Consider the following 57,671-nt stretch of genomic DNA (forward strand, 5'->3'; position numbering starts at 1 on the left):
TAGCCCACCCATCCGTGTAGGGGAGGGCTTCCTCTTCAAAACTGACTTTCAGATCACTGCTTGCCAGCATGCCTGCCTCCGCTTCGGTGAATACCTGAAGGGAAAGTGGGGACACAGGACTATCTTATGAATAGAAGGAATGTATAAAATTTCCCGTTTTATATATAAAGTACAGCCAGGGCCATGACTATATCTTTGCAGGGTGAAGTAATAGACCAACTAAAAAATCAAAAATCATGGAAACAAAGACCGGGAACCGCAACCGCAGCAATTCATCCTGCACCTGCCCCGTTTGTGCCTGCGGTGGCTGCTGCCCTGGGAGGGCTTGTGAATACCCCTGCTGTGAATAATCAATAAGGGAAATATGAGTACGCGCTTTCAAACCCTTACGACTGTTTGATCTCTCCATACCAGCCAAAATGAAACGCGTGGAAAATAATCAATCAGCAATACAGGCACATGCTGCTGTGGTCGGTACCGATGAATGGAATGTGCAGAAGCTGATTGAGCCGGGTTAGGGAGTTAAGTAAAGCTTGAAGTGCCGGATACAGATGCCTTCCAGCATTCTTTCTCTAACAGCCAGTTACTGGAGCTATGATGTAAATGTAGTGATTAGGAAAATGAAAGTATACGAATGGAAATATTCGAAGACTATCTGATGTATTTTCTTTCGACGGAAAAGGGGCTTTTCTATAACAAGTGGCTGAGGCCTGTTACCAGCGAAGAGCTCAGAAAAGGAGCCCGATTAATCCACCATCTGGTTAAGGAAGCTGAAGTTGAATTTTGGTTGTCGGATGCATCCAACAGCAACACGCCTGTCAGAGATGACCAGGAGTGGATTATAGCGGAAATTAGCAAGTTGCTCCAGCGAGCGAATGGAAAGCTTCTCCGGAAGCTGGCCCTGGTCAAATCAGATGATGTATTTTTCGGTGTCATTGCAGAATATGTGCAGGGGAGGCTGGAGCAGGAGACGGGCGCTTTCTCGGTCATGCAGTACTTCGACACGCTCCCGGAAGCCTATGATTGGCTGTTCCTGGAGTCAGTAGAGGCAGGCGCAAAGCAGTGGCTGGAAAAACGATGACAAGAGTTTCCTATGTGACGACGAAGCATTTCCAATGGTAAAGGAGTGGTGTAGATTCCCCCTATTTAACATACCAATTTCAGGAACCACAAGGTTTAGTAGCAACCCTGTGATATGTATTTTTAGTTTAATGATTTATAAATGGAGTACAGAAAATTATCTCTACTAGCCTTATTTTTAGTATTGTTTTGCACTAACCTTTCCTTTAGCCAGGCCTCGAATGATTACATCGATGACGTGACCTTTGAGCTTTACCGGGATAAATACGTACTTGTAGATACCCGGATTGGGGATAAAACGCTGAAATTTTACTTTGACACAGGTGCTGCTACCTCTCTTATTGACAACACGGCAGCTAAAGCGTTAGGAATAACTGCCAATTTCAAACAAGAAGTTGGAGGGGCAGGTGGCAAAAAGACCTATGACATTGCGCTTAATCAGGAACTTACTTTTGGAAATACAAAGGTGGGCAATGTCAACCTGGTATTTGAAGATTTAACAAGATTAAGGAATAGCTTAAATCGTCCTTTTGACGGTATCATTGGCCACTCACTCTTAAGTCTCTATAAAACGGAGATTGACTTTGATAGGAAACGGTTTTATTTATATGATTTTCGAACTCCTTTGGATTTGGAGGGATACGAAACCATCTCTTTCAGATTTGATAATGGCATTCCGATTCCTCAGTTCGATGTTCAGATGAAAATCAAAAATGAAAAGTATACAGGTAAAATACTTTTTGATAGTGGTGCGGGCTTGTCCCTTCTGGTCAATGCCCCCTTTCATGAAGAGCATAACCTGTTGAAGCGCGTTCAGAAATCAGTCAGAACTTCATCCCAAAATTTAGCGACCGAATCTGTTTCGACATCCTTTCTGGTAGATGAATTAAGAATAGGGGACTTTGTATTTCAGGATTTCCCAATCGCGATAGCAGGGGATAAAAGCGGTGTCAGTTCCTATAAAGGCTATTTAGGAATTCTAGGAGCAGAAATCATCAATCGTTTTAATCTAGTGATTGACTATAGCGAAATGAAACTGTACGTGAAGCCTAATAGTCTTTACGCCAAGCCGTTTGAGCAAAATCTCACAGGAATGAAAGTAGTTTCGGATGAGGATAATAAAATTCTAGTGAAGGACTTATCAGAAATGAGCCCCTTTTATAAATTAGGTTTAAGAGAGGGCGATGAAATTCTTTCTGTGAACGGTAAAAAAGAACGTGATCAGATACGAGATGAGCTTCAACGAGAGGGGAAGAAAGTAGTCGTGAAATACAAGCGAGCAGAAAAATGCTATAGGATTAAACATCGTCTATTCAATATCTTAAAATAGGGAAACTTAAACGCCTTCCACCTAATGGGCTTTATCTAGGCATTTAACGCCGATGCCAGCAGGGAGGTACAGCTCTATGGAGGTGATGTACCGGCCGCCGCTCCTACGCCGTCGTGTTCCTCGGATTGAGCGGGTATGAAAACAGGAAAGGCAACCGGCTCTGTTTCTATGATCTCAACGCCAAGAGAAACCGTACCAGCCGCCTGGCTGTGCCCGGCTACTGTGGACGTGAGCTAGCAGCCACCAAGGACTTTCCAGATCGTGAGGCAAGGCAGTCATCACGAAGTCAATGGATCTTCGCAGCGCACCTGTTTTTCGTATACGCAGTCACTAAGGCCAACTGCTTGCCAAAATCAAAATCCTCACGCCATCACCCGAGCAACTCCTGGTAGTCATCAAAGCCAGCAGGGACTCGTCCTAAGTAAGCACGAAGATCTTCGGGCGCTCACGCCTGAACCTGCTGACATAAATTTTATAAATAGTTTGGAAGATTTTATAAAGCATAGAGCCGCTTATCTCCTGAATTTTGCAAGGCAGTTAGCATGACTGCCTTGAATATCTATAAACTATGAAAAACGAAGTTGTGGTCAAAGGTAGGATCTGCAGTAGGTGCCTTGCAGTACTGCAGAAAGAATTTGAAAAGCAAGGCCTCGTCATTCAGGAGATAGGTTTTGGCAGAGTGGCCATGAAATGCCAGCTTGATGAGCACATTGTGACGCAACTGCGGGAAGTCACTTTAGAGTTAGGATTTGAATTGCGGATAGATAAGAAAGCCAGGCTCTTATCCCAGCTCAAAGAAATCATCGAAATGCAATTAAACAATACCGAGGAGAGAAGAATGCTTTCCGTGGTGCTGGCCGAAAGGCTGAATACTTGCTACAGCTCCCTGAATGAGACTTTTCTTCAAGTGGAAGGAATAACCATCGCCCAATATTATATCCAAAGAAGGCTGGAGCTGGTAAAGGAATTGCTGAAATACTCCGATAGTACTTTTACTGAAATTGCCTTTCGAACGGGGTTCAGCAGTGTGCACCACCTGTCCAAGCAATTCAAAGACCGTACCGGCCTGACTCCTTCACAGTTTCGTAATCAATTTAAGTCGGGATGTGGCACTGGTTCTCCCACAGACAGTGACCCTATCATTTCTTCTTGAATAAGCCGTGGGAACAGCCGTTTGACAAGGTACCAGGATGCTGTCATTTTCGAATGAAAGACACCCTCAAAAATTTGAAATGGATAGGATTGATTGAAGGAACAAGTTTTCCTTCCACTACACTTTATTACCATAAACTCAACCAGCTCTACCACCGTCAGTTAGGGGGATACCATTCCTGTCCACTGGTCTTGTATAATATAGACTATCATGAGATCAAGTCCAGGTATCACCATGGATGGCGTGAGATTCCCGCCTTGTTGAAAGCGGAATTCCTTGGCTTATTGCAGGCCCAGCCGGATGGGGTGATCCTGTGTAACAACAAGCTTCACAAGGCACTTGATGTGTTCAGACATGAGCTGCCGAAGAATCTCAGGGTCTTTCATATAGTTGACCTCACAAAGGACTACATCCTGCAGCATCACTGGAAGAACGTCTTGTTACTTGGTACTAAATTCCCCATGGAGGATCCTTTCTTCCAAAAGCCTTTGGTGGAGGCTGGCATCCATGTTCTTACACCAAATGCACAAGAAAGAGAGGAAATTCAGGCGATACAAAGTAAGGTGGCAAGTGGCCTACTTGAAGAAGAATATATCCAGTATTTTCAGGCCTTGACCGAAAAATATGCGGATTGTGATGGGATCATCCTGGGTTGTACAGAACTACCCCTTGTCTTCAGTGCCGTGAAATCAAGGCCTAACGTGATGAACACAATTGATCTACAATGTGAAAGCGCAATCAGGTTTCTGCTAAGCTAAAGCAAGCAGACGAGCAGGCAAACAGAAGCCGCAATCCTGATAATAACTTTTCGCGGACTGAGGATCACCGATCACAGCGTCGTGCTGCAACCTGAAAGTAGGCCGCGACTGAGGTCAGTAGAACTGAAAGAGGGATTCAGGGACGCAATAAAGGCCACCCTAACATATGGCTGTACTGATATATCCTTGCTCAAATTTAAAACGATACGCTGTTAAACAGCTACCTCAAGGAGGTTGTTGTAAATAGCTAGATGAGGTACAGCATGATAGGGTTTATAAAATCCGCTCTTAAAAGGCTGTCCCTAGTCTGGTAGCCCCTGAACGGGTGAGGAGGGAGGCGAACCGGACAAATAATTTAAAAGTACAATCGGCTACACGACCGATCACTCAACTTCTGTAACCAGGTGATGCTTGTAAAATACGCCAAACATGCTAGTAGAAGGGCTACCGGGTATAAGTAGCCCTTCTTTTTCCCCTAAGCAGTTCTGGCTAGTCCGGAACATGTTGCCGCTCCGCCCCGGATTTCAGATCCAGGATGTAGCTGGCTGCCTGGAAGGCCTTGGCAGCGGCGTAGAGAAGCAGCGTGTTGTCCTGCCGGAGCCGGCTGATCCAGCCCTGCAGGTAGGCGACCGAATGCTGGAAGACGGCCTCTCGTATGCCGGTGTGGGCGCAGAGGAAGCTGGCGCCCATTTCAGCTATAAGCTCCTCTTTGCTATAGTTTTCTTCTCCGAAGCGGTTGCCCTTCTCTTCTTCTGCGAAGCGGTTGAGACGAGTGTGGTGGCCGGTGGCATGAATCAACTCGTGGAAAAGTGTGGCGTGGTAGGCCTCAGGGGAGAGAAAGCGGCTGATGGCCGGCACCTGCACGATGTCCTGAGCCGGCGCATAATAGGCCTGTGTGCCGCCGTGCAGAATCCTGGGGCTAGGGGAGGGGAAGCTGTTCACCACGCGCTGGCAGGCCTCGATGATCTGCTTCCCGGACCGCTCAGGCATGGTGGGCAGCCGGAAATCCACGCCCTCCACCTGGTCGATGTTGAACACGGTCCATAGGAAAGGGACAAATCTTCTGCAGGGATGGCCTTGTTGCGCAGCCGTCTGTGGTGCTGGCTGCTCCTGCTCTTTCGCCTCATAGATCTTCCAGTAGAGGATCGGGGTGCCTTTCTGGCCCTTCCTGACGCGGCCGCCCAGTTCCTGGGCCTGCTTAAACGTGATAAAGTAAGGCGCAAGGTAATTGCTTTTCTCGGTGACGTAGTGGAGGTAAATGGCATTGAAGCCTTCATAGGGCCGGCCGGAAGCGTAGTTTTTGGGGAGCCCGTAGGTACTCCAGGGCTTTTGCCAGAGGACCTGACGCCGCTGTAGTTGTGAGATGATTTCGTTTGTCACCTGCTGGGCCAATCGGTTGAATTTTTGATAAGCGTTCATCATTATTGTCGTTTTAAGTGAAGAAATGAAAATGGATGGGAGGCAGGCGACTTTCCCTGCGCCTGCAAAAGCAGGAGGGGCTACAGGAGCCCCTCGTCTGCCAGGGAGTAGTACCCCTCGCTGGTGAGGATGAGGTGGTCGAGGACGGCGATGTCCAGTAGCTCCCCGCCCTGCTTTATTTTTTTAGTCAGCTGCAGATCCGCCGCGCTGGGCTTGAGGTTGCCCGAGGGGTGGTTGTGGGAGAGGATGATGCCCGAGGCGCAGGCCTTGAGGGCGGCGGCGAAGATGAGCTTGGGGTCTGCCACGGTTCCGGCCACGCCCCCGGTGGAGACTTCGTAGAGACCCAATACGCGGTTGGCACGGTTGAGGAGCAATACCTTGAACTGCTCGACAAACTCGAGCTTGCCGGGATCCCAGCTGGCTTGGAGCACCTGGTAGCAGTCAGCTGAGGAGGTAACCTGCGGTCTTTCGGAGGGATTTACCCTGTTGCGGTAGGAGAGCTTGATTTCGGCTACTCTGGTGAGGACGGAGGTGTTGGCGGTCTTTTCCATAATCATCTTGTTTTTAGTTTGAGGAATTGATTATGGTGCCCCGATGCCTTCGGAGCCGGACTAAAGGCAAGGTGGAGGCCAGGAAAATGCGGAGGGTCCACGGTAGTGGATGCCCATTTTGCTGGCACTACCTTGTTCCTGTGTCCGGACCGCAAGGCTATCTTTGCCCCAGAATAAATGACCCAATGATCTTTTAACTTTAATGATCTTGAAGGATGCGAGGTAAGAGTAGTCTGCAGCTCCTTCACGTGCACTATAATTGCTGAGTCACAGGCTGTGGGGAAGCTGAAGAGGGCTCCGCGTCATACCACAATGCTTTCAGGTCACTTTAATCGGAGCGTGTCCTGCTCTTCTTGTGCCGTCCGTATACCTTTCTGCGTAAGAGGCTTCCGGTTCTGCTCCACGCGGTCTTGCTATCAACAGGGAAGGTGAAAAAAAAGTACAAGGAGCAGCACGCGGCTCTATTGTCCCAAGTCTGGACAGAAGCCAGCTCTTTGTTTGAATTATATAAACCTTTGTTAAAATTATATAAAGAGACTTGTTTGCTGTTCAGTTACTTTTGTGCAGCTACCATTAGAACGGCTATCTACATGAGGATGAAGCAAATTATGATCAACTGTATGAAGAGCGGCAAAGCCCTCGTAAGTCTTCAAAGGCTGCACTTTTGTCTGATGCTATTGTTGCTCTTCCTGGCTTCGGCGGGGCAGCTAGGCGCCTTTGCAACGCCCAGGCAGGCGGGCGTGCTTTCAAACGATACTGCTGCTGTATTCAAAGAGGAGCCAGTATCGTTTCAGAGTGGGAAGTATGTGCTGAAGGGAACATTGATCACTCCCACCAACGCAAAGGGACCCGTACCAGCAATTGTCTTCTGCGTTGGCTCTAGCGGCAGCTCCTCTGTTTCGGGTTATGCCTCGTTTGTTGATTCGCTTTTTCGGCAGAACCTTCCCATGGATAGTATCGCCATTCTGTGCTTTGATAAACGTGGTGTCGGGGAGTCAGAGGGGCGGTGGTACGAGGTGGATTTTGAAGGCAGAGCCGCAGATGCTAAAGCCGCGGCGGACTATTTGAAGACGCTTCCCACTATCGATAGCAGCAGGATTGCTGTGGCCGGGCACAGCCAGGGCGGCTGGATCACACAGATCTGCCTGTCCAAGTACCCGGACACTTTTATGGGAGGCATCTCGCTGGCTGGGCCTACCTTCAGTGTCCGGGAGCAGGTGCGCAATGACTATGCGAGCGCACTGATGTGTCAAGAACAGCTCTCGGAGGAGGAAGCGAGGGATAAGGCGCTGAGGAAGGTGAAGCTGGATTTTTTCCTGGCATCCATGCTGCCGGTTAAGGAGAACTGGAAGCAGTTGAAGGTGATCAAAAATTTCGAGCCTGCGGCGTATCTCAGATCCATTGAAAAACCTTTGTTATTGCTCTTCGGTGAAAATGACGCATTAGTATCGCCAAAATATTCCTATGCGGCGCTGGATAGGATTTTCCCTGAGGGAATGCCGGCCCATATCCAGGCTGTAACCATCAAGGGAGCGAACCACTCTTTTAAATTGGCCGATCTCTGCCACAAGGGCTCGACCAGGGGCATGCCTTATGCAGAGGGGAGCAAGAGGCAAATTCAGGCTTGGGTCAGAACTTTTCTTGTCAATTGATTTTCTGGAGATGGCAGCATTTTTTCGTCAGGCAGAAACGCAATACAAGCTCGGTGCTCATGAAATTACTGTATCATAGCCAATCCGGGTAAAGTGTAGGTAGATCAGCGCATGTTTTTTATGGGGGCTTCAAGCTAGGCTAACAGTCTTCAGGTTTGCATGTTTGAAGGCGATGCTTCGTACAGCTACTCTCAGCCTGAGCGGGTGAAAGAACTTTCTCTATTCATCCTAAGCAAGAATAGCATAGGGATTGTAAAAACACTTGATATTAGAGAAGGCCATAAAATTATGTAAGGTTTTGATGCAATTATGTACAGCATAGGCCTAGGCATGCCGTTACTTTTGTATAGTATTTCACGAAGGTATTAGCATGACGCTTATTTGAGCACAAGTATAAGGTAAACATAGTGGGGACCATCCGACATTGTCGTCAGCAGCATCAAGACGATCCTGGTTCTGGCTTTCGTAAAGATGGGACAAGGGATACAAGCGTTTTGATAATTACTTACATCCTGCTTGATCCAATGATGGCTGTAACATTCACTGCTTTAAGCGCTGTATCAGCTGTTAGTGGTAAAACTATAGTGGCGTATGATGGGCTCTCAAGCGGGTGACCAGTTTTGGTGCAAGCATCACATGATCATGGCTGAAGGAAGTATTAGAAGAAGGGGAAAGACATCTTCAGCGACAGGTGAGCATGCCATTTTTTATCTTGCTGCGCTGTTAGGCCATCCAATTAATATGGGAAGAGTATGTTCCAGTTAACGTTAAGTAAATCTAACATAAAAAAGCACCTGGAGGAACACGGTTATAAAAGACCGGATGAATCAGTTTATCTCGGAGTAGGAGATGAATATGCAAAGGGTTCAATCAGAATTGTCGTGTCACCAGATGAACAGGCGGAAGTCTCGGTAGCAGGCAGCGGCCTGCACTGCAAGGGTGTTCGGACCTGGCATGACCTGATCATGCTTGAAAAGCTCTTACATGGGCAGGAAGTATATTCGTAATACTTTGTTGTTAAAAGCGTTTCTATAAGATAAATAGAAAACTAATGCAATGACTTTTTATCCTGCACAGCGAGCATGGGTGTCTCTTATCCGGGAGAAGGTTTTTTACAGCCTACTTCTTACAGATGGGTTTCATCTGGCTATCACGTTTTTCTTTTTGATCAGAAGAAACGTCGGGTTGAGTTAACGCTAGCAGCTGTTAAAATAGAAGGCGAAACACTTTCCTTTATGTTCTTCAGGTATATTCATGATATAAAAAAGTTACTTTTGATGATCGGGTTGACCTTCCCTTTACTAGCATTTGGCGAAAAAAGAGCATGGGATGAGCGTGACGAATTCCATGAAGTTCAGAAAAGAGCTGGAGTTTTTGTATTACGAACCACGATCAATGAAGCAGGCATCTCATATAAATTCGGCCCACTGACAAAGAGACGGACTATTCTCAAAGATGAGATAGCCCGTGTTTATCTTCGGGAATTTAATCCCCTGCGGGAGTTCGGAAGCTGGGGATTCCGTTATTCCCTTACGAAGGGGAAAGCCTTATTCCTGCGCGGAAATGATGGAATACAACTCGAACTGAAAAACGGGAAAAAGATCCTGATAGGTACACAGCATGCTGTTGAAGCGGAAAAATTTATTAGCCGGCTTCAAGAAAAGTAAATCACCTCCAGCACAGTAGCTGCATATTATCACCTGTTTAAACGCTGCTTTCTTCGCGTTCTAAGAAGATATGCAAATGCTCTTAAGAATGTCGGTTGATCAGGTGAAGCAGATCAGCAGTCCGATCTAAGCATGCTGTTTTCTTCTCATTACATTGCCCTTTCTACCTTATTGGCTCTAGGAACTGCAAGGTGTTAGTTGGAGTGATCATAGGCACTTATTCCCGTTCATCCTATTGTTCACATAAATACCTGTTCCCTCTACTATAGAGGGAGTAAGCTTGGCAGGTTGGACATCATCTGCATGCAAGTCTTGAGGTCTTTCCTCAACTATTTTCTTACCCATACACCGTGTTTCTAGGTAGCCTTCTTTGGCGTCCACCTTCCTGTCGGCTACGGGAGTAAATTTAAGACAGCTTCCTGGCATGCTATACGTGGTGCGAAAGGCAGTATGGTACTAGCATCAATAATCAGGAAACAGTTCTTCGGTAACGAAAAATGGTTTTGAGCTACTGCCGGTGTGCTGATCCGATCCCACTTTCGCCTGTTCCTCTGTGCGTGTTAGCGCAGGCAATGGCTTGAAGTAGAGCTGTTTGCGGACTTATCAAAATATATAAATTTTCCGCCTTCTGGTATAAAGCACAGCCTGTGTAGCGCCTCTATCTTTGTATCAATATATTAACTCATTAAAAGAGAAGAGACCATGGAAACAATGACAAGTCGATGCAACTGCAGCCATTCCAACTGCTCCTGCAATGTGTGTAACTGCGGTACCAGCTGCCCGGAGAGCGGCTGCGCATGCGGATGCTCCTGCTGTAACTAAGCCATATAAGGGGGGCCATGGCTCCCCTTCATACCCTTACCGGCTGACTACATCGAATATGCAGGCATAGTACATGAAAGTATGAAGTACTGGTTGTTGTCTTGCCTATTCTTTGTTACAGCCAATGGATTAGAAAGGCTATGACAATGATTTCCTGATCAAAGGTATCCACTGAGGAAAAATTCGGTTCCTGTGAATGTGGGAGAATGAGCTGTGGATGGACCGCTGTTGTTAGTGTGTGATAGTCTCCAGGTATTGGCGATCCTGTATGCAGGTAAAGCGGGAATCGTTCTCCATCGCCTGCATTTTCTCAATTTATTTTAGCAGAAGTTACACCAATGCCTGAGGCGAAGAGAAATATTTCCACTCATGAGTCACACTTCACAACTTTAGGAAGAGAGGGGAGCGGTTGAAAATGCTGTCTGGCTGCGGTAGTAGCTGGGTGGCCTATGCTGCCTTGGTGACAGCGCAGGCTGTTTCCCTGTGTACAGGCACCGTGTATTTCGACAAGCTGCATGAGACGGGGCTAACTCCTGGAGTCACCTAAAAAGCCGCGCACCTATTGACTGGCGGTGCTTCAAGAGAGCATATTGCATGATTTGATCTAAGGCTGCCATTATGGGTTTTTCTCGAGGTATGCCTGGCCACAATACAAGAACTATGAACAAACACAATGGAAGAATTGAAAGCGAAGCTGGACCTACAATTTAGTTTCAATTGCATGAAGGATTTCCTCTGCGATAATGAAGCGGGAGCGCAAGGATTCTCACCGGCTACTTTGGCTTATTTGAAAGAAAGACAAGAAGATATCAAGAGCCTGGATAACCAACATGAGGAGCTGCTGCATGATATGGTAGCCAAGGCGGTCAAAGCACTCTGCCGGGTCAACCCGTATGATTATTTTACAAGTACTGACAAAGGTGCTTTAGAAGAGGTATACAGGAAGCTGTTGCACGGGATCAGGGAGTTACCCGAAGAAGTAGCGGACGAGGAGCTGCAGCGTCTGGCTTCGGAGCATTACACAGCGCTAAGAGCGTGGCTTGCAGGTTCTAACCCAGTTGCAAAGGAACAGCTTGCGGCTACTGCGCCTCATCTGAAGCAGGAGGTGGCGGGCAGAGAATATGCCGCTTCTACACAACTTGAAATACTGGGTATCAAGGTTGCGGACCTACAGGAGCCTATTCTGGACATAGGCTGCGGTCCGCATGCTGTTCTGGTGGAGTTCCTGCGATCGTTAGGGTTTGAAGCATATGGTGTTGACCGCCAGGTGGTTGCCAACGAATATCTATATCGGGCTGATTGGTTCGATTTTGATCTGGCACCTGAAAGCTGGGGAGTTATCATCAGTGATGTAAGCTTTACATACCATTTTCAACAGCATCAGTTCAAAGACAGCAGGGATTATAGCCTTTATGAACTCCGTTATAGGGAGATGCTTAAGAGTTTAAAACCGGGAGGGTCCTTTTATTACGCGCCCGACCTGCCAATCATAGAACAGCATCTGAATACAGAAACCTTTACCGTTCAGAAGGTAGCCATGCCGGATACGCTTAATAACGCTACCAGGGTGATTAAAATATAGACATGCCCCAGGCTTTAAAGCGCGTACCTAGCGGCTTCAGTTCATCCCATAGAGATGCGCGCGGATATACCACGCTTTCGTGTAACCTGCTCTGTCAAATGCTGTTCCGCCGCTGTCTAATCAGCAAGCAGGTTTCTAGACGCTGCAAAGGCGGATGCAGGTGACTTTTTATGGTGAGCAGTAGCCCCTGAATTAGCTAGCCTGCTGTGGCAATCCAGTTGGGCTCCGGGTAATTTATGAAGGCTTCTAGAACTGCTTGTGCAAATTAACCCTTTATGGTAGTTTTCGGCGTGAGCGAGAGGCTAATAGATTAGCATGCGTCAGCCAGTAGTTCCTGCTCAGCTAGCTTGCTGTATCTTATTGACGTGGTAAACACTTTCCGCGCACGAGGTTGTAATTATATAAATCTTACCGTTTTTATTATAAAGCCGACAGGGCGTGTACCTTGTAGATTTGTATCGTCGGTCTGATCTCGGAACGATTAAACAAAGCAAGAATGGAAACAGCCTACAAAATACACCCTTGCAGTGACAAAGCCAGCTGATGCAGCACTGCATAAAAAGGATGCGTTGTCGGCTGTTCTTGTATCAGGTTGCTGTTCGTGCGGTAGCGGATAGGATGCCAGGTTCTTCTTGGAAGGGCACGTTCAATCGCTGCTAACTCCAGCTGTAGCAGGATGAAATTTCGCTCTATAACCGGATGCAATCGCTTTGTGGAGTGTATAGCCCCCCAACCTTTTGCTGTTTTATTGTGATTGGGTGGGCAACTTTTTGAATAAACAGTTAATTCTCAAGTTATGTTGTACGCATTTAAAAGTAAAGAACAGCTCCACTTGCTTGCCCCGCTAGAGGGCCTGGAGATCCTAGAAAATGAGCAGCCTGCTTTTATGGCAGCCATCGGGCAAATTTCCCTGGAGGAAGCCTCGCGCAGGTTTACACATGACAACAAAGCCTATGTTGCCTACCTGCATGGCATACCGGTAGCTTTTGGGTGGATGGCAACGGGGAGAGCCCATATTGGGGAACTGGACCATTCTTTTATTCTGCCTATCGGGCATCGCTACCTCTGGAATTTCAGGACAATGCCAGCTTTCCAGGGATTAGGCATCTACGTGCGCTTGCTTCAGCATATCCTGGCAGATGAGGGACAACGTGCGGACTGCTTCTGGATCATGCATGCGCCAGAGAATATTGCCTCTGGAAAGGGTATCAAGAGAGCAGGATTCCAGTTGGTGGGTAATGTAAGTGTTGCCAGCGACAACAGGGTTGTTTTTCAGGCTGAGCCGGCAAGTGCACCAAGGTATGACGTGCATGAAGTTTTTGGGTTTGAAGGCTCTTTTGAACCACAGGCTACCTGCTGGAATTGTAGCAGTCCATTCCTGAAGAAAAGAAAGGAGACTTGCTGTTGTACAGCGCAGGGAGGACATTGTAACGGTTCATTATTCAGGCGGTCACGCGCGGAGAGCATGGCATATAGTTACTAATATTCAAAATGATTTTATAAAATGGAGGTAATTATAAGAAAAATGGCTAAAGCGGATACGGATGCCGTTTTAGCATTAATGAAGGATTTAGCGATATACCACAATCAACTGGAATTTGTAAAAATAGACCGACAAGGATTTGTGGATAATGCCTTCTGCCAAGAACCTGCCTTTGAAATTTTTGTTGCCGAAGTGGAAGGGCAACTGGTGGGCTATGTTTCCTACACAAGGAATTTTTCTATTTGGGCCGGAAATGCCTTCATTAGCATAGACGATGTCTTTGTTAAACCTGACTTTAGAAGTCTGGGAGTAGGGAAGAAGCTCATGACCCGCATGAAGCAGGAGGCGGAGCTAGGCGGTGCAAGTCACGTTAAGTGGGAAGTGGAGGAAGACAACCACAAAGCCATCCGCTTCTACCAAGAACTAGGGGCATCCCTCCGTATAAAGGGCGTTGTTACATGGCGGAATTGACGGTTAATAGCCTAGATTTCTGTGGTTGGTCCCATTGCGATAGCGGATAAAAACGCTACCGGATACCTCTTAGAGTTTTGTCTAAATTTAAAGAATTCAATCATCCTTGTCATGCTGAAGAAAATGGTTTTTATATTTTTATACCTGTTTGTGTGTGCGGCTGCCATGGCATCCGGCGGAAAAGGCGGCTTTAAAACGGAGCAGGAGCTCAATGCATACATAAAAGGTTATGTAGACGCTACCAACTCGCATGATTTTGCCAATGTACAAGCACTACTGTTGCCGGATGCCGTGTTTTGGTTTAACAAAAGTGAGAGTCACGGCATCAACGCCATTCAATCATATTTTGAAGCTGCCTGGCGGTATCTGCCGGATGAAGTGTATGGGATCGAAAACCTAGAGTGGCTGTCGGTTGACAAGAACAGTGCAACCTGCATTTATGAATATACATACCAGGGTACTCATGAAGGCAAACCCGTGAATGGCAGGGGGCGAGGCACCAGTATCCTGGTTAAACGGGAGGGCAGATGGCGTCTCGCCCACGAACACCTAAGCGTACCACAGTAAGCTTAGGTTGTGGAAGGAGGGCAAGTTAGCAGTTCCCGGTGCTGCACGGCTGCAGCACACCTTCAACAGGAAGGGCGCAGGTGATTGTCAATCATCTGCGCCCTTCATTTTTACCAGCGTCGGGATGATGTATGTATTGCGATTTACTGAGCTTGTTAGATGAACATGGCCGGATAATACTGTGGTAAATCCAGTTGGAGCTGTATAGGCAACTGTTGAAGCATCTTAAGCTTGAACTTTTGCGAAATTTACGCTTTACTTCCATCACTGAATTCTAGTGCCTGCTATCCTTTATTAACTGCACGAATCAGATGAGCAATGTGATCTCATAACAACCTGCCAACTATTTCAGGAAAAGCAGAGAGAAAGAATCGGCCTATGGCTGGTGTTACACACAATAGTTTTATTTTAAGATAATATTGGTTTTACAAAATATGTAAAACTTCCCCTTTCTAGTATAAAGCACAGCCTGCGCAGCGCCTCTATCTTTGTATTGTTCATTCATTCATTTAAAAAGAAGAAATTATGGAAACAAAGAACGGTATATGCAACTGCAACCAATCCAACTGCTCCTGCAACGTGTGTAACTGCGGAAACAGCTGCCCGGAGAGCGGCTGCACATGCGGATGCTCCTGCTGTAACTAAGCCATTTAAGGGGGGCATGGCTCCCCTTCGTTCCCTACTTGCTGATAAAGACCTCAATACAAGAATCACCAAACAAAATAAAACACATGGAAAATAAACAGACAGGCAACATCGTAACCTACGAATTGACAGCCGGAATTTTTGAGTGGGAGCTAGCTCCCGGTAAAACAGTGGAAGCCTGGGGTTTCAATAACCAGGTGCCTGGTCCTACCATAAAAGCTCAGAAAGGCGATACGGTGGTGATTAAAGTAAAGAACAACCTGCAGGAGCCCACGATCATTCATTGGCATGGATTAAGACTACCGGCTTCAATGGATGGCACAGGCGAAGTGCAAAAGCCCATTGAGCCGGGCGAGGAGTTTGAATACCGCTTCATGGTGCCAGATGCCGGTACTTTCTGGTATCACTCCCATTTTAATGAAACGGTGCAGATGGAGCGCGGCATGTATGGCGCGCTGTTGGTGGAGGATGAGACCGATCCAGTGACAGACGGAGAAAAAGTGTTCATGATCGATGACATGAAGCTGACTGATGACTATGATTTCAAACAACCCGGTTGGTACCTGCCCCGCGTGATTGAAAGACACGATGGGCGTGAAGGAGACACGTTGTTGATCAACGGGAAAGAAAACCCGCTGATACACATCCACGCCGGCCAAATAGAGCGCTGGCGCTTTATCAATTCCTCCAGTGCCCGCTACTTTGTGCTGCATTTAAGCGGTAAGCCGTTCAGCATCATCGGTACGGATGGCGGACTGCTGGAAAGGCCAAGAGAAGTGACAGAGGTCCTGATCGTACCGGGCGAGCGCATGGATATTGCAGTCGGGCCTTTCACGGAAGGAGATACCTTCCTGATCGAATCACTGCCATACGACAGGAAGACTTTTATCAAATCAAAACGGAAGAAGTTTGCCACCGTGGTTGTGGGAGAGCAAAAGCCCTCTGTGGCATACATTCCGGATGTGTTGCGGAAGATAGAGCCGCTGGCTCCGCAGGATGCGCCGGTCACAAGAAAGGTGAGCTTGTCTGTTATACCGAACCTGAAGAATGGCGTTAATTTCTATGTTAACGGGGAAGAGCACACAGAGGATGAACCGGTGAAGGTAGGCGAGTTGCAGGTATGGGAAGTTCGCAATGCCAGTCTGATGGATCACCCGTTCCACCTGCACGGCTTCTTCTTTCAGGTAATTGAAGAAAACGGTAAAGCCCCAGAATATCTTGCCTGGAAGGACACCTACAACCTAGGACCAAGGGCAACCATCAAAATAGCCTGGATGCCTGACAACCGCCCAGGCAGGTGGATGTATCATTGCCACATCCTGGAGCATCATGAGGCTGGTATGATGGCCAATTTTGAAGTGATCGACGGAACACAGCCCTATGTAGCACCAAGGGATCCCGGCATGCGCTGTCATTAATTTAAAACGCGACGTGAAGCGGCGCCAGCAGTTCCTTCAGGTGTAAGGGACGCATGCTTCCGGCTATAGCTGGGAGGGGCGGCTTATAGTAAAATGAATGCGAGAGATGGGGAGGGGCGACAGGTAACTGCTCCCGGCGCTGCCAGTCGGCAGCAAAACGCTTCCTGAAAGGGCGCAGGTGATGGGGTATCATCTGCGCCCTTCTTCTTTACCCGTGTGTACAGGCGATAACCTAGTGCACTATACCCAGTAATTGTAGCTGCCTTTGCCAAAAGGGGGTGAGCTTGTTAATATGCATATCCGAAAACAGGCCTTCTGCCAGTACCTTATCCTGTTGCACGACCCGGTACTGTAAAGGGAAAACGATTTTCCCTGTTACTTTAACATATTCATGTTCGTCAGCAAATCTAAGGTACTCCCCGGAAGCCGGATGTGGTGAGGAGGACGTAACAATTTCTCCTTTCTTGTTCACAAACAGGTCGATCGCCATCTGCGGATGCTCCCGGCTTGATGCTCTGATGATGTCTAGCTGGCTGTTATGGTACGTGTAGGGCTTCACGTACGCAAAAGCAGCCTCAGGGGAAGTCAGCAGGTATAAAAAGTTGAAGAACCTAGACCGTAACAGCCCTTCGTAGGTTGCACGCTGCTCCGTGTTATCGTTTATTCCTCCTGGTTTGTAAAATGTAGTGGCCTGGGTCGTTGTATCTCCGGCACCAATGTCGAGTCTTACGACCAGGGGCTTCTTCAAGTGCACGTACCACAGCTGTCGGGTCTGCACTGTGTCCCCATTCTCCTGATAGGCTTTCCTGGAAAGGGTGTAGGTGACATACTCCATTTTATCTAGGTTTTTCTTGCCTCCGAATGCTTTCAACATCTTAGAAAGGACAGCATCTGAGCCATTATGGCCTTCTTGTGTGGAGGTTAACGATTGGCCTAGAGAAGGGGGGACGATCATCGTGCAAGAAAGCAAAAAAATGGGCAGCAAATGATTTAGCATGATGTTTTTAGCTTCAGTTTCTAAAGAATGTGGGGTGGCACTGTGGCAAGAAGATTATTGGCTTTCCAGCTTAAACTTGAAGGGGGGCTTCAAGTTCCTATCGCATCTGCCGCCTCCTCACAAGAGCCAAATATATTTATTCGCCTGCGTAAAATGTAGCGTTTTTAATATTTTCATTTGACAGGTTGTTTCCAGCGAAGGCCCGTTGCTTTGTTAGGGCCACTCTTCATCTGATTCACAGGAAAGGATGTCACAGTTTTTGCCTTTGACTATCACAATGTTGTCGTATGCAAGTAACTGAAGTAAAGGTGGTTGTGGGTTTGTCAAAGTATGTAAAACTTCCCCTTTCTAGTATAAAGCACAGCCTGCGCAGCGCCTCTATCTTTGTATTGTTCATTCATTCATTTAAAAAGAAGAAATTATGGAAACAAAGAACGGTATATGTAACTGCAACCAATCCAACTGCTCCTGCAACGTGTGTAACTGCGGAAACAGCTGCCCGGAGAGCGGCTGCACATGCGGATGCTCCTGCTGTAACTAAGCCATTTAAGGGGGGCATGGCTCCCCGGCTTCGTTTTTTGGACGATCACTAAAAAATATAAGTATTTTACGTATAAATGTAATTACTTGTATAAAATATTATTATTTTGTCATATCTTCTTACTTATTAAAATTATGGCTATGACAAATGAGTTATTGATCAAAGGGATGGTCTGCAACCGTTGCGTGACTGTACTGCACAAGAGTCTGGAGGAGGCAGGCCTAGCGGTGAAAGAAGTTTCGCTCGGCAGGGTAGTGTTGGAGGATGTGCCACGTACGGAGGAGCTTCGAAAGGTGGACGAAGTGCTGACAGACCTCGGCTTTGCTTTGCTAGTGGACCGGCAAGCGGCGCTCGTCGGCCAGATCAAAGAGATTATCCATGAGACAGTAGACAACTATGTTCAGGGAAATGAAAGCAGATTTCGGCTCTCAAAGCTACTGGCCGAACGGCTCCACTGCAACTACAGCTCCCTGAGCGAGATTTTTGTAAAGGTAGAGGGTAGCACCATTGAGCAGTATGTCATCCAAAGGAGGCTGTGCCGGGTGATCGAGCTGCTGGAGCAGACAGACTACACCTTCACTGAGATTGCCTACCGGACAGGGTTTAGCAGCGTGTTCCACTTTTCCAAACAGTTCAAGGACCTGACCGGCCGCTCACCCTCTCAGCACAGGGAAGAGAAAAGTGCAAAACTACCTCAGGGGTATCCATTGGAGAAAAGTACGGTACCTGTGAGTCAAGGAGAAAATGCAGTGGCTCATAAAGCGGAGCCCTCAGCCTTGTTATAAACCCGACTTATCCCAATAACCCGCTCTAGCAGTAGTACTAAATTGCTTTCTTTTTACTGGTTTTACTGGTGATTGCAGGGCTTGTGCTATAGGCTAGTCTGAGGGAGAAGCTCGCTCCTTCAAGAGAGCGAGCTTTCCTTCGCGTAACCGAAACAGACTTTATTAGGATCTCCGGAATAAAGTTTCCTGTTGATTTGCTTACAGTTTAGAGGCGCGCTTGTGTGTGAAGGAAAATGCACAGGCTGGCAGTTAAAAAATATTGGGACAGCTATCAGTCCAGGTCAGGAAGTTGCTTCCTGGTGCTATGGCCTGGTAAATAGGACAGATGCATCGTATAAGGTGCCGGAAATGATCGTACAGGCTTGACATTAGCTGGCCTCTGCCCATGCAGGTAATTGTTCGGATTCCGTGCCATGATGGCTTACCTACGCTGAAAAACACAGTGCGTCAAACAGGTTAACTTGCTATCTCTTCACGCCTTGTCCTGCCTACTACTGATGATTTAATCTTTCTGTTTATCCTGAGGTACAGATCTCCCGCTTAGCAAGCGGTGGTCAACTGTGCCTCAACAGCAAAGTGCGGCGGAGTTACTAGCACGCCCGGCTACACAACTTCTAATATTTCAGCAGCGCCAGCACTGATGTTGAAGCTCAGCGACACCAGTTCGTACCCCAGCGGTGTTCTTTTTCCTATTCGGTGGCTTTTTTCCTGGTAAGGCGTTTCCTTATGTGAAGGTATTATGAGAAAGGTGTCGTCGTGGGTCGGGTTCCGCTTTTGCAGGTAGGCAAGCAGTCACGCCTTGAAGTGGTTCCAAGGTATAAGGCTCATCAGGTAAAGAGCAAGTGAACGCACAGGCTAAGGAATTGAAATAACACGGCTTGCCGCCAGCCGAGTGACACAAACCATAGGTCGTTTTTTCACCAAGAGTGGCGTTCACTGCTTTGGGAGGGGGCAAAAGTCTAGCTTCCATTCGCTGTACCACGTTGTACAGGGTACAGTTTTCTATAAAATTTGATCATACCCCCGTTTCGCTTGACCGTTTTGCTGAAGTGTTTAAGAAACTTTGAATAATGGTTTTTTCTACTGAACTCCCAGTCTTGCATCGCGACGTAGAGGCACACGGCCAGCACATGAATCCCGCCATCCTGCTTGGCCCAGTAATCGGCAACATCCCTGCCCATGCCAAATTGCTTGTTTATATGGTTTTCCAAAGCCTGTACGGCACCTTCTTCAAACAGCGCCGAGTAGGAGTTGTACCCGCTGCTCGTGTTTCTTTTCTGGAAGGCCTCAGCCCAGAGTCTGTCTTGCTCGAGCTCTTTTAGAAGCTGCGGCAATTTCCCATATTTAGGATGAAAGGGGGGATGCATCATTTCATGGACTGCGTTTCGAAACACAGTAGCAAATGGCCAGTGTATGTCCGTTAGAAATTTGGTGCCGATAATCTTGATGCCGTGCGGCTGTGAGAAAAAGAGCATGGACACGGTTATCGTGTCTGATTCCAACGGGTATCCCAAGTGCTCCTCAAGGGTAGGTATGATGTTATATTTTGGAAGTTCCAGCTTTATTTCAGCCATTTTGTTTTCTACTTTATCAGCATATTTTGCGCGATAGTAACGCTCAAAGTCCACCGCAATAAAATAGTCAAAGATAACTAACAGGTCCGGGCGTAAGCGCTCGAACGTCTCCCAGTTCTTTTCGGAATAGTACCTGCTCGCTTTGAAGGCTTTCTGAAGCTGCTCAGGGGATTGTGTAACCGCTCTGAGTTCAGTGAGTGTATTGGCACTGGTGGCAGAATAGACCAGGCATAAATAAGCCGACACAATTCCTTTATTCTCGTCCTTTACCTGTCTCTTTACATTTTGTAGCGAAGCCTGTACTTCCGGGGTGAGACGGAAGGCCTGCGTGATTTCCTGGTACTCCGCTTCGTAGTATTTCAGGTAATAGGGATCCCCTGTCAGGGTGTTTAAGAGGCAGAGGAAGTCATACTTGAAGGAAGCTTGCAAGTCCCAATGGGTTTGATCATGAAAGGTTTGTTTTTGCTTTTTCTGGGCGAGTGTTCCGCATGTCACCAGCAGAAGACCGGATAATAGGAAAACGAATCTTTTCATAGTGTAGAATTCATTATAAAGAAGTGCTTAAGCTATCAGACTGGAACCTGCGCAAGTTCATACTTTTATTCAGAAGCATGACAGGAGGTGCCGACAGAGATGCCTGCTACGACAGCTAGCATAAGCAATTGGAGAATTACATGTTTGATTGCTGCTGTATTTATCAGTTGGCTTACACGCTCTTGCCTGGGAGACTGTCCTGCTGACAAAAAATAGCGAGAAACGGCATCACGGGAGATTATTGCCAGCCAGCCTCCTCATCTCACTCAAAGGAAACATAGGCCCCTTCAAAGGATATGGTCATTGTCTCAAACTGCCGAATAAAATCCTGGCCGATGTTTCCGAAATAAATATCTCCGTTCGTTGAAATGGGCTCCAGGCTCACAAAAACCTTTTCTAGTCGAATTGGCTTGCCGCTGAGGTAAAAGGTAAGCTCTGGCATTTCATACCCCTGTAAGGTCAAACTGCCACCTGTTCCCTCCGCTTGAAGCTCCTGCGAAGCTCCATTTGCATCTACCGTTGCTTTATACCTTTTATAAAAGTTATTGCTGAGTTTCGTTCTGCCTCCTCCCGTATCGAAGGTATAGGGTAACTCTTCTCCATTGAACGTTAAATAGATCACTGGTTTCAAGCCATCAATGATCATGTTGGGCTTTATGTTTTCCTTAGGTTTTGCTTTATTGATTGTGAGCTTGGTTTGACCCGTAAAGGTCAGGCTTCCAAAATTGCTGATAATGGGGAAACCAATGATGCCATTGATCTTGTAAACACCGCCTCCAAAAGTTAAAGCACTATCAGGGAAGACCAAGAACACGGCATTATTAACAGCAATGCCCCCAATCCGCAATCGTTCCGCCACTGCTAGTTTTACAGGCGTTGCCAGACCGGTGATCCCACTTTTAATAAAGATGGTCGAGTCACTGACGAATTGAAACCCCTGTTTTCGGGCGTAACTCTCACATAGGACGGACAGGCCGGCACCCGAATCGAACACCATGTCGTGCACTTCTCCTCCGATCTGCACCGGGATGTTCGGCAGACCTGCTTTGTCCTTCTTTAACTGGATATCCCGATCGTGCACATTCTCCACCTGTTGTGGGGGCACATCGGAGAGTAACCTCCAAATCTTCAACGCCTCTCCTTCATCCTCAAATCCCTCTGTCGTATAAAACGCTCTGAAAGAAGATCGCAGCAGGGCTCCTGTCCGGACAGCCTTTTTGTAATTAAATAGCTTCACCTCATTGTCAAACTGTGTTTTGAGGGCAACATAGGACAAGGTATCATCGCTTTTTAGTTTGGATTGAGCGATGCGGAGAGGTTTGAGCAGCTGGTTTGATTTCGTAGCCTTACCATAGGCATTGAGGATCGTTGCCTCAAAGACCTTCTTCGTTTTTTTGTCAAGTTGCCTGTTGTCCTGGATCCGGTTTGAAAGCGTAGAAAAATCTTTCCTGCGGTACAGCTCATATAGCTCATTCACTTGGCCAAACGAATGGCTTGTTGAGATAAACAAGAGGAAGACCAATAAGCCTTTTTTCATTGAAACATTGAGTAGCATATAAATAAAGAATATGATTATCTTATATAATGGAGCCCATGCTCTGGTCAGGAATAGCTCCGGGAGTAGCACTTTGGTGTAGGGGCTTACCGATACAATCAGCATCAGGCGCTCCCCTTCTGGCAGCACCCTATCCTCGCTATAGGCTTACTGTTTCTGTTCGCTTCCTATGTTGCCCCGTCCATTCCTGACTTCCAAAAGAAGCCCCACTTTGAAAGCATCCAAAATCCACCCAGTTGGGTATAATCTTTGACAGCTTTGTCATGTAAGATACCGCTCCGTGATGCAGGCACAAATTTACATCCTCCGCTGCCCCGCGCTTTATATAATCGATGCTTTGTCTTATATATTTAAGTTAAGCGTCTTATTTATTAATAAGAGAAGACGGGGCAGGCCATCGTCACAAAACAGCCCGCTAAGGAGCGGAGCAGTTACCTGCCTGATGCAGCGAATGCGGCCAGACGCAATGGCATAGGTGCTTATTTTCCAGGCTGTAGACGAATCCTTTGCTAACCCATGGCGGCTTCATCTCGCATTCTTTCACGGAGTTTCTTCCTTGATCAGATTTCCTCGAACAGGTGCACCGGGCGGTATTCCATTCCGAGCCGCTTTGCGTGTAGTGGCAAATAATACGGACAGCGTGAACGATCAGATTACCAGGCGATCTGTTGAAGGGTAGTAAAATTGACCATAGGACCGAGCGTCCTGCAAGGAAGTAACTCACATTTATACAGACACCTGCCTTTGTCCGATAGGTAATACAGAGGCGATTACCTCGTCTTTTATCTGATGATCATAAAGTTTCTCAATAGCCCAGCCAATTAAGTCTATAGCAGCTAAGCATTCGGCTGCCGTTCCTATATTTCCTTGTATCACCAGATGTTTATCTTCAAGAACATCCACACCGTAGTTTCTTAGGGCTTCAAATGCACCGGGATGGGTTGTCGCGGAAAGCCCTTTTAAGTAACCTAGCGCCGCAATCAGCAAAGCCCCCGAGCACATAGCACAGACTACTTGTCTGCCGGGGTCAAGCCTAAAACGGGATAGGTAGGTTTCATCATGTAACAAATCCATAACCCCAGGTCCACTACCAAAGAAAACAAGGTCAGCATCATAACAAGCTTCAATCTGACCATGTGTAGCCAGGGTTAATCCAGACATAGACTGATGCGTACTTGCTGTTCCAATAATTTTAACCTGAAATCCTTTCTCGCTATACTTGACTCGATTCAACAAATCTCAAGCAAATAAAACGTCCAGATCCGTGAACCTATCGAAAGCTACTATTACTGCTTTTTTCATGTGTGACTTGCTGATGCTATTTTATTAAAAATCATAGGGGGAAGGTGTGAAACGGGGGCTTTGTTTATTATTAAAATACGTCCTGCTGGAAGGCTTCGCGAACATTTCAAAACAGGTGCTCGGCATAGCGGCACGTTAGCTAAGCAGGCACTTGCTGTTGCGGTGCTTTCTGGGAGCGGCTGATTCTACACCCGGAAGGCGTTGCACTAACCTTGGCAGAAAAAGTAGACATTATGCTCTTGGAAGACAAAATATATTAGTGGCGGTTTCAACTCAAAATTTTGACTTCATATATTAGCCTCCGCAAACGATTTAGGGATGGCATATCATATGATGCGCAACCAATACAACGACAGCCAGCACTTTCTCCAGAAGGCCAGGCCCCAAAAGGAAAGTCCTTTAACTCCTGTTTTTACAGATCAGCTGCTATCTCTGTTTTTATGCTTTTATGACTTCATGTTAACTATCAAGCTGGTCCAGTTGAAGCGATTCCTGTTTCTGCTACTCTTTGCGGCAGCTATCAGGATACTAATGAATCTCAGAGTATTTATTAATAGACTGACACCAGTGCGCAACATGTTCTGGTGCTGCTTTATTACTGCGCTCACAGGTTTATATCCTGATCTATTCTTTGGAGCTGGACAGCGGAGGGGCTGGAACAGCGCGGTGCTGCTCGATAAGGGGAAACCTTTCTCGGGGCAGCGCCTTGCCTGCGAAAACTCCCGGGGATGGACTAACCTGGCGCTGTTTCCTGCCTCCTCTAGGTAGCAGCAGGGAATGAGCGGGGGACTTTTTATAGTTCCTTGGAAATTGGTGCTTTTAGTAAAAATTAAACTTCCAATAGATCGTAAAATATGGTAAAGAAGCATAGGCACAAAGCTAAAGTTATCCAAGTATATGTCTCTCCCTACAAGGATCCTATTGTTTTAGAAGCGGGGGATGAGGTGAGGTTAAGAGCCGACGTGCAAGATGAAAAATGGGAAGGTTGGATTTGGGCGGAAAATGAAAAAAATAAAGGTTGGGTCCCCGTCCAGCTCCTTGACATGTCTTCTGACAGAACGTCCGGTAAGGTTCTAGCGGCTTACTCGGCAAAAGAGCTGAATGTGATACCGGGAGATGTGGTAGAGAAAATAAATGCTTTAAATGGCTGGACGTGGTCTAAAATGATCGAAACGGGGGAGGAAGGATGGCTACCTGATGAAGTAATAGAGTAGCATCATCAGCAGGCACCAGCACCTAGTAGCAGGTTGATCCGCACGGGTCAATAAAGAGACTCAAATAATCAGTATTGGCGTTATGAACGCTACCGACAGCACGTTCAAAAACAACCAGATGGCAAACAAAAAGGACTTTGACGTCATTATCGTAGGTGGAAGCTACGCAGGACTCTCCGCCGCGATGGCTTTGGCGCGCGCTCAGGCACGTATTAATTATTGACAGCGGCCAACCTTGTAATAAACAAGCACCCTATTCACACAATTTCTTAACCCAGGATGGCGCCACGCCACAAGCAATCGCTGACCAGGGGAAAGCGCAAGTGGCGAGATACGAGACTGTTGTTTTTAAGGACGGAGTTGCAGTCAGAGGACAGAAGGTTAATAACCTTTTTTCAATAGGGCTGAAAACAGGCGAAACCTTTCATGCTGCAAAGGTTCTGTTCGCAACAGGGATAAGCGATTTGCTGCCTGACCTAGAGGGGTTATCTGATTGCTGGGGCATCTCCGTTCTGCATTGCCCTTATTGTCACGGCTATGAAGTAAAAAATACAGCAATTGGGCTGCTTGGGAATGGTGATGTTGGCTTTGAGCTTTCAAAGCTGATCAGTAATTGGACAAAGGATCTAACCTTGTTTACTAATGGAGCATCCCATTTGACAGGCGAACAGACAAACCGGATGAAGGCGCATCATATTCGCATCCTTGAAAAGGAGATAAGCCACCTTGCTCACAAGAATGGTTATTTGGAGCGGGTTGTATTCAAGGATGGCACGATAGAGCGCGTTAACGCGCTTTTCACAAGGGGAAGCTTCAAACAGCAATGTGAGATTCCGGAGGATTTAGGCTGCGAATTGACAGCGCAGGGCCATCTTAAAGTGGATGACTATCAACGAACAAACGTACCAGGAGTTTATGCAGCAGGTGATAACACATCGCTGTTTAGAGCAGTGTCTGCTGCGATTGCCGCTGGAAATAAGGCCGGTGCATGGATCAATAAAGAGCTTATAGATGAGTCGTTCTGACAGAGCAAAACGATTGCTGGCAGTGGCCTGAGCCGCTGCTTCGCGGCCGTGCTTAACTGGTGGCCTGTTGGTAAAGCGGATGGCAGTGCCTGCTGGAAGCCGTCAGACAGCTGAAGGTAGAGGAGCTGGAGCGTATCGTGAACATCCGCCATGAGGGCCATACGGTGACAGAGGCTCTGAACCGCCAGCTGGCGCACTACCCTTACCATATCGGGCAGATCGTCTACATTGCCAAGTTGGCTCAAGATAATTAATGGAAAAGCATGTCGATTCCCCGCAATATGTCTGCTGCCTACAATGAAAAGAAGTTTAAGGAGGAGAAAGGTCGGCGTCATTTCACGGATGGTCTCTGAGCCGGAAGTTAACCGATAGCATCATTCCGAAGCGATGCTGCTGTTGAGTCCGAGTGTAGGGATAGGACTTGGATGCCGTTTGTGCACCCGGATGACATCCATGCCGGGTAAACTTCCCTTAGCAGCCAGGACGCGACAGGCAGCTGCTCTTACGCGCAACCTGGCCTCCAGTGTTGAAATATTTGAATAGGATCGGGCGACCCACTCAGCATTGCAATATGGGATAGCTCTTTTCAGCCCCTCCTTGGAAGGTACTCCCAAGGAGGGGCTGCCATTTTTTGACAAGGTACCGCAGGGGCGTGTTCTAATAGCTGCAAGCAAGCCTAGTCCGGCAGCGCCCAGTACCTGCCGCCTCCAGGACAGGGTTGCTTCACGGCCATTATAAGAGAGGCCATCTATTTAAAGTAAAGTTACGATCAGCATTCACCACACCACCCTTCATTTTTTAGCAGGGCTCCCTGCTACTGGCGTAGCGAGTACAGGTCATTACTGGGAGGCGAAAGAAGGCATTGGGATTCCTTCCTGTCTTATCGGGGCAGCGGGTGCCATTATCATTTTCAAATACGTCTGTTGCTACGCAAATTCAGACTGAAGCACAGCTGGCAATAGGATCTGAATGGTGACTCCTTACAGCCTGCTCTCTCGGCTTCAGATCTTATTTTTTGAAATAAAGGGAGCGGGGCAAAACTGCTGCGAATCCTGTAAGCAGCTCCCGTACGTTAGCCTCCTGCTGCGTCTAGCTTCATCGGGTACAGGATTTATGTAAGTTTCTCCCGCTATTCTATAAAGCACCCCCCTTGCCGCCCCTCTAATTTTGTAGCGTCATCAGATAAGAGCCGGCTGCTCCTCCAGGTGAGGTGGTCGCCAGGTGAGTCGGAGCCTGCTCCGCTTACCTCTTTCGGGCTTTGTCTATCATGTACAAGTTTCTTTATAAACCTTGATTTTTTTGCTATGATCCGACTTTACCTGCTTTTGGTCTTATGGTTTGCCTTTTCGGGTAAAACACGTGGCCAACAGTTCTTGACCGCCGACGAGGCGGTGGAGAGGGCGCTTTCGCTGAGCGGTCGTGCGGCTGCAGCCCAGCAACGGGTAGCCAAGCAGCAGGCCTTGCTTCCGGCTGCCGTGAACCTTGCAGCCCCGGAACTCACCATCGTACAGGAGGGGAGGACACTGTCTCCTGATGGCATCGCACAGTCCTTTGCCTTCCCTACAGTTTATGTCAAACAATACCAGGTTCAAAAGCAGCAGACCGTTGTGGCTGAGCGGGAGAGACAGCAGACTGTCCAGGAGATAGCCTACGAGATCAGGGTACTCTATTTGAACCTGCAGTATGCGGAAAGCCTGCAGGCCCAACGCTATCAGATAGACTCGCTTTATGCTGCAATCGCGCAGGTGGCTGCGAGGCAGTTTGACGCCGGACAGATTAACTTCCTGCAAAAGAGTGCGGCGCTCATGCATTCCCAGGAGGCCCATGCACACTACCTGCAAAGTGCCCGTTCCTGCGCTTCGCTCAACAGGCAGCTCCAGTTGCGGACAGGCCATGATACGCCCATTCGCCCTAGCCGGCTTGAGCCGTTAGCGTCTGTTCAGATGGAATCGGATAGCATCGGCCTGCAGTGCAACCCCCAACTGCATTTACTACAGGAGCAGGTGCTGTTAGAGCAGCAGCAGGGCAGTCTGGCGCGTCACAGAACCCTGCCAAACCTTCGGTTGGAGTACATCCCCAGCATGAGGGGAGAAACAGGGGATGTTGCCAGGCTGAAAGTGGGACTTAGCCTTCCCCTTTGGCAGTGGCAGTACAGGGCAAAAAGCAAGGCCGCAAGAGCCGCAGCGGAGGCAGCTGAAAGCGAACGGCGCGGGTATCAGCAGGAGCTCACTGTGCAGCTTACAGGCGCTCGGCAGGCGCTTCAGGCAAACCGGGAGGCGATGGTGAACCTGCGGGAGTCTGAGCGCACGACGCTGCAGATGATAGATGCCGCTACCAGAATGCTGGAGGCTGGAGAACTGGACTATGTCAACTTCCTGCGCTCCATCAACGATGCCTATAGGATTCGGGGGAGGTATCTGCAAGTGATCAAGGATTACAATCAAGCCATGTTAGACTATCATTTTATAACCGGAGAACTATGAAAAGAATCATCATGCTTTTGTTTTGGGTGCCTGTGCTTGCCTTTGGGCATGGAGGGGAGGACCACGGACAATCCAAGCAGGCGACGGCAGCCGCTTCCTATTTCGCAGCTGAGGCATCCTCTGGCAGATATGAATTACTGCTGAAGCATGGACCGATCGTACCCGCAGAGGAGGCGACGCTTTTGTTGTATATCAGCGATTATGACTCCAATGCGCCGATGGATAGTACGGAGCTGACAGTGAGGGTCGCCGGGCACCCTGACATCCCCCTAGAGGTGACAAACCAAGAGCCGGGGATATACCAGCTGAAAACGGTTTTCCCGGAGAGAGGGGACTACAACCTGATCGTGTCTCTGAACGGCAAGGCGGGTCCTGACCTGCTGCAGGTAAGCGGGGTAAAAGTGGGGGCAAGCCTACCAGGCGCAATCCTGGAAGCCTCTGAGCAAGCGCCTCATGTAGCCTCGTGGCTCTTTGGAGTAGGGGGGCTTGTGGCAGGTGCGTTTTTTACCTTTCTGCTGCGCAGGAGGCGTCATCCGGGCCTGACCGGTATGGTGCTGGTGCTGGCGTGTTTCTTTCCGGCTACTTCTTTCCATGCGGTACAAGCCCATGAGGGGCATGCCCCGCAGGCAAGGACCATGGCGGCGGCTGGTTCCTTTCACGTGGAGAAGGAAACGCAGTTTCTCTATAACATCTTAACACAGCGCGTAACCGCTGGCGCCTTTCAGGAGACGGTGCCGCTGTTTGGGACGGTTGTGGGGGCCCCTGATGGTATGGCCGTCATACAGTCACCACAAACCGGCAGCCTCTTGCAAGTGGGCGTTCGGCCTGGGGATCGGGTGCGAAAGGGACAGGTCGTCGCCCAGGTGGAGCAGCGGATTGCTGCGGAAGACCAGATGGCACTCGAAGCGGAGCGGAACCTGGTGGAAGCAGAATATGCAGCAGCCAGCATACACCTGGACAGGCTGCTGCGCATCGCTGACATCGTTGCCCAGAAAGAACTGAGTGAGGCGAAAGCCCGGTTTTCGGCTGCGGAAAGGAACAGGCTTCTCCACCAAAGGAACAGCGGCAGTAGCGGCGCAAAGGTCATTTACCTGAAGTCCCCGATTGAGGGGGTGGTCGCTCCGTTCTCCTATGCCGCCGGTGCCATGGTGCGCGCAGGGGAGCCTCTTTTTGAAGTGACCAGCCTGGAGAAGGTGTATGTGGAGGCCCAGCTGCCAGCTCTGGATGAGCAAAGGTTTCAGCAGGCGACGACGTACCTGATCGATCACCCGGCAGGCAAGGATACCCCCTTCCGATTAAGGCTGCTGAGTGCCGCCCAGACGGTGCACTCAGAAAATCAATCCCGTCGTCTTGTCTTTGAGGTGTTAAACCCTGACAACCAGCTTAAACTGGGTGAGAACCTGGTGCTGCATGCGGTATTGCCCGCTGCTTCCAACCGGATAAGCGTGCCGCGGGAGGCCATCACACAGGTAGGGGGCAGGGAAGCCGTCTTTGTCAAGGATCATGCTGAGTTCGTGCGGCTATGTCCAATCCTGAAAGGGCCGGAGAACGGGAAAGAGGCCGTCATCCTGAAAGGGCTGGCAGCAGGAGAGAGGCTGATCGTTTCCAATGTCTATCAAGTCAAAACCATTTACCTAAACCAATAAATAAATTATAAAAACAATAAGATTATGAAATCAACATCATTTTTGGCTTCTCTTTTTTTAGCAGGTTTGCTGTTTGCCTGCGACACGGCCGGCTCACATGACCATGCAGGCGCACATCATACCGAAGTACAGGCTGCCGAGGGGGGGCACCAGCACGCGTACCGTTGCAGCATGAATTGTGAGAAAGGAAAGACCTACGATCAACCCGGGAAATGCCCGGTTTGCGGTATGGCCCTGGTACATGACGATGGGGGGATGGACAATGGGCTCACCTATCAGATGCGCTACCGAAGCAAGCCGCTCCAGTTAGAGGCGGGCAAGGAAGCGACTATGTTCTTCACGCCGAAGGTCACAGGGGATGCCACCGAGATCGTACCCTTGGATGCCGTGCATGAAAAGAAGGTACACCTGATTGTCGTGAGCGAGGACCTGTCCTATTTTGAGCACATCCACCCGGAGTACCAGGCATCCGGTTCCTATGATATCAAGGTGCTGGCCAAGGGGCAGCCTTACTCGGCCGGGCCCGGTGCCGCCGAAACCTATTTCCAGCATGGGGGCAATTATGTCATGTTTGCGGATTACCAGCCTTCTGGCGGTGCCCACCAGGTGGAAAAAATAGCGATAAGCGTGAATGGCCCGGAGAAACCAGCTGTCACGTTTGACCAGGAGCAGTTAACAGCAAGCTCGGAGAACTATACCGTGGCGCTGCAAATTTCAGGCGGTCAGCTGGTGGCTGGTAACCCGGCCCACATTGCGGGTGCCCTGCTACAGGATGGACATCCTGTCGACCCGAACACGCTGGAGAATTATTTGGGGGCCAAGGCGCACATGGTGGTGATCAGTCTGAAGGACAAAGAATACCTGCACGTGCACCCGGATGTCATCAACAGTCAATTTGATTTGAACACCACGTTCAAGGAACCCGGAATCTACAGGGGCTGGCTCCAGTTTAAGGCGAAAGGGAAAGTGCATACGGTTGACTTCACGCTGGATGTGGCAGAAGCCACGCTTGCCAAGGGGCATACCGCACATTAATACGCAAGCGGCTACGGGTAGGTATGCTACCTGTGGCCGCTTGCCCTTCCCTGTAAATTTTATAACATGTTAAATCGGCTCATACAGTTTTCAATACAAAACAGGCTGCTCGTCGTAGCCTTGTCGGCGCTGTTGATGGTATATGGTACTTTGACGTTGCTCAACCTGCCGGTGGATGTACTGCCCGATCTGAACAGGCCCAGGGTGACCGTCTTTTTAGAGGCAAACGGACTGGCGCCCGAGGAGGTGGAGACGCAGTTGAACCTGCCGGTTGAGACAGCACTCAATGGTGCCCCGGGCGTGGAGGTGGTGCGTTCAGTAGCCTCCGCCGGCTTGGGAATGGTGTTCGTCGAGTTCGATTGGGATACGGATGTCTACCAGGCAAGGCAGCTGACTTCGGAAAGACTGCAGACAGTCGAACTACCGGAAGGCATCACACCACAGCTAGGCCCGATCAGCTCTGTGATGGGGCAGATCATGATGGTGGCCCTTACCTCGGATTCCCTGCCTCCGTCAGAGTTACGGACGCTGGCAGACTTTACGCTCCGGCGCCGGCTCATGAGTGTGAAGGGCGTATCCCAAGTCATCCCGATTGGCGGGGAACAGCAGCAGTACCAGGTGCTGGTATCGGCTGATAAGCTTCGGCTGCACAACATACCTGTTTCGGTCGTGGAGGATGCCCTGCGGCAAAGCAACCTGAATACCACGGGCGGTTTCATCGATTACCAGGGATCGGAAGTGCTGATCAATACAGTAGGAAGGGTCAGTAACTTGGCAGATTTACGGAACATCGTGCTGTTGGAAGCCAAAGGCAAGCCCGTGCTGCTGCATCAGGTAGCGGAGGTGCGGCTCGGGCCAGCACTAAAAAGAGGGGAGGGGTCCTTTAACGGACAGCCAGCGGTGATCCTCAGCATTGAGAAGCAGCCTGCTGCCAATACGCTTACCCTTACGGAGGATATACTCCGTGCCCTTGACGAATTAGAAAAGGGCTTACCCGATCAGGTCCAACTCCATACGGATGTATTTCAGCAGAAAACCTTTATCAGTGCGGCTATCCATAATGTGGAAGAGGCCTTGCGGGACGGCTTTATCCTGGTGGTGGTCATCCTGTTTCTGTTCCTGCTGAACTACAGGACTACGGTGATCACCCTGACGGCCATTCCCTTGTCTTTGATCATCACAGCGATCACGTTCAAAGCGTTCGGCATTTCTATCAACACCCTGACGTTGGGAGGACTTGCCATTGCCATTGGGGAGCTGGTGGATGATGCCGTGGTGGATGTAGAGAATGTGTACCGAAGGTTGAAGGAAAATTGGGCGCTGCCAAGTCCACGACCTTTGCCCCAGGTGATTTTTGAGGCAAGCAGTGAGGTGCGCAACTCGATCGTGTACGCCACCATCATTGTCGTGCTCGTTTTCCTGCCTTTGTTTTACCTGCAGGGCATGGAAGGTAGGATATTTACCCCCCTGGGTATTGCCTATATTACCTCGATTGTAGCCTCTTTGCTTGTCTCATTGACGTTGACGCCTGCGCTGTGTAGTTACCTGCTTTCCAGGAAGGAAGCTTTGCAGCATGTGCGCCTCCGGTTCTGGAAAAAGTCTGCTGCCGGGGAAATGGAAACAGCGGATAGTGTACTGGTGCGGTTTCTGAAGCGCCAGGAAGTGAAACTATTGAACTGGGGGCTTGCCCGCACAAAGCTGGTCCTCATGCTGGCGGGCCTGCTGGTAGTGGGGGCTATCGCAGTCGTTCCTATCTTTGGGACAGAGTTTTTGCCGCCGTTCAATGAAGGAAGCTATACGATCAACATCCTGGCACCGGCGGGCACTTCGCTGGAGGAATCAGATAAGATCGGCCGAATTGCAGAAAAGCAGCTGTTAAAGGTACCTGAAGTGCGGCTGACTTCCCGCCGTACGGGCAGGGCTGAACTGGATGAGCACGCGGAGCCACCAAGCTATTCTGAGATTGATGTAGCCCTGCATGAAGGCGGAAGAGACCGGGATGCTGTTCTGGCGGACATTCGGAAGAGATTGGCGGTGCTGCGAGGTGTCAGCATCAACATCGGGCAGCCCATCTCCCATCGCCTGGATCACATGCTTTCAGGAGTCAGAGCGCAGGTAGCCATTAAAATCTTCGGCAATGACCTGACAGCGCTAAGAGCGCAGGCGCAGGACCTGCAAAATATCATCCGTGCAGTGGAGGGAGTGGTGGACGTTCAGGTGGAGAACCAGGTCATGGTGCCCCAGCTGATGATCCGGGTAGACCGGGAGGCTGTCAAAAGGTATGGACTTCAGGCAGGCTCCGTGGCCCGTGATGTACAGACTTTTTATAATGGTGAGGTGGTCGGGCAGGTGGTCGACGGGCAGAAGGGTTTTGACATTGTCCTGCGTACAGATAATGAAAGTCGGAAAAGCCTGGAGACAATACGGCGCACCCCGATCGCATTGGGGGATGGTTCCATGATTCCCCTGCAGGAAGTGGCCAGTGTGGAGCTGGAGAACAACATTAATGTGATCAACCACGAGAACACACAGCGCAGAATCCTTGTGTCGGCCAACATACAGGGCCGGGATCTCGGGAGTACGGTAAAGGAGATGCAGGAGAGAGTAAGGCAGGAGCTAAAACTGGACAGTGGCTATTATGTACAATGGGGAGGGCAGTTTGAAAGCCAGCAGGCAGCTACCAGGTGGATCATCCTCCTGAGTCTGCTGTCGGTCACAGGGATACTTTTTGTGTTGTATAGCCACTTCAAGTCATTCCGCATCGCCTTGCAGATCATGCTCAATATCCCGCTGGCATTGATTGGCAGTGTTGTCGCTGTGCTGTTGACTGGGGGTATTTTCTCTGTAGCCACGCTGGTTGGGTTTATCACCCTGACCGGTATTGCCACGCGAAATGGCATCATGATGATTTCCCATTACATCCACCTGGTGGAGCACGAGCAGGAGGTCTTCGGCGACAAGATGATCATCCGGGGCTCACTGGAACGTATGGTCCCGGTGCTGATGACGGCCCTGGTCTCAGCCCTTGCGCTATTGCCTTTAACGCTGGATGCCACTGCGCCTGGCAAGGAAATTCTATATCCGGTGGCCACTGTCATCCTGGGGGGGCTGATCAGCTCTACTGCACTGGATATGCTGGTGACACCAGTCGCATTCAAGCGGTATGGTAAAAAGGCGTTGGAGCAATACTTCCAGCACAGGCAGCAAGCAACCCGTGCTAGCTCCCATTAAGGCAAGCGTCTCTTCATAGACATTTTGATATACCTGGCTCTTTAGGCCGCTCTTGCGATCGGGATAGCGGCTCAAAGCATGGTACGCACAGAGAAGGAATGCTTGCCGCAGCAGCGGTCCCAGAAATTTATAACGTTTAGCCTTAATAATATAAAGCCTACCCTTCGTCGCTGCTCTACCTTTGTCATGTGATTTAGCTGTTTATTCTCTGCTACAAATTTTGATGCTTATTCCATACAGAACAGATAGAACGATGAAAAAGATTGTACTTTTTACTTTAGGGTTATTGCTTTGCCTGGCGGGGTTACCGGCTCAGGCTCAGGAGACGATCACAGTGAGCGGTTATGTAAAGGACCGTGCCTCCGGAGAAATGCTGATTGGCGCCACTGTGAGCGTGAAGGAACTGCCGCGGACAGGCGTAGGCACCAATGGGTACGGTTTCTACTCCCTTACACTGCCGAAGGGTACGTATACCCTGATTTACACCTACCTGGGGTACATGGCCCACACGGAAGAGCTGGTGCTGGAATCCGACAGAAGGGTAGATGTGGGGCTGAAAACAAACACGACCGTCCTGAAAGAGGTGGAGATCACCACGCGCAAGGAAGACCACAACGTGCGCTCGCTGGAGATGAGCACCCTCAAGATGCAGGTGGCTGATATCAAGTCCATGCCCGCCCTGCTGGGCGAGGTGGACGTGGTGAAGGCCGTACAGCTGATGCCGGGGGTGCAGACGGCCGGTGAGGGCACTTCGGGCTTTTACGTACGTGGGGGCGGGGCGGATCAGAACTTGATCCTGCTGGACGAGGCGCCCGTTTACAATGCCTCGCACCTGATGGGCTTCTTCTCAGTATTCAACGCCGATGCCATCAAGGACGTGCAGCTTTATAAAGGTGGCATCCCAGCCCAGCACGGTGGCCGTCTGTCCTCGCTGCTGGACATCCGCATGAAAGAGGGCAACAACCAGCGGCTGGGAGTGTCGGGCGGCATTGGCACCATCTCCAGCCGGCTGACGGTAGAGGCCCCGCTTGTGAAAGACAAAAGCTCCTTTATGCTTTCCGGCCGCCGCACCTACGCCGACGTGTTCTTTGGGCTGAGTGGGGATGAGAACATCAAAGGCAACCAACTCTACTTCTACGACCTCAACGCCAAGGCAAATTACACCCTCAGCAAAAAGAGCCGTTTGTTTGTGTCGGGTTACTTCGGCCGCGACGTTGCCGGCACGAATGACTTCCTGATGAACTGGGGCAATGCAACGGCTACCGTGCGCTGGAACCATCTCTTCTCCGACAGGCTTTTTTCCAACACCACCTTCATCTTCTCCGACTTTGACTACGCACTCGGCTCAAAGGAATCAGAATCCGCCTTCACCTGGAAGTCGCATATCAAGGACTATGGCATCAAGAACGATTATACCTATTTCCTGAACCCGAAGAACCAGCTGCGCTTTGGCCTGCAGGCCACCTACCATCATTTCATGCCGGCAGAGGTGAAGCCCGGAAAAGATTCTTTTGTGAAGGCGCTCAAGCTGAACGCGACCAGTGCCCTGGAAGCAGCAGTTTATGTCAGCAATGAGCATCAACTCACTGATCGGTTGACGGTGGACTACGGCCTGCGCTTCTCCAGTTTTACCAATATGGGGCCCGGCAAGGTATACCGTTACGACGAGGCTTTTGAGACACCGATTGACACGGTGGCGTATGGCCGCTTCGAAAAGATCAAAAGCTACGGCGGACTGGAGCCGCGCATCGCTGCCCGGTATGAGCTGAGCGAGGTAAGCTCCATCAAAGCATCCTACAACCGCACGCTGCAGTACCTGCACCAGGTGTCGAACTCCACTTCATCGCTTCCCTTCGATGTCTGGATACCCAGCAGTACGCATGTAAAACCACAAATAGCCGACCAGGTGGCGGCAGGTTACTTCCGCAACTTCAAGGACAACATGCTAGAGGGCTCCGTGGAGGTGTACTACAAGTGGATGGACAACCAGATCGACTACAAGGACTACGCGGAGATCCTGCTCAACGAGCGCCTGGAAACACAGCTGCTCAGAGGTACAGGCGAAGCGTACGGAGCGGAGTTTTACCTGCGCAAACAAAAGGGCCAGCTGACGGGCTGGATCAGCTATACCTTATCCAAAACGGAGCGCACGGTGCCGGGCATCAACGAAGGCAACCCCTACCCGCTGCGTTATGACCGTCGTCACGCAGGCAACCTGGTGCTCGCTTACCAGTTTAGTCCCAGCATCCATTTCGGAGCCAACTTTACCTACAACACGGGTGGGGCGGTGACCATGCCGGTAGGTCGTTACGAGTACAACGGCAGAACCTACCCGGTGTACTCCGAGCGCAACGGCTACCGCCTGCCGGCCTACCATCGCCTGGACCTGTCGGCCACCTACGAAAAGCCAAAGAACGAGTTCAGAAAGTACAGCAGCTCCTGGACCTTATCCGTGTACAATGCCTACGCCCGTAAGAACGCTTTTGCCATTAATTTCCGCGAAAACGAAGATGACAGAGGTAAAACGGAAGCGGTCAAGCTCTACCTGTTTGGCATCCTGCCATCCCTTACCTATAACTTCAACTTCTAACTTATAAGCAAATAAGCATTATGAAAAAAATCGTATTATACCTGCTCAGTATGCTGGCTTTGACCTTGTACAGCTGCGAAGAAGTGATCGACTATGAACTGAGAACGGCTGATACCAAACTGGTGGTGGAAGGTTTGATAACGGATCAGCCAGGACCCTATAACGTGCGCCTTACCACCACAAAGGGCTACCTGGATGCAGGGAGCACGCCGGGCGTGAACGGCGCATTGGTGATTGTGTCGGACAACAAGGGCGCAGTCGATACGCTGAAACAAGTGAGTGAGGGCCTGTATCAGACAACACAACTGCAGGGCATGCCTGGTAACACATATTACCTGACGGTGAAAGCAAACGGTGCGGAATACACGGCACAAAGTTACATGCCTCCTGTTTCGGCCATCGATTCCCTCACATTTGTCTATAAAGCAAAAGGGCACATGGTAGCGGAAGGATATTACCCATACATTCACTTCCGTGACCCGGCTGGCAAAGGAAATTACTACCGCTGGAATGTTTTTGTAAACGATGTGCTTGATTCGGATGAACTGGCTGTGCAAAGCGATGAGCTCTTTGAGGGAAGCCCGGTCCATGCGAACATGGGGGTCAGTTTACAGGCGGGGGAGGTTTTTAAAGTGGAGCTTTATTCCCTGGATAAGGCTGCCTACGAATTCTGGGTGGCCATCAAGAATCAGCAAAATGCCAGTGGAGGTCCTTTTGAGAGCACCCCTGGTAACGCACCTGGTAATATTAAAGGGGGAGCTATCGGCTTTTTTGGGGCCTCTGCCGTTTCTGTTGCGACAGGTATTAGCAGGTAGTAGTCACACAAGAACTTAAGTGCTTTAAGTTCGCTTTAAGGATAATTACCCTATGGTTTTTGCGGGATATAAGGTTTGATTCTGCGCAAGCAGCAATAGCATGGCTTTACAACAAATAGCTTTGGTCACTTGCCGGAGCCTTGGCGAGGACATCGCCAAGGCTGGAAGCGAAGATGACCGGTTACTGCGTTTTTTAAAGGAAAAAGGCCTGGATATTTCTTTTCAGGTATGGGATGATGAGCAGGTAGACTGGACGCGATTTGATGTTGTTATCATCAAATCGACCTGGGACTATACCGACAAAATAGCCGCTTTTTATACCTGGCTGGACAAACTGGAAAGACTGGGTTGTCGGGTGCTCAACCCGGTGCAGACGCTCCGCTGGAACGCGGATAAGGGATACTTCAAAGATCTGCTGGCGCAAGGTATAAAGGTCGTGCCGACCGTATGGCTGGAGCAGGGCAGTGCCTTTGACGCGGAGGAGGTTTTCGCCGCCATCGGTCAGGATAAACTTATTGTGAAGCCACGGGTAAGCGGAGGAGCCAAAAACACCCTGGCCATCGACAAAGCCGAGGCTTCCGCCTATACCTCCCGCATAAATGAACTGCTGCGGGAAGAACCTTTCCTGGCGCAGCCTTTTCTGGAACAGATCAAAACACAGGGGGAATGGTCCTTTATTTTCCTAAATGGCTCTTACAGCCACACCGTGCTCAAAACTGCTAAGCCCGGCGACTTCCGGGTGCAGCACTCCTTTGGCGGAAGCATACACACGCCTGCGCCTCCCGCGACTTTACTGGCTACGGCTACCCGTATTGTAGCGCAGTTCGCCCAGGGCTGCCTCTATGCCCGCGTGGACGGAGTGGAACTGAACGGCGAACTGGTGCTGATGGAGCTGGAGCTGACAGAGCCTTTTCTGTTTCTGAGCACCAGCGAGGGCGCCTTTGAGCGCTATTCCGAGGCTCTGCTGCAGATACTGGAGAAGAAAGCGGCCTATCGCGCCGAAGGCATAAATACCGATTAGATCAGCCTTTTCTTCTGATAAAAAAGGTGCTGTCCACTTATTGTATTTTTCTGGAAGGGCTGCTTGGTGGCATCTACTTTTTCTTATACATCATCCTAAACCATGACCGCATTAGAAAGCATTTTATTAAACTTTGAAGAGATAAGACGCAGGAGCATAAAACTTTGGGAGGCAATGCCGAAAGCATGCTATGACTGGAAACCGGATGCGGGTGCCATGACTTGCCTGGAAACGGTGCGCCATGTTTTAGAAGGGGAACACTTGTTTCACCAGATCGTGATCAACAGGGGGAACTTAGGGGATTATCTTTCTCCCTGGGAAGCGCTTCCTTACGAGGATGTAGCCGCTGAACTTCAGTTCGCACAGCCGTACAGAATCAGTTTTATGCAAACGCTACAGTCCTTTTCACCCGAGGAGCTCCAGGAGGTGGAAATTGTCCGATCCGAGGTAGGGCAAAGAAGAAAACTAGGGGACTACCTGCTTCGGATCGCTTACCACGAAGCGGTGCATACAGGCCAGTTGCTGACATACCTGCGTGCCTATCAGGTACCAAGACCGCTTATCTGGGATTAGGGGCGTGTAGCAGCGTGTTTTACCACCAGATTTATACCGGCTAAAACTTATCAGTACAAGCTATGGAAAATTTAAAGACTCAGTTGGAACAGCAGTTCCTATACAATAAGCGGAAGAACCTCTTCTGTGACGAGCCCATCAGTGCGTTTGGGTTTTCTCCTGCTCTGGTAGCCTATATCAAGCAAAACCTGCCAGCGTTAAGGCTGATGCGAGCAACAGAGGAAGCAGGACTTGTTACGTTATTGGTGGACAAGGCCATTGCTTCGCTTTGTAGGGCCAACCAATTCTACCACATCAACAGCTTCGACAGGGCAGCACTTGAACGGTTGTACAGGAGACTTCTGCGCCAGGTAAAAGCGCTACATGATCCTGTCAGGGATGAGGATCTTGCGTCCCTTGCCCAGCAACACTACCGGGCGCTACAGCGCTGGCTAAAGCAATCAAATCCCTTTGCCAGGCTTCTGTACGATAAATCTGATCCTTACGTCGAGCAGGAAGTGGTGTGCGGGGAGTACTCGGCGGAAGCCCAGCTGGAGCTGATGAACATAGACCTGCATGCGCTGCAGGAGCCGGTCCTGGACTTGGGCTGCGGTTCTCAGGCATTTCTTGTCAGGTACCTGCGCGCTTGTGGGGTAGAAGCTTACGGCATAGACCGGAATGTGGTACCTACCGAATACTTGTTTCAAGCGGATTGGTTTGAATTTGATCTGGCCTCCAAGGAATGGGGAACCATCCTCAGCAACCTGGGCTTTTCAAATCATTTCCAGCACCACCACCTCCGGGCAGACGGCAATTACGTGCTTTATGCACAACGCTTTATGGAGATACTCAAAAGCCTGAAAAGAGGAGGGGCCTTCTATTATGCGCCTGACCTGCCCTTTATAGAACAGTACCTGGAAGCATCGCGGTTCGCTGTGCACAAGGTGGAAGTGGCAGGCACGCCCTACTGTGCCGCACGGATTATAAAACGTTGAGCTGGAGTTCAGAGCAGGAGCATGTTTTAGAATACACCACCTATATACAGGCTTATGCTTGTAAGGGGGCAGTATACAGCCTGCCTGGAGCGCAGCTGCCTGTTTCCTGTCAGGATAAGGGGCAGCAGGTGGATTTTTCGTCTGCTGGTTTCTGCTTATAGCTGTTTTCTTGTTTAGATGGATGTGCCTGTTCTACACGACTGCAAACGAACCGGCTCTTGTTTTTTGAACCGAGGCAGGCAAGATACCTGCGTTAGTTTGGTGCTGACCTCTGTGAACGCTTTGTTGGAGCACAGAACGTATCGGATGGCTCTCCCCAGGATGTACGTCTCAGGTATCACCAGACCTCAGGGAGAACAGGGCACTGCTTGCCACCAAGCATGTCCTAAGTGCGCTCGATAGCTACTTCACCCAAGCCTTCGCACCTTGGAAGTCCTTCGTTGCACGTCGGTAGGCGCTGGATGCCTATCACCCAGGAGCAGGTTTTTGTGTTCCGGGACCCGCTCTTCCATCCATCCGATTTTCCAGTCCATGCAGCACCAGCGGCGCGTTGCCCAATCTGGTAAATTATGGTATCCCTTTCGCTTTGAACCGGACTTTGTCGAATAGACCAGTAGGTCAAGCCTATGCCCCAAATTATATAAACTAAACCTTCAATGATATAAAGCCAGGGGCACCGGCAGCCCATACTTTTGTGAAGTTGAATGTTCATCCTGTTCAGACTTCGCGCCACACATCTTTTGGAGGAAAATGATAGGGCAATTCAGATGGATCCTGTGCCATTGTTGTAGGAACAGGCTGCACAAGTTCTTCTGTCTGGCTTATAGAAGCTCGCCTGTTTTAATCCTAAAGCTATCCGGTACTATTGTCTACTTATATGAAAAAACGTCAATTAACCTGTTTTACAATTTTTGGGATGCTGCTCATGCTGCTTTCGGGCCCTAGGGCATGGGCGCAGACTCCACTGGAACACTATATCGAGGAAGGCTTGAAAAGCAATGTTGTCCTCCAACAAAAGCATATCAGCCTGGAGCGAGCCGCCCTGTCCCTGAAAATAGCGGGTAGTTATTTCCAGCCTGCGGTAAATTTTAGCGGTGGGTATACCAGCGGGCAGGGAGGACGCACCATCAAATTACCGGTGGGGGACATGTTAAACCCGGTTTATTCGACACTCAATGAACTGACAGACAGCCAATATTTTCCACGCATCGAGAATATTGAAAAGAGCTTTTTCCCCTCTAAACTTTATGATGCGCATGTGCGTGCGACTTTACCGCTTATCAACAAGGATCTCCACTACAACAGAAGCATACAACAAGACCAGGTGAAGCTGCAGGAGTTTGAAGTGAAAGTATATGAACGGGAGTTGATCAAGAACATTAAACAGGCCTACTACCAGTACCAGCATGCGGGGCAGGTTGTCAAGATTTTTGAAAGTGCCCTGCAGCTGGTGGAAAAGAACTTAAAGGTAAACGAAGCGCTGCTCCGAAACGGCAAGGGATTGCCCGTTATGGTGCTGCGGGCGCAAAGTGAACTAGAGAAAGTGAAGTCACAACTTACGGAGAGTCAGGGGAATCTGAGCAACGCCCAACGGTACTTTAATTTCCTGCTTAACCGAGACCAGGAGATGCCCATCACGGTGGACATGGCGTTCGAGCCGGTTCTTGAGCAGACCGTGGGTTACCTCGCATCTGGCGATGCAGGTGAGCGCGAGGAGATCGGCCTGCTGCAAACAGCACTACGCATCAGGGAAAAGGCGCACCGCATGAACCAGAACTATTGGATTCCGCAGGTGGGAGGCTTTCTGGATGTCGGTGCGCAGACAGAGAACATGCAGCTGAACGATAAAGCAGCCTATTACTTGCTGGGGGTTACGGTGGAGTTCCCCGTTTTCAACGGTTTGCGCAACAGACACAAAGTAAAACAGTCTTTTCTTGACATAAAGGAAGCGCAATTAAGTCTTCAGCATAAGGCACAGCAACTGCAGCTCGCTGCCGACATTTCCCGAAATAATCTCAAAGTGAATTATCAGCGCTACCTGGCCTCACAGGCACGTGTGCAGGCGGCCAGAAGTTATTTTCACCTGGTGGAGCGCGGCTACCGGGAGGGTACGAATTCTATGCTGGAGTTCATCGACGGCCGTACCCAGATGACGGAAGCGCAGCTGCAGGAGACCTTGTCTGCTTTTGACGTTCTCACCGCCCTGGCGGACTATGAGCGGGAACTAGCCATTGATCCGCTAGCGCACTAGAATAAACTCAATGATAACCAGACACTCCATTACACTATGAAAAAGATTTTATATTGGTGGGCACCCGCAATCGTGGTATTGCTTTTACAAGCCTGTACGAGAACAGAGCCCACAAATGAGATGCCCGGAAACGACACGCCCATTCCTGTGCACGTCATGCAGCTTCAGGAAGAAGATGTCAGCTTGCCGGTTATTACCTCCGGTCAGTTTACAACAGATGATGAGGCTAACTTGTCTTTTAAAATGGGAGGAGTGGTCAGTCAGGTGCTTGTAAACGAGGGAGAGCGGGTACACAAAGGGCAATTGTTAGCCATCTTGATGCAAACCGAGATAAAGTCCCAGGAAAAACAGGCCGAACTCAGTGTTGAGAAAGCGGAGCGGGATTTCACCAGGACCCAAAACCTTTACCGGGACAGTGTAGCAACGCTGGAGCAATACCAGAATGCCCGTACAGCCTTAGCCATCGCCAGCCAACAGTTACGAGCCGCTCGGTTTAACCAGGCTTTTTCTGAGATCAGAGCAGTAGCGGACGGTTATGTGCTGAAGCGATTCGTGCATCCCGGCCAAGTGATTGCCCCTGGGGCTGCCGTTATCCGCACGAACGGCGCCGGGAAAGCCGACTGGGTCTTCAAAGCAGGGGTAAGCGATAAAGAGTGGGCCGTGCTACAGGTAGGGGATAAGGCCTTGATTGTGACCGATGCGGATCCAGCGCGGCCGGTAGTAGCCGCGGTGTTGCGTAAGTCGGAGGGCGCTGACCCGGTCACAGGAGCCTTTACAGTCGAGTTGGAGGTGAAGAACGATAAACGTTACCGCCTGGCCTCCGGTCTGTTTGGGAAGGCCACCATCACGCCGAAAAAGAAGACACGGGTCTGGAAAATTCCCTATGAGGCGCTGTTGGATGGCAATGCCAACATGGGCTATGTGTTCGTCACCTCTGACAACAGAACAGCCAGCAAGATACCTGTTACTATTTCCTCCGTTGCGCCTGATGCCGTCCATATTGCCAGTGGGTTAGAGCAGGCAGGGGCCGTGTCCGTGATCACGACCGGAAGCGCATTTTTAACGGAAAAATCACTAATCACGGTCGTTAACTAAACAGAAGCCATGAAAATTTCAGAGTTCGCCGTGAAAAATTACCAGTTTACGCTGGTCATCTTTCTGATGATCGTGGCGCTGGGCGCTACGACCTTTCTGAATATGCCCCGAAGCGAAGATCCGCAAATAGAGCCACCCCAGTTTCCGGTAGTGGTGATCTACCCGGGTACCAGTCCACAGGAGCTGGAGGATCAGGTCGTGGACCCGCTAGAAAAAAAAGTGGCTGCACTGGAAGGGATCAAGAAAATCAAGACCTCGATCACGGATGGTGTGGCTGTGCTGCAGGTATTCTATACTTACGGAAGCGATGTGAACGATAAGTACCAGGAATTGGTGCGGGAGGTAAATAGTCTCCGTCCCATGCTTCCGCAGGACATTCGGAGCATCGAAGTGAAGCAGGTAACGCCATCAGATGTGAATATACTGCAACTTGGGCTAGTTTCGGAGAACGCTTCTATGAAAAGTCTCAGGCAGCATGCGGAGAACCTCCAGGAAAAGTTGGAAAGCTTGCCCCAACTGAAGAACGTCGAGATACACGGATTACCGGAAGAGGTGGTCCGGGTAGACCTCCGATTGGAAAAGATGGCCCGCTTGAACATACCGCTGCCTGCGGTGATAAACAATCTACAAAGTGAACTGTCTACCATCCCCGCAGGAAGTATAGAGGCCGAAAACAAGTCCTTCAACATCAAGGCAACCAATAGTCTCCGTTCGCTGGAGGAGGTGTCGCAGACGATTGTTTACTCCCTGAACGGTCAAAACACCTTGTTGAAAGACATAGCGGATGTGCACCTGGACTTAGAAGAAAGGAAACACATTACCAGGCTGAATGGCCGTCGTTGTGTATTTGTGACGGCTGCCCAAAAGGACGGGTATAATATTTCGCAGACACAGGAACAATACACGGCTGTGCTGGAGGCGTATAAGCAATCTTTGCCATCAAACATCGCGCTGTTCACCAGCTTTGACCAGGCGGATCACGTTAACAAACGCCTGGGGGGCCTGGGTATTGATTTCATAATTGCCATCCTACTGGTATCGATCACCCTGCTGCCCTTGGGAGGAAGAGCCGCCCTCGTCGTGATGATTTCCATTCCGCTTTCACTCTCCATTGGCCTGGTACTGCTCCATCTGCTGGGCTTCAATCTCAACCAGTTGAGTATTGTGGGGCTGGTGGTGGCGCTGGGCCTGTTGGTGGATGATAGCATTGTGGTCGTGGAGAACATTGAGCGGTGGCTGCGGGAGGGGCATAGCCGGATGCAAGCCACTATCCTGGCGACTAAGCAGATCGGATTGGCTGTCGTAGGGTGTACAGTGACGCTGATCATCGCTTTCCTGCCGTTGGTGTTCCTCCCGGAAGCCTCGGGAGAGTTCATCCGGAATCTGCCGATGGCTGTAATCACGTCCGTGCTGGCGTCGATGCTGGTTTCGCTGACGATCATTCCGTTTCTTTCCAGCCGTATCCTGAAAGAGCACGCAGGGCCTGCCACGGGGAATATTTTTCTGAGGGCACTGCAGAGGCTGATTCATGGCAGCTACGCCCGGTTCCTGGACTGGGCATTGAGGCGCCCGGGATGGACCCTGGTGTCAGCCTCCGTGGTTTTTGCCGGGGCGCTGCTGCTTTTCCCGGTCATAGGCTTCAGCCTGTTTCCGGTTTCTGAAAAACCACAGTTCCTGATCAATGTGCGTGCCCCCCTGCAGGCAAGTATGCGCTACACCGATGAACTGGCAAAAGAGGTAGAAAACGTCCTGGCAGCCATGCCGGAGGTAAAATACTATGCCACGAACGTGGGCAAGGGAAACCCGCGTGTGTATTACAATGAGATCCCTGAAAATGAGAGGACTGACTTTGCCCAGCTGTTCGTGCAGCTGCAGGAGGACGTAAGCCTTCCTGAAAAGCTGGCACTGACGGAAACACTGCGACAGCGGTTCTCCCGTTATGCCGGAGCCAAAATAGAGGTGAAGAATTTCGAGCAGGGCCCCCCCGTGACGGCACCGATCGAAGTACGCTTGTTTGGACCTAATCTGGATACGCTCCGAACGCTTGCCGCGAGCGTGGAACGGACGCTAAGGGAAACTGAGGGAACGCTGTATGTCACCAACCCTGTCAGCAACCTGAAGTCGGATATAAAGGTGGACATCAACAAGGAGAAAGCCGCTATGCTGGGTATCAATTCGGTGGATCTGGCGCGAACGGTACGGTTGGCCGTGGCAGGATTACCTGTTGGAAGCTTTTCTGACAGGGAAGGGGAACGCCGCTCTGTAGTCCTAACTACTCCGAAACAGGAGCGCGCCACCTTCTCCGCTTTCGACCACCTGTTTGTGAACAACCGACAGGGCATGGCCATACCCTTGCATCAGGTGGCGGACCTGCGCCTGGAATCAACACCTGTCACCATTGACCATTACAACAAGAACAGAGTGGTTTCCGTCTCTGCTTTTGTCTCCAAGGGGTATCTGGCAGACAATGTCTTACAACAGGTCATCCAGAAGATGGACCTGCTCAGGCTTCCTGCGGGATACACCTATAGCATGGGAGGAGAATATGAGACGCGGCAAGAGTCCTTTGGCGGATTCGGTACGATTATGCTTGTCACGGTCTTTCTTTTCATTGCCGTGCTGATACTCGAATTTAAGACCTTCAAGAGTACGCTTATCGTGCTGTCGGTTGTTCCATTAGGTATTGTAGGGGCTGTGCTGGCACTTTTTGTGACAGGTAACTCCTTCTCATTCGTCGCCGTGATCGGCATGATTGCGCTGGTAGGGATCGAGGTGAAGAACTCTATCCTGTTGGTTGATTTCACAAACAAACTGCGGGAGCAGGGGCGGACGCTGGACGAGGCTATCCGGGAAGCCGGGGAGGTACGCTTTCTCCCCATCGTACTGACCTCCCTTACGGCAATCGGAGGGCTGATTCCAATCGCTGTCTCCAGTAATCCACTGATCTCACCGCTGGCAATCGTGCTCATTGGCGGACTGATCAGCTCAACCCTGCTTTCTCGCATTGTGACACCGGTTGTCTATAAGCTGATACCGCCCAGCGTGAAAGAGCAGGTCGAAGTGGAAGAGCGACAGCTGATACTAAACTAGGCAAGGATATGAACCTGTCTGGCTGTAGCGGTTCGTGTAGTTTCCCGCTGCTTGTTGCCTACTGCTTAACAGATGCAACATCGACATCGCATTTAAATAGAAATGACACCTGTTAAATTTGAACCTACATTTATGACCATTAGAAAACTTAGTCAGGACGATATACCGGAAGCAGTGGCGTTGTGGTACAGCACATCGCTTGTGGCACACCACTTTATAGCGCCTGATTTCTGGGAGAGGAACAAACCTCTTATGGCGTCAGCGTATCTGCCAAATGCGGAGGTCTACCTGGCTATTGACCACGATGAAATGATTGGCTTTGTTGCCATGGTGGAGAGTTATCTGGCAGCTATTTTCGTCAAGACAGCGCAGCAGGGAAAAGGGGCAGGCAAGCTTTTGTTGGAGCATGTGAAGCGTTCCCGACAGGTGATTGAGCTGAAGGTCTATCAAAAAAACCAGAAAAGTGTCCAGTTCTATCTCAAGCAAGGCTTTGAAATAGTGGCCGAGTGCACGGAGGAAGAGACTGGTGAAGCAGAGTATTTTATGCGGTGGGGGAGGTGATCGGATGGCAGCACTGAAACGTGTGGGACTGATCAGACACTTCCCAGTAGCACATCCTTTTCTGAAGGGCTTTGTCTCGCAAACACAAGTAATGGACTGGTTTGAAGGATACAACCAGGCTGACGTACAGCAACTACAGGTGTCCCTGAAAGGTACCTGGGACATATGCTATACCAGTGAGTTGCGCAGAGCGAGGGACACGGCCGCGGCTATTTTTACGGGCCCCGTGATCAGCTCAGCGCTTTTGAACGAGCCATTCCCGGATCCGCTCTTCAGGGGCAACCCGAGGCTGCCTTTTCTGGTGTGGGCCATGTTACTCCGCCTGTCGCTCGCTCACAATCATGTCAGCCAGTCCCAGCGGCAAGAGGTGTTGGAGCGAAAGGCCGCCAACTTCCTAAGGGCGCTGAGGGAGCGGGAGGAGTCCCATGTACTCGTGGTGAGTCACGCCTTTACCATGGAAATTCTGAGCCGGCTGTTAATGAAGGAACGTTTTGCTGGCAAAAAACTTAAAAGGCCACCCAACGGAGTCTTGTATGTCTATGAGCAGTAATAGTCCGTTTTGCTGGCGCCTGGAAGTCTAGCTGACAAGAGGGAGTCCCCTGCAGGATTTAGGGCAGGGTCACGCTGGATCGTACGAAGCAGATACAGGCAGCATGATCCGAAAATGCGGGGCCTTCGCTTTCTATCCTGAAACACTTGAATATCCCTAGACAATGGCGTTATGAACCCATCGTCTGCCTGTGGGGCTTTCTGGCGCAGACTTGCAGTTAGGGCTAGTAGGGATCGCAGAGACAAAGCCCGTCATTCCAAATCCTAGTACCGCTGCCGTTTAGTGCGCGTTACAGGTGGTGTTAGCCTCCGATAAGACTATTATGGTGCATGAAACGGGGTTTGTTGTGCGCTTTTTTGCCGGAATAATTATTATACACTCAAAAACCTGAAATTTTGTAAATAGTATGTGAAATTATATAAAAGCACAATAGGCGAATCTTCTGAATTTTGAGTGTTTAACACGAACTGTAAAGCAGAAAGAACACCTATGGAAAAACAGATCCTCATCAAGGGCATGGTTTGTAACCGTTGCATTACCCTGCTGCAGACAGAGCTCGAAAGGCGAGGGATTGCCGTACAGGAGGTAAGCCTGGGAAGAGTGACCTTGGCATGCCTTCCGGATGAGTGGGTGATGGGGCAGCTCCAGGAGGTACTGTTGGAATTAGGATTAGAGTTGCTGGTGGATAGGCAGACCAGGCTGCTGACCCAAATCAAAGAAATCGTGCAGGCTGAGCTGGTGAAGCTCGAAGACAGACAGACGCTTTCTGCCCTGCTGGCTGACAGACTGAACTTGAACTACAGCTCGTTGAACGAGGCCTTTTCGCAACATGAGGGAGTGACCATTGAACAGTACTACATCCAAAAGAGGCTTGATAGGGTAAAGGAACTGCTGCATACGGACAAGACCTTTACTGAAATCGCTTTTCGAACGGGTTTCAGCAGTGTGCATCACTTTTCCAAGCATTTCAAAGACCAGACCGGCCTGACCCCGACGCAGTTCCGACAGGAGTTGCGAGTGGCTAGCCTGGCCTGAGCGCCGGGCAAACGAGACCCTTCGCTTCCTCGCGTAGCAGCTCTTTTTTGTTTTACCATTGATCCCATTGACCCAATAAAGCTAAACACATAAATTATGAAAAAAACGTGCCTCGTTGTCCTATTGATGCTAGGTGGAGCCTTTGGACACCCTGTGTTCTCCAAAGACCTGCAGTCAGCAAATAAGCTGGTTGAAATGTCTCTTGCCGCCATGGGTGGGGCGGACAAACTCAGACAACTGCAGACCATTCGGCTGCAGGGTATCGGACACACTTACTTTCTGGAGCAATCAGAGCGCCCGGAGGGGCCTTGGCTAGTCAATTACCTCCAGGTGACGCAAACGCGGGACTACCAAAAGGGGCGCCTCTATCTTAGAAAGGAAAGCAAGAACGTGCAACAGCCTGAATGGACTGGCAGCACTGTACTGTTCGAGGATAATACCGTGGCCATGCAGACAGCTAGCGGGCAGCTGGTGCCTGGGAGGCCAAGCCAACTGGAGGAAGCCCGCGAAGTCTTACAGTTCGCGCCGGAGCAGGTATTGTTAGGGGCTGCCCAAGCGCATGATCTGCATACGCTACGGGACACCGTGTTACAAGGGGTGCCGCACAAGGGCATTGGCTTTACGCTGCATGAACAGGAAGTACGCCTGTTTCTCAACGCGCATACTCATCTGCCAACCCTCTTGCAAACGAAGCGCGCGTATCCGCACGACCTGATGTGGGCGATGTGGGGGAAGGTCAGAAGTGATATGTTCTTCTCATTCTGGTCCCTTCAGCCTGATGGGATTCTTTACCCGCTCCAATACAACCTGTATCGGAACGGCCAGCCCTTCCAGGAGCTGACCGTAGTGTCTCTGAACTTGAATGAAGAGATGTCGGAGGATACGTTTGCTATTCCGGAGGCTGTTAAGCGGGCCTTCGCCGCACAACCGAAACAAGGCCTGGACGCATTGCCGTTGGGAAGACCGGATCAGCAGCCACAGGAGCTTGCCCCCGGCGTGCTTCTGATCCCTGGTTTCTGGAATGTGACGCTGGTGGCACAAAAGGATGGGGTCATGCTACTGGAAGCCCCTATTTCGGGCGGATACACGGCTAAGGCATTGGCAGAGGCAAGAAAACGCCATCCGGGGCTGCAGGTGACAGGAGTGGTGAGTACCTCAGATGCCTGGCCGCATGTGGCCGGCATTCAGGAGTGCGCTCGTCAGCGTTTGCCCATCTATGCGCTGGACCTGAACAAGCCTTTTCTGCGACGCCTGATGGCAGCTTCGGAGCATCAGAACAAACGTGCAAAGATTAAAGCTGTAACTGCCAAAACGATTATAGGGGAGGGCGATAACAGGATGGAGCTGTACCCTGTCCGAGGGGAAAGTGGTGAGCGGATGATGGTGGTCTACTTTCCAAAGCACCGGTTGCTGTACGCAAGTGATTTGGTGCAGCTAAACCGGGACGGAAGCTTCTTCCAGAAAGCCTACCTGGCAGAGGTAGTGGCTGCCGTCAACAGGCATGGTTTGCAGGTGGAGCAGGTTTTTGCCCTGCATACCAGTGCCATGCCTTACAGCAAAATAGTCGAGGCACTTGGCAACTAAACGGTCTGACTTGACGGCAGTGGCGGAGTTCGCCCCTGGTTTTAATGATTGAATTGCTTTCAGCAAGGATATTCTTGCCGATTGGATTTAAAACACATTATACATGGAATACATTATCAGAAACGTTCGAGAAGAAGACAGGACGCACATAATGGAGTTGTACAAGCTGGTGGCGCGGACTTCCGGAGGAATTGCCAGGACAGAAGCTGAGATAGACCCAGCCTACATTGCTGCCTTTGTTGAGAAAGCCATGCGTGACGGGATTGGGCTGGTGGCAACGGATGAGCAAGGCCTTCTCCTTGGGGAAATCCATTGCTACCGCTTGGCCCCACAGATTTTAAGGCATGTGCTCTCTGAGCTTACCATTGTCGTTCATCCTGACTTTCAAAGCAAAGGGGTGGGGAGGCAGCTTTTTACCAGGCTTCTGATGCTGATAGAAGAGACGCGGGATGATATTCTGCGAGTAGAGCTGCTGGCACGGGAAAGCAACAGGAAAGCGATTTCCCTTTATGAGAAGATAGGCTTCAGGATAGAAGGCCGGTTTGAGCGCCGGATTGAGAATCATGCAGCTGAGTTGGAGGCCGATATCCCCATGGCATGGTTCAATAAGTATTACGGGAGACGACGCACTAGCAGTACATCCACTCCAGCGGCTAAACTGGTAGAGCTTTGAAAATTTACTAATTTGGGTTCACGTAATTTATGTTGGTCAAACCAAAGGCTTCATAAATCTTAGCCATTGGTAGCAGCAGGGCTGCCAGATTCCTATTACCTTGATCTATTACCGTGAATACATACCCTCCCTTGCCTTAGCCCCTTTTGTGGAATGCCTCTGGACGATGAAAGCGGAGCCTGTGCTTGGGGCACTGGGGCATCAGTTAATTATTCCGGGAGGTCGTGCGGAGCTTGTTTTTTCGCTAAATAATAAGCCATCTCTATACGATGACAGGGGGACTGAATTTCTATTCGGACCCGTACAGGTGCTCGGGCCCAGAAACCGGCCATTTCACCTCAAGTGCGATGGTGAGTTGACACTCTACGGAGCCCGTTTCAGGCGTGGTGCTTTGCCTGCTTTTCTCAACATGCCGGCATCCCTTTTCCTGAATCAAGTAGTGCCGCTTTCGGATGTGTTAGGTTGTACAGCTTCGCTGTGGTCTGAAAGGCTGTCAGAAGCTGCTTTGGAACGTGGAAAAGTGGAGGCCGTGCAAACGCTGTTAAGCTCGCGCCTGCAGGTAAGCCAGGAGATGCAGCAGGTTCAGCGTTTAGTATCGCTCGTTACGGAAAGGCATGATTCGGTTAAAGGCTTATGTGAGGCATCCGGACTGCATTATAAGAAAATGGAACGTATTCTCAGGTGGTATACAGGTTATAACCCAAAGCAATTTTGCAGGTTGATGCGTTTCTACAGAACCCTGAGCCAGATGCGTCACGATAAGGCAAGTTTGACGGTGATCGGATTGGAAAACGGCTACTATGACCAAGCGCATTTTGTTAAGGATTTTAGGGCTTTTACTAGTCTGTCACCTAGCCAATACGGCTCCCCACAACAGCTTATTGCAGATTTTATAGTACAAGGCGCATTTGTCTAAAATTTACAATGCAGCCGGTTTAGCGATTTGTTTCTTTGTCCCAAAAAAACCTCAAAATGATGGACAGAAGATTCCTTAGCTTTATTTTAATATGGGTATTCCTCTTATCCGCCTGTTCCGCACTACCTGGCCATGGTAGGACTGGGAATGCGTTCATCGTTGGACAGCAGACATACCGGTATTATGACAAGGAACGAGGCAGGAATCTCACCACTGAGATTTGGTATCCTGCAGCAGACCACCATGGAACTGTACAAACAGTCCCCTCGCCCTTTTATCGGCTTTCTACCCAGCGGGATGCCCGCTTTGCGCCAGGTCGCTTTCCTTTGATTCTTTTTTCTCACGGTACTGGGGGAGGTCGGCTGACGGTGGAGTGGTTCTGTGCGGAATTGGCCTCGAAAGGATTCATGGTGGCTGCCGTTGATCATTATGGCAATACCTTCGATAATCCCATACTGGCAGAATTTGTGAAAGTGTGGGAGCGACCCCGAGACCTGAGCTTTGTACTCACGGAGCTATTGCTGACGCCAGATATACGGCATGCAGTCGACACTGCCAGAATAGGGGCTGCCGGCTTTTCCCTCGGGGGCTTTTCTGTCATGGCAATGGCGGGCGCAAGAATGGATTTTAATGCGCTGGAGACTTACTTCACATCTGCAGACGGTCGAAGGGAAGCCAATATTCCCGAGATGCCGGGATTGACCGCCTATCTTCCAAGGTTTCGCGCAGCATTTGAGCAGGTTCCTTCGCTTCAGGATACAAGGATCAAGAGCGCATTTGTGATGGCCCCGGCCCTTGGACAGGCATTCCCCAACAAGGATTCTTTTGCTGCGGTAAGGATACCTGTGATGGTAACAGCAGCGGGAGGTGATACGATTGCCCCACTTAAAACCAATGCGGGTTATTATGCCAGGATGATTCGCAACAGCCGGTTAAAAATGGTGAGTAGAAAGGCAGGGCATTATGTTTTTTTGAATGAGGCCAAGCACGATCTTAAAGTTAGCTCCCCTCTATATTTTGTTGACCCTATCTCGGTAAACAGGAAAGAGGTCCATTCCAAAGTCGTGCGATTAGCCTCTGCTTTTTTCAGGGAGACATTGCATATGAATTAGCGCAAATTTACGGGTCTTTGCCTTCGTAAACGTTTTCCGGCTGTTCAGTCAAGGGGAGTTCCTGGGCAGACCGGATACCCTAACTGTTAGGGATTGATTATCAGAGTATATAGATAGTAACGCAGCGATGAATATTCACAAGACTTACCAACAATTAAGCGAGGCTTATTCTGATGAAAACCTTAACAGAATCGCCGGTACGCTGATTAACCTTTACAAGAGCAAACGCTATGGAGCCTTCCGAGAGCTAGCCAATCGGATCTCCACGTATGTTGCGCTCAACGAAGAGAATGATGCGAAATTGTTTCCAAAGCTTATCGGCCTTTATCACCCTGACAAGGCAAGGCTTGTGCGAAAGGAGCTGGATGCGGCCTATGCCCTTCAACAAGAGGAGGCGCTCGATCGATTCAAGCATGTGCTTTTACTCCAGAACCTGGATGGCTTGGAAGCAACCGCCATAACCGAAGATATTGGTTATAACCCTGAGTACTTTTGGGAGGAGAGCCCAAAAGAAGGGTATTATGGGTATGATGAAGATGAGCATGAACAGTACCTAGGATACGAGGAGGAGCTTACCTTCTACAATGCCATGAAGCTGAGAATGTATGGTGAGCTGACGGTTGAATTCCCTCCTTATTATTTGGAAGACATTGCCGAATATGAGCTAGCCCATAGTGGCATTGAGTCCCTGGAAGGGATCTCGCATTGCAAGCAGGTGGTCCGGCTGGATTTGTCCCACAACCTGCTGACGGAGGTGTCAGAACTGTGGAGTCTGGCAGAACTGGAAGAACTGTATCTGTCAGGCAACCAAATCGGTTACATAGATGCCTTGAGCAACCTGCCTAATTTAAGGGTGCTGGACTTATCAGATAACCAGGTGGACGACCTGTCTCCGCTCTATGAATTGGAAAAGCTTGAATTTGTCAATGTATTGAACAACCCTTTGCGGTTGGAACAAATAAAGCACCTACGCGCAAAAGGTGTGGTGGTCATCGCCTGAGAAATTTCAGGGGGAATTTCCTGAAGCACTGCCTTTACCCAGCAGTGTTTGGATGGCTGCCACACCGGGCTCCCACTTTGACAGGTACGGTTAAGCTATCTTGAAGCCGATGTTCTTCGGGGCAGCGCCGGCCTGTTCTATGGGGGGCGGCCGGCTAGACGGTTTATTTATGTTGTGACATCATTTGTCAAACAATACTTTCGAAGATTATATCAAGCGCATGTCTAGGTGAGTCCATTTGAGGATAATAGCAATGATTGGATCAAGTTGAAGAAAAGAAATCCTGTCATGCATCCGGTCATTATTTAACGGATTGGACTTTCGAGATGCCTGGTATTGGCTACTACCTAGTGCAAGAATTTAAGTTTAAGCTGGTAGAGTAGAAATTAAGCGATTCCTTACTTTATAATCCTGTATACTGTTTTTACTCTTTCAAAAAGACATCTGTTTTTAGAGACATATAATCACGGTTACAAATGTAATTGTGTGTTTCAAAGTTGTATTCCCCTTTCCCCCAGATAGCATCCGTCTGATGTAGAAGGCTTAACACATGATTCTAATTATATTGAACGTAGTCAAGGCTAAGATATGACTATTAGATGGGCGTTAAAGGATTGGTAGAGCTCGCAACGTATTAAAATCCTTTGTTATAAGGGTAGATATTAAAGTCAATGGCACGCCTCACCGATCAAGCTCTCTTTGACAACCATCTTCGGGAGCATGGCACTACCCTAAGGTATAGTCAGACGCTGTTCAGACAAAGAAGTATTAAGACCATAGAAGGTGATATTCATGTGACTTTGTTTACGCTGTATAATATTGTGCGTCCGATTGATAATCAATAGGTATTCTCTATATTAGCTAGATGATAATTAAGGGGAGCCTGTAGTTTTCGCATATTGTGGAAACAGCCTGAGAAAGCAAGAAAAGCTTTCATATTGGTAGGTTTGTTATTAGATTCTGATAATTCGTATGTTAAAGTTCTACAAGACCAAATTCTTTACAATTGCTTTTTTTATTGCCTGTACTATTCCATGTATCAGTGCCTCTGCTCAAGATAAAGGCACCAACCATTCGAAAATTGTACTACAGGCAGGCCTTTCTAAACCTACTGGCAAGTACGGTAGCTAGGACTGGGAGCAAGACAGTCCAGCTTTTGCCAAACAGGGGCCGCTTTTCTCGCTGTCATACATGAGGGAGCTCGGCAAGCACTTTGCCTTGGGGGCAACCGTGGCCAAGCGCACGCACCCCTATGATGAACAAGAGTTCTTTGAGTGGCGGGGTGGTGAGGATCATGGGTTTTGGATAGACTCGAGTGAGCCGTGGAAATCTTCCTTCCTGTTAGGGGACCTTTACTTACAGGCTCCTGCCAATAATGTGACGTTTTACGCAAAGGGCTCTCTTGGAGCCTCGTTCAACCGTTCCGCAGCCTTTGTGATCGGCTACCAGAACTGGACAGAGGAGCGTCCTGCCGAGAAGTGTAACGCGTTTGCCTATGGGACCGCCGCCGGCATGAGGGTGGATATAGGGCCTGTAGGGCTTGGGCTAGAAGCGGGCACACTATTGACAAGGCCAGAATTTGAGGTGAGTCACTACTATTACGGCACGAAGAAGGTCCGCCCAAGCATGAACAGCCTTAACGTATCTGTTGCCATAGCTTATAGCCTTTAGAATGTGTTTTATATCCTGCTGAAGTTCGCAACACCTTTTTTCTACTTTTAAATAAACTTAATATACAGCGTATGCTTAAAACATTTACACGTCTGTCACTTCCGTTACTCTACGCCGTGCTGTTCTTCTCCTGTAAGGATAGTAAGGACAAGGAACCGGAGCCAACTGTCATTTATGCCGGTGAGATAGAGCTTTACAGTGAATCGGGGCTCAGAGAAGAGGATTACAGCGGGGTGGAGGTGGTGGTGCTGGGCACAGATCCAGTAGTGAAAGGATACACGGATGCCGATGGAAAGTTTACAATAGAGGGCGTACCTATAGGTAGGCGTAGGGCTAGTTTCAGCAAGCCGGGCTATGGTACTTTTATCACTCCTGAATATAATTACAGGATAGAGGATGGAAGCAACTTCAACCGTTTTGTGAGTGGTTTTATAATTGGACGGGTGTCTACCTCCATTCCTTCAAAAGTGACAGCTTCAGTGGAAGGGAGCAATATTGCCATCAGCGGGGTGCTGACGCCGGCGGCCTCTATGGAGCAGCCGAGGCAAAGGGAGGTTTTCTTCAGCAAAGACCCTAATGTCTCAAAAGACAATTTTATATTGGCTGTGGGTACTATGAATTCCGTTTCAGGCACGTTCAAAGACCTGTTTGACATAGAGTACATCAAAACCAGGGGCTTTGCCAGTGGCGATAAGCTATATATCGTTGTACACGGCAATACGGTAGAAGCACAGGCTTATGAAGATCCTGAAACTGGGAAAGTTGTCTTTCCAGCCCTAAATCCAATACCGTCTAATGTGGCGAGCGTCGTTATACCTTAATTACAATTAAAATTACCAAGTGGCCCCCTTGATACCGATATGCAGCTAGAGCTCCCTCAGGTTTGTGTCCCAAGTGATCCAATGCCGCCATTTGCAGAACATGCTTCCTTTCTTTTAAATTAGTAAATATATTTTAAACAATAATGTAAAATATAGTTAACAAATATGTATATCTTTGTAAACTAGATTTTACATTATGGCAAAGCCTAACATTTTATACCCATCCTGGCAGCGGCTAATGGCTGAGCTGGGGGAGAACATTAAGCTGGCCCGGCTGCGGCGCAGGCTCAGCGCCGAGCAGGTGGCCGAGCGTGCAGCTATCTCCCGTCCCACACTGAGTCAGATTGAGAAAGGGGAGCCCACAGTGGCCATGGGCAATTACTTCAAAGTACTGGCGGTGCTGGGCCTGGAGAAGGATCTGGCACAGGTGGGGCGGGACGACAAGCTCGGTCGCAAATTGCAGGATGCCGAGTTGCCGGTGCGGGAAAGAGCTCCCAAGCATTCACGCGGTACCTAAAAGAAGATGTCAAAGAACAGGGAAACCAGGAAAATCTATGTGTATGCTGACTGGGCTGAACTAGGAGGGCCCCAGTGGATGGGTACGCTGAAGGCGAGCGTCGTGCGTGGCAAGGAGGTGTTCTCCTTTGAGTACGAGAAGGCTTGGCTGGGTAGTGTCTATGCCCAGGTGCTGGATCCTGAACTGCAACTTTACGCAGGGCCGCAGTTCCTGGCGGGAGAGGAGAAAAGTAACTTTGGTGCCTTTCTTGATTCTTCCCCAGACCGGTGGGGCAGGGTGCTGATGCGCAGGCGCGAGGCGGC

At 49.6% G+C, this 57,671-nt stretch carries 50 protein-coding genes (1 of these 50 running past the window's edge); 42 read left to right on the plus strand and 8 right to left on the minus strand.

Annotation, left to right across the window (positions count from 1 at the left end):
• Positions 1-187: 187 nt before the first annotated feature.
• Positions 188-409, minus strand: coding sequence for a hypothetical protein (locus AC5FXQ_RS19940; RefSeq protein ID WP_493604172.1), 222 nt, complete (start codon positions 407-409; stop codon positions 188-190).
• Positions 410-634: 225 nt separating this feature from the next.
• Between AC5FXQ_RS19940 and AC5FXQ_RS19945 the strand changes: the two genes are divergently transcribed.
• From AC5FXQ_RS19945 to AC5FXQ_RS19960, 4 genes are all read left to right on the plus strand, one after another.
• Positions 635-1,081: a hypothetical protein gene (locus tag AC5FXQ_RS19945; RefSeq protein WP_493604173.1), complete on the plus strand. Its 447-nt coding sequence runs from the start codon at positions 635-637 to the stop codon at positions 1,079-1,081.
• 141 nt (positions 1,082-1,222) lie between these two features.
• Entirely contained in the window at positions 1,223-2,410 is a 1,188-nt protein-coding gene (locus AC5FXQ_RS19950) for an aspartyl protease family protein (RefSeq protein WP_493604174.1), read from the plus strand.
• A gap of 568 nt (positions 2,411-2,978) precedes the next feature.
• On the plus strand, positions 2,979-3,563 hold the full coding sequence (locus tag AC5FXQ_RS19955) for a helix-turn-helix domain-containing protein (RefSeq protein ID WP_493604175.1): 585 nt from the start codon (positions 2,979-2,981) through the stop codon (positions 3,561-3,563).
• A 53-nt stretch (positions 3,564-3,616) separates the two neighbouring features.
• Positions 3,617-4,321 (plus strand): aspartate/glutamate racemase family protein, encoded by a 705-nt coding sequence (locus tag AC5FXQ_RS19960; RefSeq protein ID WP_493604176.1) that lies wholly within the window; start codon positions 3,617-3,619, stop codon positions 4,319-4,321.
• Positions 4,322-4,810: 489 nt separating this feature from the next.
• Here AC5FXQ_RS19960 and AC5FXQ_RS19965 read toward each other — a convergent pair whose 3' ends face one another.
• Together AC5FXQ_RS19965 and AC5FXQ_RS19970 are read right to left on the minus strand one after the other, a co-directional pair.
• Positions 4,811-5,743: an ArdC family protein gene (locus AC5FXQ_RS19965; RefSeq protein WP_493604177.1), complete on the minus strand. Its 933-nt coding sequence runs from the start codon at positions 5,741-5,743 to the stop codon at positions 4,811-4,813.
• A gap of 77 nt (positions 5,744-5,820) precedes the next feature.
• The gene (locus AC5FXQ_RS19970; RefSeq protein WP_493604178.1) at positions 5,821-6,291 is read right to left on the minus strand and encodes a JAB domain-containing protein; all 471 of its coding nucleotides are present in this window, start codon (positions 6,289-6,291) and stop codon (positions 5,821-5,823) included.
• A 428-nt stretch (positions 6,292-6,719) separates the two neighbouring features.
• Between AC5FXQ_RS19970 and AC5FXQ_RS19975 the strand changes: the two genes are divergently transcribed.
• The 8 genes from AC5FXQ_RS19975 to AC5FXQ_RS20010 all read left to right on the plus strand — a co-directional run bounded on the left by AC5FXQ_RS19975 (position 6,720) and on the right by AC5FXQ_RS20010 (position 16,598).
• Positions 6,720-7,943 carry an alpha/beta hydrolase family protein gene (locus AC5FXQ_RS19975; protein WP_493604179.1) on the plus strand — a complete coding sequence of 408 codons (1,224 nt, stop codon included), beginning with the start codon at positions 6,720-6,722 and terminating at the stop codon, positions 7,941-7,943.
• Between the two features lie 752 nt (positions 7,944-8,695).
• Positions 8,696-8,950: a hypothetical protein gene (locus AC5FXQ_RS19980; protein ID WP_493604180.1), complete on the plus strand. Its 255-nt coding sequence runs from the start codon at positions 8,696-8,698 to the stop codon at positions 8,948-8,950.
• Positions 8,951-9,025: 75 nt separating this feature from the next.
• Positions 9,026-9,610, plus strand: coding sequence for a hypothetical protein (locus AC5FXQ_RS19985; protein WP_493604181.1), 585 nt, complete (start codon positions 9,026-9,028; stop codon positions 9,608-9,610).
• A gap of 1,495 nt (positions 9,611-11,105) precedes the next feature.
• On the plus strand, positions 11,106-12,014 hold the full coding sequence (locus AC5FXQ_RS19990) for a class I SAM-dependent methyltransferase (RefSeq protein ID WP_493604182.1): 909 nt from the start codon (positions 11,106-11,108) through the stop codon (positions 12,012-12,014).
• Positions 12,015-12,810: 796 nt separating this feature from the next.
• On the plus strand, positions 12,811-13,497 hold the full coding sequence (locus AC5FXQ_RS19995; RefSeq protein ID WP_493604183.1) for a GNAT family N-acetyltransferase: 687 nt from the start codon (positions 12,811-12,813) through the stop codon (positions 13,495-13,497).
• Between the two features lie 21 nt (positions 13,498-13,518).
• Positions 13,519-13,968 carry a GNAT family N-acetyltransferase gene (locus AC5FXQ_RS20000; protein ID WP_493604184.1) on the plus strand — a complete coding sequence of 150 codons (450 nt, stop codon included), beginning with the start codon at positions 13,519-13,521 and terminating at the stop codon, positions 13,966-13,968.
• 123 nt (positions 13,969-14,091) lie between these two features.
• Positions 14,092-14,535 (plus strand): YybH family protein, encoded by a 444-nt coding sequence (locus tag AC5FXQ_RS20005; protein ID WP_493604185.1) that lies wholly within the window; start codon positions 14,092-14,094, stop codon positions 14,533-14,535.
• Positions 14,536-15,266: 731 nt separating this feature from the next.
• On the plus strand, positions 15,267-16,598 hold the full coding sequence (locus AC5FXQ_RS20010) for a multicopper oxidase family protein (protein ID WP_493604186.1): 1,332 nt from the start codon (positions 15,267-15,269) through the stop codon (positions 16,596-16,598).
• A gap of 1 nt (position 16,599) precedes the next feature.
• Here AC5FXQ_RS20010 and AC5FXQ_RS20015 read toward each other — a convergent pair whose 3' ends face one another.
• The gene (locus AC5FXQ_RS20015) at positions 16,600-16,791 is read right to left on the minus strand and encodes a hypothetical protein (protein ID WP_493604187.1); all 192 of its coding nucleotides are present in this window, start codon (positions 16,789-16,791) and stop codon (positions 16,600-16,602) included.
• A 39-nt stretch (positions 16,792-16,830) separates the two neighbouring features.
• Positions 16,831-17,472, minus strand: a complete 642-nt coding sequence (locus tag AC5FXQ_RS20020; protein ID WP_493604188.1) for a hypothetical protein — start codon at positions 17,470-17,472, stop codon at positions 16,831-16,833.
• Between the two features lie 410 nt (positions 17,473-17,882).
• Here AC5FXQ_RS20020 and AC5FXQ_RS20025 point away from each other — a divergent pair, with 410 nt between their 5' ends.
• Entirely contained in the window at positions 17,883-18,188 is a 306-nt protein-coding gene (locus AC5FXQ_RS20025; RefSeq protein WP_493604189.1) for a hypothetical protein, read from the plus strand.
• 82 nt (positions 18,189-18,270) lie between these two features.
• Entirely contained in the window at positions 18,271-18,921 is a 651-nt protein-coding gene (locus AC5FXQ_RS20030) for a helix-turn-helix domain-containing protein (protein ID WP_493604190.1), read from the plus strand.
• Between the two features lie 959 nt (positions 18,922-19,880).
• Here AC5FXQ_RS20030 and AC5FXQ_RS20035 read toward each other — a convergent pair.
• The 3 genes from AC5FXQ_RS20035 to AC5FXQ_RS20045 all read right to left on the minus strand — a co-directional run bounded on the left by AC5FXQ_RS20035 (position 19,881) and on the right by AC5FXQ_RS20045 (position 23,820).
• Positions 19,881-21,029 carry a hypothetical protein gene (locus AC5FXQ_RS20035; RefSeq protein ID WP_493604191.1) on the minus strand — a complete coding sequence of 383 codons (1,149 nt, stop codon included), beginning with the start codon at positions 21,027-21,029 and terminating at the stop codon, positions 19,881-19,883.
• A gap of 262 nt (positions 21,030-21,291) precedes the next feature.
• The gene (locus AC5FXQ_RS20040; protein ID WP_493604192.1) at positions 21,292-22,713 is read right to left on the minus strand and encodes an aspartyl protease family protein; all 1,422 of its coding nucleotides are present in this window, start codon (positions 22,711-22,713) and stop codon (positions 21,292-21,294) included.
• Positions 22,714-23,310: 597 nt separating this feature from the next.
• A complete protein-coding gene (locus AC5FXQ_RS20045) occupies positions 23,311-23,820 on the minus strand; it encodes a DJ-1/PfpI family protein (RefSeq protein ID WP_493604193.1) in 510 nt (169 codons plus the stop codon).
• Positions 23,821-24,216: 396 nt separating this feature from the next.
• Here AC5FXQ_RS20045 and AC5FXQ_RS20050 point away from each other — a divergent pair, with 396 nt between their 5' ends.
• The 28 genes from AC5FXQ_RS20050 to AC5FXQ_RS20185 all read left to right on the plus strand — a co-directional run.
• Positions 24,217-24,654, plus strand: coding sequence for a hypothetical protein (locus tag AC5FXQ_RS20050; RefSeq protein WP_493604194.1), 438 nt, complete (start codon positions 24,217-24,219; stop codon positions 24,652-24,654).
• A gap of 86 nt (positions 24,655-24,740) precedes the next feature.
• Positions 24,741-25,100, plus strand: a complete 360-nt coding sequence (locus AC5FXQ_RS20055; protein ID WP_493604195.1) for an SH3 domain-containing protein — start codon at positions 24,741-24,743, stop codon at positions 25,098-25,100.
• 155 nt (positions 25,101-25,255) lie between these two features.
• Positions 25,256-26,125 carry an NAD(P)/FAD-dependent oxidoreductase gene (locus AC5FXQ_RS20060; protein WP_493604196.1) on the plus strand — a complete coding sequence of 290 codons (870 nt, stop codon included), beginning with the start codon at positions 25,256-25,258 and terminating at the stop codon, positions 26,123-26,125.
• Positions 26,126-26,214: 89 nt separating this feature from the next.
• Positions 26,215-26,379, plus strand: a complete 165-nt coding sequence (locus AC5FXQ_RS20065; RefSeq protein ID WP_493604242.1) for a DUF1572 family protein — start codon at positions 26,215-26,217, stop codon at positions 26,377-26,379.
• Positions 26,380-27,429: 1,050 nt separating this feature from the next.
• Positions 27,430-28,608, plus strand: a complete 1,179-nt coding sequence (locus AC5FXQ_RS20070; RefSeq protein WP_493604197.1) for a TolC family protein — start codon at positions 27,430-27,432, stop codon at positions 28,606-28,608.
• Complete coding sequence (locus AC5FXQ_RS20075; protein ID WP_493604198.1) at positions 28,605-30,254, plus strand: efflux RND transporter periplasmic adaptor subunit; 1,650 nt, start codon at positions 28,605-28,607, stop codon at positions 30,252-30,254. Before AC5FXQ_RS20070 ends, AC5FXQ_RS20075 begins: the two co-directional genes overlap by 4 nt.
• Positions 30,255-30,278: 24 nt before the next feature.
• Positions 30,279-31,289, plus strand: a complete 1,011-nt coding sequence (locus tag AC5FXQ_RS20080; protein WP_493604199.1) for a DUF8832 domain-containing protein — start codon at positions 30,279-30,281, stop codon at positions 31,287-31,289.
• Positions 31,290-31,355: 66 nt separating this feature from the next.
• The gene (locus tag AC5FXQ_RS20085) at positions 31,356-34,520 is read left to right on the plus strand and encodes an efflux RND transporter permease subunit (RefSeq protein WP_493604200.1); all 3,165 of its coding nucleotides are present in this window, start codon (positions 31,356-31,358) and stop codon (positions 34,518-34,520) included.
• Positions 34,521-34,773: 253 nt separating this feature from the next.
• Positions 34,774-37,110, plus strand: a complete 2,337-nt coding sequence (locus AC5FXQ_RS20090; RefSeq protein ID WP_493604201.1) for a TonB-dependent receptor — start codon at positions 34,774-34,776, stop codon at positions 37,108-37,110.
• A 20-nt stretch (positions 37,111-37,130) separates the two neighbouring features.
• On the plus strand, positions 37,131-37,925 hold the full coding sequence (locus AC5FXQ_RS20095) for a DUF4249 domain-containing protein (RefSeq protein ID WP_493604202.1): 795 nt from the start codon (positions 37,131-37,133) through the stop codon (positions 37,923-37,925).
• A 100-nt stretch (positions 37,926-38,025) separates the two neighbouring features.
• On the plus strand, positions 38,026-38,946 hold the full coding sequence (locus AC5FXQ_RS20100) for an ATP-grasp domain-containing protein (RefSeq protein ID WP_493604203.1): 921 nt from the start codon (positions 38,026-38,028) through the stop codon (positions 38,944-38,946).
• A gap of 102 nt (positions 38,947-39,048) precedes the next feature.
• Entirely contained in the window at positions 39,049-39,519 is a 471-nt protein-coding gene (locus tag AC5FXQ_RS20105) for a DinB family protein (RefSeq protein WP_493604204.1), read from the plus strand.
• 62 nt (positions 39,520-39,581) lie between these two features.
• On the plus strand, positions 39,582-40,493 hold the full coding sequence (locus AC5FXQ_RS20110) for a class I SAM-dependent methyltransferase (RefSeq protein WP_493604205.1): 912 nt from the start codon (positions 39,582-39,584) through the stop codon (positions 40,491-40,493).
• Between the two features lie 988 nt (positions 40,494-41,481).
• Positions 41,482-42,744, plus strand: a complete 1,263-nt coding sequence (locus AC5FXQ_RS20115; RefSeq protein ID WP_493604206.1) for a TolC family protein — start codon at positions 41,482-41,484, stop codon at positions 42,742-42,744.
• 36 nt (positions 42,745-42,780) lie between these two features.
• A complete protein-coding gene (locus AC5FXQ_RS20120; protein ID WP_493604207.1) occupies positions 42,781-43,839 on the plus strand; it encodes an efflux RND transporter periplasmic adaptor subunit in 1,059 nt (352 codons plus the stop codon).
• 9 nt (positions 43,840-43,848) lie between these two features.
• Positions 43,849-46,929 (plus strand): efflux RND transporter permease subunit, encoded by a 3,081-nt coding sequence (locus tag AC5FXQ_RS20125; protein ID WP_493604208.1) that lies wholly within the window; start codon positions 43,849-43,851, stop codon positions 46,927-46,929.
• A gap of 132 nt (positions 46,930-47,061) precedes the next feature.
• Positions 47,062-47,490, plus strand: a complete 429-nt coding sequence (locus AC5FXQ_RS20130; protein WP_493604209.1) for an N-acetyltransferase — start codon at positions 47,062-47,064, stop codon at positions 47,488-47,490.
• 4 nt (positions 47,491-47,494) lie between these two features.
• Complete coding sequence (locus tag AC5FXQ_RS20135; RefSeq protein WP_493604210.1) at positions 47,495-48,040, plus strand: phosphoglycerate mutase family protein; 546 nt, start codon at positions 47,495-47,497, stop codon at positions 48,038-48,040.
• Between the two features lie 489 nt (positions 48,041-48,529).
• Entirely contained in the window at positions 48,530-49,075 is a 546-nt protein-coding gene (locus AC5FXQ_RS20140; protein ID WP_493604211.1) for a helix-turn-helix domain-containing protein, read from the plus strand.
• Between the two features lie 96 nt (positions 49,076-49,171).
• Positions 49,172-50,659 carry an MBL fold metallo-hydrolase gene (locus AC5FXQ_RS20145; protein WP_493604212.1) on the plus strand — a complete coding sequence of 496 codons (1,488 nt, stop codon included), beginning with the start codon at positions 49,172-49,174 and terminating at the stop codon, positions 50,657-50,659.
• 103 nt (positions 50,660-50,762) lie between these two features.
• Positions 50,763-51,332 (plus strand): GNAT family N-acetyltransferase, encoded by a 570-nt coding sequence (locus tag AC5FXQ_RS20150; RefSeq protein WP_493604213.1) that lies wholly within the window; start codon positions 50,763-50,765, stop codon positions 51,330-51,332.
• A 100-nt stretch (positions 51,333-51,432) separates the two neighbouring features.
• Positions 51,433-52,248 (plus strand): DUF6597 domain-containing transcriptional factor, encoded by an 816-nt coding sequence (locus AC5FXQ_RS20155; protein ID WP_493604214.1) that lies wholly within the window; start codon positions 51,433-51,435, stop codon positions 52,246-52,248.
• A 56-nt stretch (positions 52,249-52,304) separates the two neighbouring features.
• Positions 52,305-53,360 carry an alpha/beta hydrolase family protein gene (locus AC5FXQ_RS20160; protein ID WP_493604215.1) on the plus strand — a complete coding sequence of 352 codons (1,056 nt, stop codon included), beginning with the start codon at positions 52,305-52,307 and terminating at the stop codon, positions 53,358-53,360.
• A gap of 127 nt (positions 53,361-53,487) precedes the next feature.
• Positions 53,488-54,360: a leucine-rich repeat domain-containing protein gene (locus AC5FXQ_RS20165; RefSeq protein ID WP_493604216.1), complete on the plus strand. Its 873-nt coding sequence runs from the start codon at positions 53,488-53,490 to the stop codon at positions 54,358-54,360.
• Between the two features lie 1,191 nt (positions 54,361-55,551).
• Positions 55,552-56,031 (plus strand): hypothetical protein, encoded by a 480-nt coding sequence (locus AC5FXQ_RS20170; RefSeq protein WP_493604217.1) that lies wholly within the window; start codon positions 55,552-55,554, stop codon positions 56,029-56,031.
• Between the two features lie 71 nt (positions 56,032-56,102).
• Entirely contained in the window at positions 56,103-56,852 is a 750-nt protein-coding gene (locus AC5FXQ_RS20175) for a carboxypeptidase-like regulatory domain-containing protein (RefSeq protein ID WP_493604218.1), read from the plus strand.
• A 196-nt stretch (positions 56,853-57,048) separates the two neighbouring features.
• A complete protein-coding gene (locus AC5FXQ_RS20180; protein ID WP_493604219.1) occupies positions 57,049-57,369 on the plus strand; it encodes a helix-turn-helix domain-containing protein in 321 nt (106 codons plus the stop codon).
• A 6-nt stretch (positions 57,370-57,375) separates the two neighbouring features.
• Positions 57,376-57,671, plus strand: the 5' portion of a protein-coding gene (locus tag AC5FXQ_RS20185) for a type II toxin-antitoxin system HipA family toxin (RefSeq protein WP_493604220.1). It continues 982 nt past the right edge of the window; only the first 296 of its 1,278 coding nucleotides appear in the window; the start codon lies at positions 57,376-57,378; the stop codon falls past the right edge of the window.

This window comes from Pontibacter sp. LHS1 (assembly GCF_058932855.1).

Bases quoted from the DNA above. Each gene is read 5' to 3' on its own strand.
- AC5FXQ_RS20150 (WP_493604213.1), top strand. From the start codon at position 50,763: ATGGAATACATTATCAGAAACGTTCGAGAAGAAGACAGGACGCACATA.
- AC5FXQ_RS20050 (WP_493604194.1), top strand. From the start codon at position 24,217: ATGATGCGCAACCAATACAACGACAGCCAGCACTTTCTCCAGAAGGCC.
- AC5FXQ_RS20030 (WP_493604190.1), top strand. From the start codon at position 18,271: ATGGCTATGACAAATGAGTTATTGATCAAAGGGATGGTCTGCAACCGT.
- AC5FXQ_RS20110 (WP_493604205.1), top strand. From the start codon at position 39,582: ATGGAAAATTTAAAGACTCAGTTGGAACAGCAGTTCCTATACAATAAG.
- AC5FXQ_RS20170 (WP_493604217.1), top strand. From the start codon at position 55,552: ATGAGGGAGCTCGGCAAGCACTTTGCCTTGGGGGCAACCGTGGCCAAG.
- AC5FXQ_RS20100 (WP_493604203.1), top strand. From the start codon at position 38,026: ATGGCTTTACAACAAATAGCTTTGGTCACTTGCCGGAGCCTTGGCGAG.
- AC5FXQ_RS19980 (WP_493604180.1), top strand. From the start codon at position 8,696: ATGTTCCAGTTAACGTTAAGTAAATCTAACATAAAAAAGCACCTGGAG.
- AC5FXQ_RS20095 (WP_493604202.1), top strand. From the start codon at position 37,131: ATGAAAAAAATCGTATTATACCTGCTCAGTATGCTGGCTTTGACCTTG.
- AC5FXQ_RS20035 (WP_493604191.1), bottom strand. From the start codon at position 21,029: ATGAAAAGATTCGTTTTCCTATTATCCGGTCTTCTGCTGGTGACATGC.
- AC5FXQ_RS19940 (WP_493604172.1), bottom strand. From the start codon at position 409: ATGGAGAGATCAAACAGTCGTAAGGGTTTGAAAGCGCGTACTCATATT.
- AC5FXQ_RS20145 (WP_493604212.1), top strand. From the start codon at position 49,172: ATGAAAAAAACGTGCCTCGTTGTCCTATTGATGCTAGGTGGAGCCTTT.
- AC5FXQ_RS20000 (WP_493604184.1), top strand. From the start codon at position 13,519: ATGGAGGTAATTATAAGAAAAATGGCTAAAGCGGATACGGATGCCGTT.
- AC5FXQ_RS19965 (WP_493604177.1), bottom strand. From the start codon at position 5,743: ATGATGAACGCTTATCAAAAATTCAACCGATTGGCCCAGCAGGTGACA.
- AC5FXQ_RS20025 (WP_493604189.1), top strand. From the start codon at position 17,883: ATGCAAGTAACTGAAGTAAAGGTGGTTGTGGGTTTGTCAAAGTATGTA.
- AC5FXQ_RS19995 (WP_493604183.1), top strand. From the start codon at position 12,811: ATGTTGTACGCATTTAAAAGTAAAGAACAGCTCCACTTGCTTGCCCCG.
- AC5FXQ_RS20120 (WP_493604207.1), top strand. From the start codon at position 42,781: ATGAAAAAGATTTTATATTGGTGGGCACCCGCAATCGTGGTATTGCTT.
- AC5FXQ_RS20175 (WP_493604218.1), top strand. From the start codon at position 56,103: ATGCTTAAAACATTTACACGTCTGTCACTTCCGTTACTCTACGCCGTG.
- AC5FXQ_RS19960 (WP_493604176.1), top strand. From the start codon at position 3,617: ATGAAAGACACCCTCAAAAATTTGAAATGGATAGGATTGATTGAAGGA.
- AC5FXQ_RS20160 (WP_493604215.1), top strand. From the start codon at position 52,305: ATGATGGACAGAAGATTCCTTAGCTTTATTTTAATATGGGTATTCCTC.
- AC5FXQ_RS20165 (WP_493604216.1), top strand. From the start codon at position 53,488: ATGAATATTCACAAGACTTACCAACAATTAAGCGAGGCTTATTCTGAT.
- AC5FXQ_RS20140 (WP_493604211.1), top strand. From the start codon at position 48,530: ATGGAAAAACAGATCCTCATCAAGGGCATGGTTTGTAACCGTTGCATT.
- AC5FXQ_RS20085 (WP_493604200.1), top strand. From the start codon at position 31,356: ATGTTAAATCGGCTCATACAGTTTTCAATACAAAACAGGCTGCTCGTC.
- AC5FXQ_RS19945 (WP_493604173.1), top strand. From the start codon at position 635: ATGGAAATATTCGAAGACTATCTGATGTATTTTCTTTCGACGGAAAAG.
- AC5FXQ_RS20180 (WP_493604219.1), top strand. From the start codon at position 57,049: ATGGCAAAGCCTAACATTTTATACCCATCCTGGCAGCGGCTAATGGCT.
- AC5FXQ_RS20125 (WP_493604208.1), top strand. From the start codon at position 43,849: ATGAAAATTTCAGAGTTCGCCGTGAAAAATTACCAGTTTACGCTGGTC.
- AC5FXQ_RS20105 (WP_493604204.1), top strand. From the start codon at position 39,049: ATGACCGCATTAGAAAGCATTTTATTAAACTTTGAAGAGATAAGACGC.
- AC5FXQ_RS20130 (WP_493604209.1), top strand. From the start codon at position 47,062: ATGACCATTAGAAAACTTAGTCAGGACGATATACCGGAAGCAGTGGCG.
- AC5FXQ_RS20055 (WP_493604195.1), top strand. From the start codon at position 24,741: ATGGTAAAGAAGCATAGGCACAAAGCTAAAGTTATCCAAGTATATGTC.
- AC5FXQ_RS20020 (WP_493604188.1), bottom strand. From the start codon at position 17,472: ATGTTGAAAGCATTCGGAGGCAAGAAAAACCTAGATAAAATGGAGTAT.
- AC5FXQ_RS20075 (WP_493604198.1), top strand. From the start codon at position 28,605: ATGAAAAGAATCATCATGCTTTTGTTTTGGGTGCCTGTGCTTGCCTTT.
- AC5FXQ_RS20015 (WP_493604187.1), bottom strand. From the start codon at position 16,791: ATGATACCCCATCACCTGCGCCCTTTCAGGAAGCGTTTTGCTGCCGAC.
- AC5FXQ_RS20005 (WP_493604185.1), top strand. From the start codon at position 14,092: ATGGTTTTTATATTTTTATACCTGTTTGTGTGTGCGGCTGCCATGGCA.
- AC5FXQ_RS20090 (WP_493604201.1), top strand. From the start codon at position 34,774: ATGAAAAAGATTGTACTTTTTACTTTAGGGTTATTGCTTTGCCTGGCG.
- AC5FXQ_RS19985 (WP_493604181.1), top strand. From the start codon at position 9,026: ATGGGTGTCTCTTATCCGGGAGAAGGTTTTTTACAGCCTACTTCTTAC.
- AC5FXQ_RS20010 (WP_493604186.1), top strand. From the start codon at position 15,267: ATGGAAAATAAACAGACAGGCAACATCGTAACCTACGAATTGACAGCC.
- AC5FXQ_RS19990 (WP_493604182.1), top strand. From the start codon at position 11,106: ATGGAAGAATTGAAAGCGAAGCTGGACCTACAATTTAGTTTCAATTGC.
- AC5FXQ_RS19950 (WP_493604174.1), top strand. From the start codon at position 1,223: ATGGAGTACAGAAAATTATCTCTACTAGCCTTATTTTTAGTATTGTTT.
- AC5FXQ_RS19970 (WP_493604178.1), bottom strand. From the start codon at position 6,291: ATGGAAAAGACCGCCAACACCTCCGTCCTCACCAGAGTAGCCGAAATC.
- AC5FXQ_RS20080 (WP_493604199.1), top strand. From the start codon at position 30,279: ATGAAATCAACATCATTTTTGGCTTCTCTTTTTTTAGCAGGTTTGCTG.
- AC5FXQ_RS20070 (WP_493604197.1), top strand. From the start codon at position 27,430: ATGATCCGACTTTACCTGCTTTTGGTCTTATGGTTTGCCTTTTCGGGT.
- AC5FXQ_RS19955 (WP_493604175.1), top strand. From the start codon at position 2,979: ATGAAAAACGAAGTTGTGGTCAAAGGTAGGATCTGCAGTAGGTGCCTT.
- AC5FXQ_RS20135 (WP_493604210.1), top strand. From the start codon at position 47,495: ATGGCAGCACTGAAACGTGTGGGACTGATCAGACACTTCCCAGTAGCA.